The sequence below is a fragment of the Streptomyces sp. NPDC001100 genome (genome assembly GCF_053598575.1).
On sequence record NZ_JBSFKO010000005.1, the window covers coordinates 135,766 to 193,436 of the forward strand.

At 70.6% G+C, this 57,671-nt stretch carries 48 protein-coding genes and 1 tRNA gene (1 of these 49 running past the window's edge); 25 read left to right on the plus strand and 24 right to left on the minus strand.

What is annotated here, in order from left to right:
• From ACWDEW_RS08920 to ACWDEW_RS08935, 4 genes are all read right to left on the minus strand, one after another.
• A partial coding sequence (locus ACWDEW_RS08920; protein ID WP_450510967.1) for an ADP-ribosylglycohydrolase family protein occupies nt 1-487 on the minus strand: 487 nt, incomplete at its 3' end.
• A complete protein-coding gene (locus ACWDEW_RS08925) occupies nt 475-1,641 on the minus strand; it encodes an ADP-ribosylglycohydrolase family protein (RefSeq protein ID WP_450510969.1) in 1,167 nt (388 codons plus the stop codon). The genes ACWDEW_RS08925 and ACWDEW_RS08920, both read right to left, overlap by 13 nt.
• A gap of 8 nt (nt 1,642-1,649) precedes the next feature.
• Complete coding sequence (locus ACWDEW_RS08930) at nt 1,650-3,164, minus strand: ADP-ribosylglycohydrolase family protein (protein WP_450511381.1); 1,515 nt, start codon at nt 3,162-3,164, stop codon at nt 1,650-1,652.
• 188 nt (nt 3,165-3,352) lie between these two features.
• On the minus strand, nt 3,353-4,477 hold the full coding sequence (locus tag ACWDEW_RS08935; protein ID WP_450510971.1) for an ADP-ribosylglycohydrolase family protein: 1,125 nt from the start codon (nt 4,475-4,477) through the stop codon (nt 3,353-3,355).
• 281 nt (nt 4,478-4,758) lie between these two features.
• Between ACWDEW_RS08935 and ACWDEW_RS08940 the strand changes: the two genes are divergently transcribed.
• The 3 genes from ACWDEW_RS08940 to ACWDEW_RS08950 all read left to right on the plus strand — a co-directional run bounded on the left by ACWDEW_RS08940 (nt 4,759) and on the right by ACWDEW_RS08950 (nt 11,908).
• The gene (locus tag ACWDEW_RS08940; protein WP_450510973.1) at nt 4,759-5,490 is read left to right on the plus strand and encodes a VIT1/CCC1 transporter family protein; all 732 of its coding nucleotides are present in this window, start codon (nt 4,759-4,761) and stop codon (nt 5,488-5,490) included.
• Between the two features lie 366 nt (nt 5,491-5,856).
• On the plus strand, nt 5,857-10,452 hold the full coding sequence (gltB, locus tag ACWDEW_RS08945; RefSeq protein WP_450510974.1) for a glutamate synthase large subunit: 4,596 nt from the start codon (nt 5,857-5,859) through the stop codon (nt 10,450-10,452).
• A complete protein-coding gene (locus ACWDEW_RS08950) occupies nt 10,445-11,908 on the plus strand; it encodes a glutamate synthase subunit beta (RefSeq protein ID WP_450510976.1) in 1,464 nt (487 codons plus the stop codon). The genes gltB and ACWDEW_RS08950 overlap by 8 nt, the downstream gene beginning before the upstream one ends.
• Nucleotides 11,909-12,036: 128 nt before the next feature.
• Here ACWDEW_RS08950 and ACWDEW_RS08955 read toward each other — a convergent pair whose 3' ends face one another.
• Entirely contained in the window at nt 12,037-12,876 is an 840-nt protein-coding gene (locus ACWDEW_RS08955; protein WP_450510978.1) for a chitosanase, read from the minus strand.
• A 113-nt stretch (nt 12,877-12,989) separates the two neighbouring features.
• Here ACWDEW_RS08955 and ACWDEW_RS08960 point away from each other — a divergent pair, with 113 nt between their 5' ends.
• From ACWDEW_RS08960 to qcrB, 3 genes are read left to right on the plus strand one after another with little or no spacing between them, the layout of a single operon-like run.
• A complete protein-coding gene (locus tag ACWDEW_RS08960; RefSeq protein WP_450510980.1) occupies nt 12,990-13,709 on the plus strand; it encodes a vWA domain-containing protein in 720 nt (239 codons plus the stop codon).
• A gap of 5 nt (nt 13,710-13,714) precedes the next feature.
• Nucleotides 13,715-14,278, plus strand: coding sequence for a HutD/Ves family protein (locus tag ACWDEW_RS08965; RefSeq protein WP_450510982.1), 564 nt, complete (start codon nt 13,715-13,717; stop codon nt 14,276-14,278).
• A gap of 53 nt (nt 14,279-14,331) precedes the next feature.
• The gene (gene qcrB, locus ACWDEW_RS08970) at nt 14,332-15,981 is read left to right on the plus strand and encodes a cytochrome bc1 complex cytochrome b subunit (RefSeq protein WP_450510984.1); all 1,650 of its coding nucleotides are present in this window, start codon (nt 14,332-14,334) and stop codon (nt 15,979-15,981) included.
• Here the strand turns inward: qcrB and ACWDEW_RS08975 are convergent.
• Both ACWDEW_RS08975 and ACWDEW_RS08980 read right to left on the minus strand, forming a co-directional pair.
• Complete coding sequence (locus tag ACWDEW_RS08975) at nt 15,956-16,954, minus strand: acyl-CoA dehydrogenase family protein (protein WP_450510986.1); 999 nt, start codon at nt 16,952-16,954, stop codon at nt 15,956-15,958. The two genes, qcrB and ACWDEW_RS08975, sit on opposite strands and share 26 nt — an antisense overlap.
• Nucleotides 16,954-18,093 (minus strand): acyl-CoA dehydrogenase family protein, encoded by a 1,140-nt coding sequence (locus ACWDEW_RS08980; RefSeq protein WP_450510988.1) that lies wholly within the window; start codon nt 18,091-18,093, stop codon nt 16,954-16,956. Before ACWDEW_RS08980 ends, ACWDEW_RS08975 begins: the two co-directional genes overlap by 1 nt.
• Before the next feature lie 48 nt (nt 18,094-18,141).
• Here ACWDEW_RS08980 and ACWDEW_RS08985 point away from each other — a divergent pair, with 48 nt between their 5' ends.
• From ACWDEW_RS08985 to ACWDEW_RS08995, 3 genes are read left to right on the plus strand one after another with little or no spacing between them, the layout of a single operon-like run.
• Nucleotides 18,142-18,930, plus strand: coding sequence for an SDR family oxidoreductase (locus ACWDEW_RS08985; RefSeq protein ID WP_450510990.1), 789 nt, complete (start codon nt 18,142-18,144; stop codon nt 18,928-18,930).
• A 39-nt stretch (nt 18,931-18,969) separates the two neighbouring features.
• Nucleotides 18,970-19,581 (plus strand): TetR/AcrR family transcriptional regulator, encoded by a 612-nt coding sequence (locus tag ACWDEW_RS08990; protein WP_019067685.1) that lies wholly within the window; start codon nt 18,970-18,972, stop codon nt 19,579-19,581.
• A gap of 26 nt (nt 19,582-19,607) precedes the next feature.
• Nucleotides 19,608-20,765 carry an acetyl-CoA C-acetyltransferase gene (locus ACWDEW_RS08995; RefSeq protein ID WP_450510992.1) on the plus strand — a complete coding sequence of 386 codons (1,158 nt, stop codon included), beginning with the start codon at nt 19,608-19,610 and terminating at the stop codon, nt 20,763-20,765.
• Between the two features lie 63 nt (nt 20,766-20,828).
• Here the strand turns inward: ACWDEW_RS08995 and ACWDEW_RS09000 are convergent, their stop codons facing one another.
• The 4 genes from ACWDEW_RS09000 to ACWDEW_RS09015 are packed head-to-tail and all read right to left on the minus strand — an operon-like array spanning nt 20,829 to nt 24,234.
• Nucleotides 20,829-21,881: an NAD(P)H-dependent flavin oxidoreductase gene (locus tag ACWDEW_RS09000; RefSeq protein WP_450510994.1), complete on the minus strand. Its 1,053-nt coding sequence runs from the start codon at nt 21,879-21,881 to the stop codon at nt 20,829-20,831.
• Nucleotides 21,881-22,612, minus strand: a complete 732-nt coding sequence (locus tag ACWDEW_RS09005) for a CoA-transferase subunit beta (protein WP_450510996.1) — start codon at nt 22,610-22,612, stop codon at nt 21,881-21,883. The genes ACWDEW_RS09000 and ACWDEW_RS09005 overlap by 1 nt, the downstream gene beginning before the upstream one ends.
• Nucleotides 22,609-23,457 carry a CoA transferase subunit A gene (locus tag ACWDEW_RS09010; RefSeq protein WP_450510999.1) on the minus strand — a complete coding sequence of 283 codons (849 nt, stop codon included), beginning with the start codon at nt 23,455-23,457 and terminating at the stop codon, nt 22,609-22,611. Before ACWDEW_RS09010 ends, ACWDEW_RS09005 begins: the two co-directional genes overlap by 4 nt.
• Nucleotides 23,458-24,234, minus strand: coding sequence for an enoyl-CoA hydratase family protein (locus ACWDEW_RS09015; protein ID WP_450511000.1), 777 nt, complete (start codon nt 24,232-24,234; stop codon nt 23,458-23,460). It abuts the gene before it with no gap.
• Between the two features lie 139 nt (nt 24,235-24,373).
• Between ACWDEW_RS09015 and ACWDEW_RS09020 the strand changes: the two genes are divergently transcribed.
• Both ACWDEW_RS09020 and ACWDEW_RS09025 read left to right on the plus strand, forming a co-directional pair.
• Entirely contained in the window at nt 24,374-25,120 is a 747-nt protein-coding gene (locus ACWDEW_RS09020) for an SDR family oxidoreductase (protein ID WP_450511383.1), read from the plus strand.
• A gap of 3 nt (nt 25,121-25,123) precedes the next feature.
• On the plus strand, nt 25,124-26,029 hold the full coding sequence (locus ACWDEW_RS09025; RefSeq protein ID WP_450511001.1) for an SDR family oxidoreductase: 906 nt from the start codon (nt 25,124-25,126) through the stop codon (nt 26,027-26,029).
• A gap of 131 nt (nt 26,030-26,160) precedes the next feature.
• On the opposite strand, the gene ACWDEW_RS09030 is transcribed toward ACWDEW_RS09025, so the two are convergent.
• The gene (locus tag ACWDEW_RS09030; RefSeq protein ID WP_450511003.1) at nt 26,161-27,042 is read right to left on the minus strand and encodes a hypothetical protein; all 882 of its coding nucleotides are present in this window, start codon (nt 27,040-27,042) and stop codon (nt 26,161-26,163) included.
• Nucleotides 27,043-27,213: 171 nt separating this feature from the next.
• Here ACWDEW_RS09030 and ACWDEW_RS09035 point away from each other — a divergent pair, with 171 nt between their 5' ends.
• The 3 genes from ACWDEW_RS09035 (at nt 27,214) to ACWDEW_RS09045 (ending at nt 31,298) form a co-directional block, all read left to right on the plus strand.
• Nucleotides 27,214-28,593, plus strand: a complete 1,380-nt coding sequence (locus ACWDEW_RS09035) for a hypothetical protein (protein WP_450511005.1) — start codon at nt 27,214-27,216, stop codon at nt 28,591-28,593.
• Between the two features lie 201 nt (nt 28,594-28,794).
• Nucleotides 28,795-30,036, plus strand: coding sequence for an AAA family ATPase (locus ACWDEW_RS09040; protein ID WP_450511007.1), 1,242 nt, complete (start codon nt 28,795-28,797; stop codon nt 30,034-30,036).
• Entirely contained in the window at nt 30,033-31,298 is a 1,266-nt protein-coding gene (locus ACWDEW_RS09045) for a vWA domain-containing protein (protein WP_450511009.1), read from the plus strand. The genes ACWDEW_RS09040 and ACWDEW_RS09045 overlap by 4 nt, the downstream gene beginning before the upstream one ends.
• Here the strand turns inward: ACWDEW_RS09045 and ACWDEW_RS09050 are convergent.
• Nucleotides 31,229-33,046 carry a glycoside hydrolase family 35 protein gene (locus tag ACWDEW_RS09050; protein WP_450511011.1) on the minus strand — a complete coding sequence of 606 codons (1,818 nt, stop codon included), beginning with the start codon at nt 33,044-33,046 and terminating at the stop codon, nt 31,229-31,231. The genes ACWDEW_RS09045 and ACWDEW_RS09050 overlap by 70 nt on opposite strands.
• 87 nt (nt 33,047-33,133) lie before the next feature.
• On the opposite strand from ACWDEW_RS09050, the gene ACWDEW_RS09055 reads away from it, so the two are divergent.
• The 8 genes from ACWDEW_RS09055 to ACWDEW_RS09090 all read left to right on the plus strand — a co-directional run bounded on the left by ACWDEW_RS09055 (nt 33,134) and on the right by ACWDEW_RS09090 (nt 42,367).
• Nucleotides 33,134-34,033, plus strand: coding sequence for a helix-turn-helix domain-containing protein (locus ACWDEW_RS09055; protein WP_450511013.1), 900 nt, complete (start codon nt 33,134-33,136; stop codon nt 34,031-34,033).
• A 34-nt stretch (nt 34,034-34,067) separates the two neighbouring features.
• Nucleotides 34,068-34,418, plus strand: a complete 351-nt coding sequence (locus tag ACWDEW_RS09060) for a chorismate mutase (protein WP_450511015.1) — start codon at nt 34,068-34,070, stop codon at nt 34,416-34,418.
• Nucleotides 34,419-34,571: 153 nt separating this feature from the next.
• On the plus strand, nt 34,572-35,144 hold the full coding sequence (locus tag ACWDEW_RS09065; RefSeq protein WP_450511017.1) for a response regulator: 573 nt from the start codon (nt 34,572-34,574) through the stop codon (nt 35,142-35,144).
• A 47-nt stretch (nt 35,145-35,191) separates the two neighbouring features.
• Complete coding sequence (gene pepN, locus ACWDEW_RS09070; RefSeq protein ID WP_450511019.1) at nt 35,192-37,774, plus strand: aminopeptidase N; 2,583 nt, start codon at nt 35,192-35,194, stop codon at nt 37,772-37,774.
• Nucleotides 37,775-37,887: 113 nt separating this feature from the next.
• The gene (locus ACWDEW_RS09075) at nt 37,888-38,718 is read left to right on the plus strand and encodes an NmrA family NAD(P)-binding protein (RefSeq protein ID WP_450511021.1); all 831 of its coding nucleotides are present in this window, start codon (nt 37,888-37,890) and stop codon (nt 38,716-38,718) included.
• A 117-nt stretch (nt 38,719-38,835) separates the two neighbouring features.
• Nucleotides 38,836-40,203 carry a pyridoxal phosphate-dependent decarboxylase family protein gene (locus tag ACWDEW_RS09080; RefSeq protein ID WP_450511023.1) on the plus strand — a complete coding sequence of 456 codons (1,368 nt, stop codon included), beginning with the start codon at nt 38,836-38,838 and terminating at the stop codon, nt 40,201-40,203.
• Complete coding sequence (locus tag ACWDEW_RS09085) at nt 40,200-41,648, plus strand: lysine N(6)-hydroxylase/L-ornithine N(5)-oxygenase family protein (RefSeq protein WP_450511025.1); 1,449 nt, start codon at nt 40,200-40,202, stop codon at nt 41,646-41,648. The genes ACWDEW_RS09080 and ACWDEW_RS09085 overlap by 4 nt, the downstream gene beginning before the upstream one ends.
• A gap of 65 nt (nt 41,649-41,713) precedes the next feature.
• The gene (locus ACWDEW_RS09090) at nt 41,714-42,367 is read left to right on the plus strand and encodes a hypothetical protein (protein ID WP_450511027.1); all 654 of its coding nucleotides are present in this window, start codon (nt 41,714-41,716) and stop codon (nt 42,365-42,367) included.
• On the opposite strand, the gene ACWDEW_RS09095 is transcribed toward ACWDEW_RS09090, so the two are convergent.
• Complete coding sequence (locus tag ACWDEW_RS09095; RefSeq protein ID WP_450511029.1) at nt 42,364-44,166, minus strand: bifunctional metallophosphatase/5'-nucleotidase; 1,803 nt, start codon at nt 44,164-44,166, stop codon at nt 42,364-42,366. The genes ACWDEW_RS09090 and ACWDEW_RS09095 overlap by 4 nt on opposite strands.
• 127 nt (nt 44,167-44,293) lie before the next feature.
• Here ACWDEW_RS09095 and ACWDEW_RS09100 point away from each other — a divergent pair, with 127 nt between their 5' ends.
• Nucleotides 44,294-45,013, plus strand: coding sequence for an SIMPL domain-containing protein (locus ACWDEW_RS09100; protein WP_450511031.1), 720 nt, complete (start codon nt 44,294-44,296; stop codon nt 45,011-45,013).
• A gap of 145 nt (nt 45,014-45,158) precedes the next feature.
• On the plus strand, nt 45,159-46,595 hold the full coding sequence (gene pyk, locus ACWDEW_RS09105; protein ID WP_450511033.1) for a pyruvate kinase: 1,437 nt from the start codon (nt 45,159-45,161) through the stop codon (nt 46,593-46,595).
• 10 nt (nt 46,596-46,605) lie between these two features.
• Here the strand turns inward: pyk and ACWDEW_RS09110 are convergent, their stop codons facing one another.
• Together ACWDEW_RS09110 and ACWDEW_RS09115 are read right to left on the minus strand one after the other, a co-directional pair.
• Complete coding sequence (locus tag ACWDEW_RS09110) at nt 46,606-47,352, minus strand: helix-turn-helix domain-containing protein (RefSeq protein ID WP_450511035.1); 747 nt, start codon at nt 47,350-47,352, stop codon at nt 46,606-46,608.
• A 105-nt stretch (nt 47,353-47,457) separates the two neighbouring features.
• A tRNA-Leu gene (locus ACWDEW_RS09115) sits at nt 47,458-47,532 on the minus strand.
• Between the two features lie 103 nt (nt 47,533-47,635).
• Here ACWDEW_RS09115 and ACWDEW_RS09120 point away from each other — a divergent pair.
• A complete protein-coding gene (locus tag ACWDEW_RS09120; RefSeq protein WP_019062225.1) occupies nt 47,636-48,292 on the plus strand; it encodes an ANTAR domain-containing response regulator in 657 nt (218 codons plus the stop codon).
• A gap of 85 nt (nt 48,293-48,377) precedes the next feature.
• On the opposite strand, the gene ACWDEW_RS09125 is transcribed toward ACWDEW_RS09120, so the two are convergent.
• The 8 genes from ACWDEW_RS09125 to ACWDEW_RS09160 form a co-directional block, all read right to left on the minus strand.
• Complete coding sequence (locus ACWDEW_RS09125; RefSeq protein WP_019067662.1) at nt 48,378-49,094, minus strand: ABC transporter ATP-binding protein; 717 nt, start codon at nt 49,092-49,094, stop codon at nt 48,378-48,380.
• Nucleotides 49,091-49,927, minus strand: coding sequence for an ABC transporter ATP-binding protein (locus ACWDEW_RS09130; RefSeq protein WP_450511038.1), 837 nt, complete (start codon nt 49,925-49,927; stop codon nt 49,091-49,093). The genes ACWDEW_RS09125 and ACWDEW_RS09130 overlap by 4 nt, the downstream gene beginning before the upstream one ends.
• A gap of 6 nt (nt 49,928-49,933) precedes the next feature.
• Complete coding sequence (locus ACWDEW_RS09135) at nt 49,934-51,733, minus strand: branched-chain amino acid ABC transporter permease (RefSeq protein ID WP_450511040.1); 1,800 nt, start codon at nt 51,731-51,733, stop codon at nt 49,934-49,936.
• 4 nt (nt 51,734-51,737) lie between these two features.
• Nucleotides 51,738-52,667 (minus strand): branched-chain amino acid ABC transporter permease, encoded by a 930-nt coding sequence (locus tag ACWDEW_RS09140; protein WP_019067659.1) that lies wholly within the window; start codon nt 52,665-52,667, stop codon nt 51,738-51,740.
• Nucleotides 52,668-52,797: 130 nt separating this feature from the next.
• Complete coding sequence (locus ACWDEW_RS09145; RefSeq protein ID WP_450511385.1) at nt 52,798-54,015, minus strand: branched-chain amino acid ABC transporter substrate-binding protein; 1,218 nt, start codon at nt 54,013-54,015, stop codon at nt 52,798-52,800.
• A gap of 223 nt (nt 54,016-54,238) precedes the next feature.
• Nucleotides 54,239-54,910: a hypothetical protein gene (locus ACWDEW_RS09150; RefSeq protein WP_450511042.1), complete on the minus strand. Its 672-nt coding sequence runs from the start codon at nt 54,908-54,910 to the stop codon at nt 54,239-54,241.
• 95 nt (nt 54,911-55,005) lie between these two features.
• Nucleotides 55,006-55,494 (minus strand): PaaI family thioesterase, encoded by a 489-nt coding sequence (locus ACWDEW_RS09155; RefSeq protein ID WP_450511044.1) that lies wholly within the window; start codon nt 55,492-55,494, stop codon nt 55,006-55,008.
• Between the two features lie 63 nt (nt 55,495-55,557).
• Nucleotides 55,558-57,671 carry the 3' portion of an FdhF/YdeP family oxidoreductase gene (locus tag ACWDEW_RS09160; RefSeq protein ID WP_450511046.1) on the minus strand. Its footprint extends 166 nt past the window's final position, so 2,114 of the gene's 2,280 nt are visible here — the last part of the coding sequence; the start codon falls outside the window, past its right edge — the gene reads right to left on this strand; the stop codon is at nt 55,558-55,560.

Here is a 57,671-nt window from a genome sequence, read left to right on the forward strand (position 1 = left end):
AGGGGTGGGCGGCGAGGAGTTCGGCGGGGACGCCCCGGGCGGTGAAGTAGGCGTTCAGGGGCCAGTTGCCGGTGGCTCGGGCGAGTTGGCGGATGCCGTCGAGGGGGAGCTTCTCGACGGGTTTGCCGAGGAGGCAGCCGACGGCGCGGCCCAGCCAGGCGGCCTGCAGGGTGGCCGGGCGGGGTGGGGAAGTGGCCTGCGGGGCGGGCCAGTTGGGGCACAGGGCCCTGATCCTCGCCAGGTCCGTCGGCTCCTGGTCCGCCAACCGGCTGGGCAGGTCGGCCAGTTCGTCCAGCAGATCCTCCGCGAGCAACCGGAGGTAGCGGGAGGCGGGTCGGTCCGACGCTCCCGCCCGGGCCGGCGCCTCCGCTCCGCCCGCCGCCCGCCAGCGCGCGGCGATCGCCGACGGTTCGCGTCCGTCCTGGACGGCCTGGCGCAGTTCGTGGCCGAGCAGGTCCTCCGGCTGGACCCAGGTCAGTCGGAGCACCGGAGCCCTCCGATCTCGGTGAACGCGGCCTCGTGGGCCCGGCGTCGGCGGACGTCGTGCTCGAAGACCTCACGGGCGACGGTGGTGAGGGTCGCCGCCGGTTCCCAGAGGTCCAGGCGGCTGGCCTCGGCGACCGTCTTCGACCAGTCCCGCGGAACGGGCGAACCGAGCGCGCCGGCCACCGCGCCCGCCATCGTCGCGATCGAGTCGCAGTCCCGGCCGTAGTTCACCGAACCCAGCACCGCGTGGCGGTAGTCGCCGCCGGAGACCACCACCATGCCCAGGGCGATGGGGAGTTCCTCGATCGCCTTGGTGCGGGAGGGGCGGCGGGCGTCCAGGGAGGGGGAGCGGTAGACGGGGCCCACTGTGTCGTACGGTGCGATCGCCTCCCGCAGCGGAGCCAGCGCCGACTCGAAGTCCGAGTGACGGGCGGCCACTTCGCAGACCTTCTCGATGGCGGTGCGGGTGCCGTCCTTCGCCAGGGCGAGGCAGGCGGTCACCACCGAGTCGGGGGTGGCGCCCGGTACGCAGGCCGCGGCGACGGCCGCCGCGAAGACACCGGCCGCCTCACGGCCGTACGACGACTGGTGTGCGCCCGCGATGTCGATGGCCTCCGCGTAAGCACCCGCCGGATGGGCCGCGTTGACCAGGCCGACCGGCGCCATGTACATCGCGGCACCGCAGTTGACGATGTTGCCGGTGCCGGCCTCACGGGGGTCGACATGGCCGTAGTGGAGACGGGTCGCGAGCCACTTCTCGGCGAGGAAGACGCGCTGGAGCGGGATGGCCTCCGCCTCCAACTCCGGGATCCAGCGCGGGTTCGTCATCAGGTCGGGGACGAGGTGGTCGGCGACGGAGTAGGCGTCGAGGTGGTCGCGGACGGACGCGTAGACCCGTACCAGAGCGTGGGTCATCAAGGTGTCGTCGGTGACGTGGCCGTCGCCCTTGTGGTACGGCGCGATGGGGCGGGCGGTGCGCCACGCGTCGCCGTTCCAGGGGCCGACGACACCGTGGACGCGACCGCCGTGGCGCTCCAGGATCTGGTCGGGGGAGTAGCCCTCGACGGGACCGCCGAGGGCGTCGCCGACCGCGGCACCGACGAGGGCTCCGGTGATCTTCTCGTCAAGGCTGCTTTCTGGTTCTTTGGGCGTCATGCACCGAATCATCCTCCTGGTGGGGGCGGTTGTGTGGCTTCCAGGAGTTCGGCGAGTTCTACGAGGTCGGTGCCGGTGAGGCGGGGGAGGGCGCAGCCGGAGAGGGTACGGCAGGCGTTCCGCCAGCTGGACGGGATCGCCCGTCCGCCGCTCAACGCGCCGGTCAGGGCGCCCGCGAGGGCGGGTGCGGAGTCCGCGACACGGGAGAGGCAGGCCGCGGCGGGGACCGCTTCCGCGATACGGCCGCGGGACGCGGTGGCGAGGGCGAGGGCGACCGGGACGGTCTCGGCGGCGGCGATGCCGTAGCTGTAGACATGGTCCACGATCTGGTGTTCCAGGAGGGGGATCAGGGCGAACGCGTTGTCACTGTCCCGGGCCAACTTCAAGGCGTGGCGGGCGTTGCGGCCGATCTCGGTGGCTTCGGGGAGTTCGGCGAGGGCGGCCGCGACGCACTCGTCCACGTCCGCGCCGACGAGTGCGAGGGCGAGGGCCGCCGCCATGGCCCTGGCGCCGTGGACTCCGTCGCCGTCCTGGGTGTAGCGGGCGTCGAACTCGGCGAGGGCGGCGGCGCGTTGGGGGTCGCCGGGGTGCGCCACCGCCAGTACGCATGCCCTGACGCAGGCCGCGTCGTCGAAGTAGTGGGGGTTGTCGTGGCCGGTGGCGGGTGGGCGGAGGCCGGCGGCGAGGTTGCCGAGGCCGGCTCGGACGGAGATGCGGGCGCGGAGGGGGAGTACGGCGGACTCGACCTCGGGGGCGCGGTCCGCTGCGGCGGCGACTTCGCTGGCTACGGCGTTCCAGCTGAGGTCGATGGAAGCGCGCGTCCGGCGTTCTCTGCTGAGGTCGCCGAGGGCTGTGTCGTCGCCGGCTCGCAGTACGGCTTCTGCGGCGAACGCTGCCCACTCGGCGTCGTCGGAGGGGCCCAGGCGGAGCGGCTCGGGGGGTTGGTTGAGGGCGATGGGGACGGGGAGTGTCGTGGTCGCGTTCTGTTCGGCGAAGGTGTCCAGCTCGCGGGTGAGGCGGCGAGTCCACTCCGGCATCCTGGCAGCGCGGTGCCTCGCGGCGGGCCAGCCGGCGGCATCCCCTGCGGCGAGCCCGAGCAGCAGCCCCTCGATCCGACACACCTCGGCTCCGCCATCGGCTTTTGTTCTCCCACCCGCACCGCCCGTGCGACTTTCGTCGTCGGGTGCGGGTGGCCCTTGTGGGGCGTGATCGCCGTTGGCGGGTGCGGGTTTGTGGGGTGGGGGGTGGGGGGTGCGGGTTTCGTTGTCGGGCGTGGGGTGCCCTTGTGGGGAGTGATCGCCGCTGGCGGGTGCGGGTTTGTGGGGGGTGGTGAGGTGTGTGGGGCGAACGGTGTGGGGTGGGGGTGGCCCCAGTGGGGCGGATTCGCCTTCGGTGGGTGCGACGGCCAGGTGTGTGAGGTGAGCGGTGCCGGGTGAAGGTGGCCCCACCGGGGCGGATTCGCCTTGCCCGGCCGGGGGTTCGCGGTGTGTGCGCCGAACCGTGTCGGGCGCGGGCGGCCCCACCGGTGCGCAACCGTCCTCAGCCGCTTCCGCTCGCGCCTCTGCCTCTGCCTCTGCCTCCGCCTCCGCTTCCGCTCTCAGCTCCGTTCCCGCCTTCGCTCTCGTTCCCGCCTCGGCCTCCGCTCCCGCTCCCAGCGGACACTGCGCGGTGTCCGCGTCCCCGGTGGCGAGTCCGTCGCCGTTGGCTGTTGTCATGCCTGCACCTCGTCCTCGTCCGACGCCAGCAGGTACTCGTCCTCCCTCTGATCGCGTCCCGCCGTGCCGCGCTCCCCGGTGCCCTCCCTCTGATCGCGTCGCACCGCGCCACCCCACTTGGTGTCCTCCCCCGGCACCAGCAACTCCGCGATGTCCAGGACGTGATGGCCCGCCATCGCCGGCAGGCAGCTGCCGCGGGCCGGGCCGATCGCCGATGCCCAGTCCAAAGGGATCGCGGACGCGCCTCGCGTCGCTCCCGCCAGCGCTCCCGCCACCGCCGCCGTCGTATCCGCGTCGCGGCCCATGTTGACCGCCGTGAGGACGGAGTCCACGAAGTCGCCGTCCGCCGCCGCGTACGCGCCGAAGGCGAGGGCGACCGCCTCGGGGGCGAGGTCGGTCCAGGGGTAGCCGCCGATGACGACCGCGGAGCGGACCGCGCGTTCGCCGCGGTGGGCGACCGCCACCGCGCGGCGCAGCGAGCGGGCCGTCCAGGAGTCGTCCGGGACCACGGCCAGGGCTGATGCGACCACCGCGATCGTGGGGGCGCCCGCCATCGCCGCCGCCACACCCGCCGCGACCGCCTGGCCGCCGTAGATGCCCTCGCCGTCGTGGCTCACCGAACCGTCGATCGCGACCAGGCGGGCCGCCTCGGCGGGGCGGCCCGCCGCGAAGACGCCGAAGGGGGCCGCCCGCATGGCCAGACCGTCGCTCCAGGCGTGGCGGTGCTGGGCGGAGATGGGGGCGGCGAGGCCCCGGCGGAGGTTTTCGAGGGTGCCGCGTTCGCTGAAGCCCGCGCCCCGGAACGGGCCCTCGTCCCGGTCCGCGATCCACTCGTGCCAGGCCGCCTCCACATGGGAGGGGGTGAGGGCCGAACCGTGGCGGGCCAGGAGCAGGCCGGAGAAGATCGCGTACTCGGTGTCGTCAGTGCCCGCCGGGTTCTCCGCCACGTATCCCTCGATGCGGCCCCAGCGGGCGCGGATCTCGGAGGGTTTCATGTTCTCCGCCGGTGCGCCGAGGGCGTCCCCGACCGCCAGGCCGAGCAGTGCGCCGCGTGCCCGTTCGCGGAGTTCGGTGGCGTTCTTGGGCGCCGGGACCGGGGGAATGCAGGCGATCGATGCCATACGCGGCCTCTCCCTACGGGGTTCCCTCAGAGCGCCTCGGGGCGCGGAACCCTTTGCGGATGTCTCCCACGGGAGGCCTTCGGCAGAGCCTGACGGAGCGGAGCATCACCCGGTCGACATTTGAAGGGTCAGTGGCTCGGATGAGCGTTCGAGGGTAAACGTGCTGGTTAGCCCAGCCTTTCCTTGCTGGTGGATGCGAAATGAAAAGCGTATGTTCGGCGTTATCAAAGAGTAGAACTTGTCTAAACTTAGCCTTACCTTAGCCCCTGGGGGATCACCGCATGGCCATCATCGAGACCGAGGCGACGCTCCACGAGGCGCACCGCGACAACCACACCCACCGCGACGTGAACGGCGGCTGGCTGCGCCCCGCGGTGTTCGGTGCGATGGACGGTCTCGTCTCCAACCTCGCGCTGATGACCGGTGTCGTCGGCGGTGCCGTCAGTCATCAGACCGTCGTCATCACCGGGCTGGCCGGGCTCGCCGCCGGTGCCTTCTCGATGGCGGCCGGCGAGTACACCTCCGTCGCCTCCCAGCGTGAGCTGGTCGAGGCCGAACTCGACGTCGAGCGCCGGGAGTTGCGCAAGCACCCGGAGGACGAGGAGAGCGAGCTCGCCGCCCTCTACGAGAGCCGCGGGGTCGAGGCCGGGCTGGCCCGTGAAGTCGCCCGGCAGCTGTCGCGCGATCCCGAGCAGGCGCTGGAGATACACGCCCGCGAGGAGCTGGGGATCGACCCCGGGGACCTGCCCTCGCCGCTCGTCGCCGCCGTGTCGTCCTTCGGGTCGTTCGCGCTGGGTGCGCTGCTTCCCGTACTGCCGTTCCTGCTCGGCGCGACCGCCCTGTGGCCGGCGCTGCTGCTCGCGCTGATCGGGCTGTTCGGCTGTGGTGCGGTGGTGGCCCGGGTGACCGCGCGGACCTGGTGGTTCAGCGGGCTGCGGCAGCTCGCGCTGGGTGGTGCGGCGGCCGGTGTGACCTACGCCCTGGGCACCCTGTTCGGAACGGTCGTAGGATAGCTCGACGCGCACTTATGCGGAGGTCTGCATAAGTAGCCGTTACTCGCTGGTTTCGAACGCTTAACCACTGGGCATGAGCCGTAAGCGCTGTGGGCAATGACGCTCGCGGCGCACCCGCGGGATGGGCGACGACGCTCCCTCTGCCCTGGACCGACGGACATCGATCTGTCCGCTTTGGTCCCCTTAACCTTCACCGCACGTGCGGTGCATCGCCGCCACCCCGCGGCGTCCGCATGTTGGAACGGAGTATCCGGTTCCCGAGAACCGCTCCATCATGTAACCTGCACGAAATTTTGCACTCACTTCGCAGAGGGCCAGCGTCGTCCCTATGCACACGCATATGCCACGACGACGACGGGAGAGCCGATGCGTACGCCGCGCCAGCCGTCCCAGCAGCCCACGAATGGCCAGAAGTGGTCCTTCATGGATGCTCGCCCTGCCGCGCAGGGTATGTACGACCCCCGCAACGAGCACGACGCCTGTGGCGTCGGCTTCGTGGCCACCCTCACCGGCGAGGCGAGCCATGCGCTGGTCGAGCAGGCGCTCACGGTGCTGCGCAACCTGGAGCACCGCGGTGCGACGGGTGCCGAGCCCGACTCAGGCGACGGCGCGGGCATCCTGTCCCAGGTGCCGGACGCCTTCTTCCGTGAGGTGGCCGGATTCGATCTGCCCGCCGCCGGTGGATACGCGGTCGGCATCGCCTTCCTGCCCCCGGACGGCGCGGACGCCGCCGTCTCACAGATCGAGACGGTCGCCGCCGAAGAGGGCCTCACGGTCCTCGGCTGGCGCGAGGTTCCGACCGCGCCCGAACTCCTCGGTGCCACCGCCCGCTCCACCATGCCGCTCTTCCGGCAGGTCTTCGTGAGCGACGGCGAGACCCAGGGCATCGACCTCGACCGCAAGGCCTTCGCGCTGCGCAAGCGCGCCGAGCGCGAGGCCGGCGTCTACTTCCCCTCGCTCTCCGCGCGGACCATCGTCTACAAGGGCATGCTCACCACCGGTCAGCTGGAGCCCTTCTTCCCGGACCTGTCCGACCGACGCTTCGCCTCCGCGATCTCGCTCGTGCACTCCAGGTTCTCCACCAACACGTTCCCGTCGTGGCCGCTCGCCCACCCGTACCGCTTCGTCGCGCACAACGGCGAGATCAACACGGTCAAGGGCAACCGCAACTGGATGGCGGCCCGCGAGTCCCAGATCGCCTCCGACCTCTTCGGCGACCAGGACAAGATCGACCGGATCTTCCCGATCTGCACGCCCGAGGCCTCCGACTCCGCGTCCTTCGACGAGGTGCTGGAACTGCTCCACCTCGGTGGGCGGTCGCTGCCGCACTCCGTGCTGATGATGATCCCGGAGGCGTGGGAGAACCACGACTCCATGGACCCGGCCCGCCGCGCCTTCTACCAGTTCCACGCCACGATGATGGAACCCTGGGACGGCCCGGCCTGCGTCACCTTCACCGACGGCACCCAGGTCGGCGCGGTCCTCGACCGCAACGGCCTGCGCCCCGGCCGCTACTGGGTCACCGACGAGGGCCTCGTCGTCCTCGGCTCCGAGGTCGGCGTCCTCGACATCGACCCCGCGAAGGTCGTCCGCAAGGGCCGCCTCCAGCCCGGCCGCATGTTCCTCGTGGACACCGCCGAGCACCGCATCATCGAGGACGACGAGATCAAGGCCGGCCTCGCCGCCGAGAAGCCGTACGCCGACTGGCTCGAAGCCGGCGAGATCGAGCTGTCCGACCTGCCCGAGCGCGAGCACATCGTGCACACGCACGCCTCGGTCACCCGCCGCCAGCAGACCTTCGGTTACACCGAGGAGGAGCTGCGCGTCATCCTCGCGCCGATGGCCAAGGCCGGTGCCGAGCCGATCGGTTCGATGGGCACCGACTCGCCGATCGCCGCGCTGTCGGCACGCCCGCGCCTGCTCTTCGACTACTTCACCCAGCTGTTCGCGCAGGTCACCAACCCGCCGCTGGACGCGATCCGCGAGGAGCTCGTGACCTCGCTGCGCTCGTCCCTCGGTCCCGCGAGCAACCTGCTGGAGCCGACGGCCGCATCCTGTCGTAGCGTCACCCTGCCCTTCCCGGTGATCGACAACGACGAGCTGGCCAAGCTCATCCACATCAACGCCGACGGCGACATGCCCGGCATGAAGGCCGCGACCCTCTCCGGCCTCTACCGGGTCTCCGGCGGCGGCGACGCCCTCGCCGCCCGCCTCGCCGAGATCTGCACCGAGGCCGACGCCGCGATCGAGAACGGCGCCCGCCTGATCGTCCTCTCGGACCGGCACTCCGACGCCGAGCACGCGCCGATCCCCTCGCTGCTGCTCACCGCCGCCGTCCACCACCACCTCATCCGCACCAAGCAGCGCACCCAGGTGGGCCTGCTGGTCGAGGCCGGTGACGTGCGCGAGGTCCACCACGTCGCCCTGCTCATCGGCTTCGGCGCCGCGGCCGTCAACCCGTACCTGGCGATGGAGTCCGTCGAGGACCTCGTCCGCGCGGGCACGTTCCTCACCGACATCGAGGCCGAGCAGGCCATCCGGAACCTGATCTACGCGCTCGGCAAGGGCGTCCTCAAGGTCATGTCCAAGATGGGCATCTCGACGGTCGCCTCCTACCGTGGCGCCCAGGTCTTCGAAGCGGTCGGCCTCGACGAGCAGTTCGTCAACGCCTACTTCAGCGGTACGGCCACCAAGATCGGCGGCGTCGGCATCGACGTCATCGCCAAGGAGGTCGCCGCCCGGCACGCGAAGGCGTACCCCGCCTCCGGCATCGCGCCCGCGCACCGCGCCCTCGACATAGGCGGCGAGTACCAGTGGCGCCGCGAGGGCGAGCCGCACCTGTTCGACCCGGAGACGGTCTTCCGCCTCCAGCACTCGACGCGCACCAACCGCTACGACATCTTCAAGAAGTACACGGACCGCGTGAACGAGCAGTCCGAGCGGCTGATGACCCTGCGCGGACTCTTCGGCTTCAAGTCGGACCGCCCCTCGATCCCCATCGACGAGGTCGAGCCCGTCTCCGAGATCGTCAAGCGCTTCTCCACCGGCGCCATGTCGTACGGCTCCATCTCCCTGGAGGCGCACGAGACGCTCGCCATCGCCATGAACCAGCTGGGCGGAAAGTCCAACACCGGTGAGGGCGGCGAGGACGCCGACCGGCTCTACGACCCGGCCCGGCGCAGCGCCATCAAGCAGGTCGCCTCCGGCCGCTTCGGCGTCACCTCCGAGTACCTGGTCAACGCGGACGACATCCAGATCAAGATGGCCCAGGGCGCCAAGCCCGGCGAGGGCGGCCAGCTGCCCGGCCACAAGGTCTACCCGTGGGTCGCGAAGACGCGTCACTCGACCCCCGGTGTCGGTCTGATCTCCCCGCCGCCGCACCACGACATCTACTCCATCGAAGACCTCGCCCAGCTGATCCACGACCTCAAGAACGCGAACCCGCAGGCGCGGATCCACGTCAAGCTGGTCTCGGAGGTCGGCGTCGGCACGGTCGCCGCGGGTGTGTCGAAGGCGCACGCGGACGTCGTCCTCATCTCCGGCCACGACGGCGGTACGGGCGCGTCCCCGCTGACGTCCCTCAAGCACGCTGGTGGACCTTGGGAGTTGGGCCTCGCCGAGACCCAGCAGACGCTTCTTCTGAATGGCCTGCGGGACCGGATCGTCGTCCAGACCGACGGCCAGCTGAAGACCGGCCGTGACGTGGTCATCGCCGCGCTGCTCGGCGCCGAGGAGTTCGGTTTCGCGACCGCGCCGCTCGTCGTCTCCGGCTGCGTCATGATGCGCGTCTGCCACCTGGACACCTGCCCGGTCGGCATCGCCACGCAGAACCCGGTGCTGCGCGACCGGTTCGCCGGCAAGGCCGAATACGTCGTGAACTTCTTCCAGTTCATCGCCGAAGAGGTCCGCGAGATCCTCGCCGAGCTGGGCTTCCGCACCATCGAGGAAGCTGTCGGCCAGGCCGGCACGCTCGACGTCGAGCGTGCGGTGGACCACTGGAAGGCGCAGGGCCTCGACCTCGCCCCCCTCTTCTACGTGCCCGAACTCCCGGAGGGCGCCGCCCTCCACCAGGTCATCGAGCAGGACCACGGCCTGGAGAAGGCGCTCGACAACGAGCTGATCAAGCTCGCCGCCGACGCGCTGGCCGCGTCCAGCGCGACCGACGCCCAGCCGGTCCGCGCCCAGGTCGCGATCCGCAACATCAACCGCACGGTCGGCACGATGCTCGGCCACGAGGTGACGAAGAAGTTCGGCGGGGCGGGTCTGCCCGACGACACCATCGACATCACCTTCACGGGCAGCGCGGGCCAGTCCTTCGGTGCCTTCCTCCCGCGCGGTGTCACGCTGCGCCTGGAGGGCGACGCCAACGACTACGTCGGCAAGGGCCTTTCGGGCGGCCGGGTGATCGTCCGCCCCGACCGGGGCGCCGACCACCTCGCCGAGTTCTCCACCATCGCGGGCAACACCATCGCCTACGGCGCGACCGGCGGCGAGCTGTTCCTGCGCGGCCGGACCGGTGAGCGGTTCTGTGTCCGCAACTCCGGTGCCACGGTGGTCTCCGAGGGCGTGGGCGACCACGGCTGCGAGTACATGACCGGCGGCCGGGCGGTCGTGCTCGGCGAGACCGGCCGCAACTTCGCGGCGGGCATGTCCGGCGGCATCGCCTACGTCATCGACCTCGACCCCGACAACGTGAACGTCGGAAACGCGGGCGCCGTCGAGGAGTTGGACGAGGACGACAAGCAGTGGCTGCACGACGTGGTGCGCCGCCACGCCGAGGAGACCGCCTCGACGGTCGCCGAGAAGCTGCTCGCCGAGTGGGCCGTCTCCGTGGACCGCTTCAGCAAGATCATCCCCAGCGCATACAAGGCAGTGCTCGCCGCCAAGGACGCCGCCGAGCGAGCGGGTCTCTCCGAGACCGAGATCACCGAGAAGATGATGGAGGCGGCGATCAATGGCTGACCCGAAGGGCTTCCTGAACCACGGGCGCGAGGTCGCCAAGTCCCGTCCCGTGGACGTCCGGTTGAAGGACTGGAACGAGGTCTACGTCCCCGGTTCGCTGCTCCCGATCATCGGCAAGCAGGCCGGCCGCTGCATGGACTGCGGCATCCCGTTCTGTCACAACGGCTGTCCGCTGGGGAACCTGATCCCCGAGTGGAACGACTACGCCTACCGCGGCGACTGGACGGCCGCCTCCGAGCGCCTGCACGCGACGAACAACTTCCCCGAGTTCACCGGGCGGTTGTGCCCGGCTCCCTGCGAGGCGGCGTGCGTGCTGGGCATCAACCAGCCGCCGGTCACCATCAAGAACGTCGAGGTCTCCATCATCGACAAGGCCTGGGAGACGGGCGACGTCGCCCCGCAGGCCCCGGAGCGCCTCTCCGGCAAGACCGTCGCGGTCGTCGGCTCGGGCCCGGCGGGCCTCGCCGCCGCCCAGCAGCTGACCCGGGCCGGCCACACGGTCGCGGTGTACGAGCGCGCGGACCGCATCGGCGGCCTCCTGCGCTACGGCATCCCCGAGTTCAAGATGGAGAAGCGGCACATCAACCGCCGTATCGAGCAGATGCGCGCGGAGGGCACCCGCTTCCGTACGGGCGTCGAGATCGGCCGCGACCTCAAGGCCACCGACCTGCGCAAGCGCTACGACGCCGTCGTCATCGCCGCCGGTGCCACCACCGCGCGTGACCTCCCCGTCCCCGGGCGGGAGTTGACCGGTGTCTACCAGGCCATGGAGTACCTGCCCCTGTCGAACAAGGTGCAGGAGGGCGACTACGTCACCGCCCCGGTCTCGGCCGCGGGCAAGCACGTCGTCGTGATCGGCGGCGGCGACACCGGCGCGGACTGCGTGGGTACGGCGCACCGCCAAGGGGCCGCCTCCGTCACGCAGTTGGAGATCATGCCCCGCCCGGGCGACGAGCGGAACCCGATCTCCCAGCCGTGGCCGACCTTCCCGATGCTCTACAAGGTGACCTCCGCGCACGAGGAGGGCGGTGAGCGGGTCTACTCCGTCAACACCACCCACTTCGAGGGCGACGAGGACGGCAACGTCCAGTGGCTGCACCTCGTCGAGGTCGAGTTCGTCGAGGGCAAGCTGACCCAGAAGCCGGGCACGGAGCGCAAGATCCCCGCCCAACTGGTCACCCTGGCCATGGGATTCACCGGCACCGACCGCGAGAACGGCCTGGTCGACCAGTTCGCCCTGGACCTCGACGAGCGCGGCAACATCGCCCGCGACGCCGACTTCCAGACCAACGTCCCCGGCGTCTTCGTCGCCGGTGACGCGGGCCGCGGCCAGTCCCTCATCGTCTGGGCGATCGCGGAGGGCCGCTCGGCCGCCCGCGGCGTCGACCGCTTCCTCACGGGCGCCAGCGAACTCCCGGCCCCGATCCGCCCGACGGACCGCTCGCTCATGGTCTGACGGCACCTGGAAAATCGAGGGGGAATCCCCTCAAAAGACGTCCCGCACAATGGGGTGCGGAACAGAGCGCGGCGCCTGCTCAGTCCCCGACCGGACCGGCAGGCGCCGCGGCGCGTCCGGGTCCACCGCTACGGCACCCGGTACGTCTCCCCGTACACCTTCCACACCAACGGCGTCCGCAGCGTCAGGTTCCCCTCCTCCAGGAACTTCCGCTGGGCCGTGTCGACGCGGGAGGTGTCGATCCCGGGGCGCTTGGCCCGCATCGCGGCGCGGCGGACGTCGAGGAAGGCGCTCAGGTAGGCCTTCTCGTCGCCGCCTTCGGCAGGGGGTTTGACCCGCTGCATCGCGCGCTCCCGGATGCCGTAGAAGCCGTCCGTGCCCGGGCCGTGGAAGACGATCGCGTCGTAGTAGATGAACTGCCCGAGCGGGCCCAGGCCGTCTCGTTTGGCGGTGGCGACCGCCGGGTCGAAGTAGATGCGGTCGCGTTCCCCGTCCTGTGCCGCCTGGAAGGCGGGCACCTTCGCCTCGGCGCGCCAGGCGGCCGGGAAGCCGGGGTCCAGGCCCTGGTGGGAGTCCGTGCCGTCGACCCTGCGCAGCGCGGGGAGGTAGCGGGCGAGGCCGTTGTCGGGGTGGGCGGCGGTGTACTTCTCGACCAGGACGAGCAGGTCGTGGGTGCCGGTGCAGAAGCCGATGATGCCCGCGGTGTAGCCCTGGCCGTCTCCGATGTCCTGCACATATCCGTACGCGCTGCGCCAGTTGAGCGTCGAGTTCTCGGCGCTGGCCACCAGCTCCTGCGCGAGGTTCTTCATGGCCGGCGCGGCCAGTCCCTCGGGTGCTCTGCGTTGGGCCGCGGCGGCCGGGCGCGCGGGCCGCGGGTCGTCGTGGGCGGTGGATGAGGAGCCGTAGGCCGTCGCCGCGAGGAGGACGATGGGTACGGCGGCGAGGATCAGGACGCCGGCGCGTTTCATGGGGCCAGAGTAGGGGCGGTTACGTCCCTTATTCCGGGGGTTGGGGGGACATTGGGACTGCCGGACCCGCGTGGCGTAATCTCGTCCTTTCGCCGTGATCCGAAGGGAGTCCTGTGGCCGCGATCTCGCTCAGCAAGGTCGAGGAGACCGCGCCCGCGCTGGTCAGCCTGTACAAGAGCGCCGGGGTCTCACTCCGCAAGCACGGGCTGGACGGGCAGCGGGCGGCCGTCTACCTGGTGGTCGACTACTCGGGTTCCATGAAGCCGTACTACAAGGACGGCAGCGTGCAGGCGCTCGCCGACCGGGTGTTGGGGCTGTCCGCGCACCTGGACGACGACGGGACCGTGCCGGTCGTCTTCTTCTCGACCGACGTCGACGCCGTCACGGACATCGCCCTCGACAGCCATCAGGGGCGGATCGAGCGGATCGTGGCCGGACTCGGGCACATGGGCAAGACGAGCTATCACCTCGCCATGGACGCCGTCATCGACCACTACCTCGACAGCGGCTCCAAGGATCCCGCCCTCGTGGTCTTCCAGACCGACGGTGGCCCGATCAACAAGCTCGCCGCGGAACGGTATGTGTGCAAGGCCGCGAAGCTGCCGATGTTCTGGCAGTTCGTCGGCTTCGGCGACGCGAAGAGCAAGCAGTTCGAATTCCTGCGCAAGCTCGACGAGTTGGCGGTGCCGCAGAAGCGTGCCGTCGACAACGCGGGCTTCTTCCACGCCGGTTCGGATCCGCTGATGATGTCCGACGCGGAGCTCTACGACCGGCTCGTGGGCGAGTTCCCGCAGTGGCTGTCGACGGCACGTGAGCGGGGGATCGTCCAGTGAGTCCAGTGACCCGTCTCCTGCCCGCCTCGGCCCGAACCGCCTTGCCCTGGAAGAACGGTGGCGGTGTGACGCGGGAGATCGCCGCCCGGCCCGAGGGCTCGGGCATGGACGACTTCGCGTGGCGGGTGAGCCTCGCCGAGGTCGGCGCGGACGGGCCGTTCTCCGCCTTTCCCGACGTCGACCGGACGCTGACCGTCGTCGAGGGGGCGGGCATGGACCTCACCGTCGGGGGCGAGCGGCAGCTCGTCAACACCCGTTACGTACCACGGGACTTCAGGGGCGATGTGCCGACCGGCTGTCGGTTGCTGGACGGCCCGGTCGTCAACCTCAACGTCATGTGGCGGCGAGGCGCGGGTGCTACGGCTCCCACGGTCGCCGTCGTCCGGGGGCGGCTGCGGGTGTGCGCGGGCGCGCTGGTGGTGGCGCTGGACGGGGTCGCGGAGGTGGCCGGGGTGACCCTCGGGCCGTACGACGCCGTGCAGTTGGGCGACGAGGAGGCCGTACTGCACGCGCGGGGGCGTGCCGCCGTGATCGGACTGTCATTGCCTGCTGACGCACCGTTGGCTTAGCCCGGCCCCCGTGACACCCTGTGGGGTGATCCGGACGGGGAGGCGGCGAACGTATGGACGGCGCGCGAACGGTGAACGGTACGGCGGGCGGCGGACGGCCGGGCGAGGCCGGCAAGGGGGAGAAGCTCGCCGACTGGGCGGACGGACGGCTCGGGCTGTACGCGCTGGCCAAGGCCAATATGCGCAAGGTCTTCCCGGACCACTGGTCCTTCATGCTGGGTGAGATCTGCCTCTACAGCTTCATCATCCTGATCCTCACGGGCGTCTATCTCACGCTGTTCTTCGAGCCGAGCGGTGTCGAGGTCATCTACCACGGCTCGTACACGCCGCTGAACGGCATCCCGATGACCCGGGCGTTCGAGTCCACGCTCGACATCAGCTTCGACGTGCGCGGCGGGCTGCTGATCCGGCAGATCCACCACTGGGCGGCCGTCGTCTTCATCGCGGGCATGCTGATCCACATGATGCGGGTGTTCTTCACCGGCGCCTACCGCAAGCCGCGCGAGCCCAACTGGGTGTTCGGCTGGACCCTGTTGTTCCTCGGCATCATCACCGGGCTGACCGGCTACTCGCTCCCCGACGACCTGCTGTCCGGCACCGGCATCCGCTTCGCCGATGGCGCGATCCTGTCCATGCCCATCGTCGGGACGTACATGTCGATGTTCCTGTTCGGCGGGGAGTTCCCGGGGCACGACATCATCCCGCGGCTCTTCCCCGTCCATGTCCTGCTGCTGCCGGGGATCATGCTGGGCCTGGTGGTCGCGCATCTGATCCTGGTCTTCTACCACAAGCACACGCAGTACCCCGGGCCCGGACGGGACCAGAAGAGCGTGGTCGGCATGCCCTTCCTGCCCGTCTACATGGCCAAGGCGGGCGGCTTCTTCTTCCTCGTCTTCGGGGTGCTCGCCATCATGGGCGGCATCGCCAGCATCAACCCCGTGTGGGCCTTCGGGCCCTACCGGCCCGACCTGGTGACGACCGGCGCCCAGCCCGACTGGTATCTCGGCTTCTCCGAGGGACTCGTCCGCGTGATGCCGGGATGGGAGATCAACGCCTGGGGCCACACACTGGAGTTGGGCGTCTTCATCCCCTTCACGCTCTTCCCGCTGATCCTCGCCGCCATCGGCGCCTACCCCTTCGTCGAGGCCTGGATCACCGGCGACAGACGCGAACACCACATCCTGGACCGCCCGCGCAACATGCCCGTGCGCACCGGACTCGGCGTGGCCTGGCTGAGCCTGTACGGCGTGCTGCTGATCGGCGGCGGCAACGACGTGGTCGCCACCCATCTCAACCTCTCGATCAACGCGATCACCTGGTTCGTGCGGGTCTCGTTCTTCGTGATGCCGGTGGTCGCCTTCCTCGTCACCAAGCGCGTCTGCATGGGGCTCCAACGCCGGGACCGGGACAAGGTGTTGCACGGTCGCGAGTCCGGCCTCATCAAGATGCTGCCGCACGGCGAGTACGTCGAGGTCCACGAACCCCTCGGGCAGGACGAGCTGTTCAGGCTCACCCAGCACGAACAGGAACCGCCCTACGAGATCGGCCCGCTCGTCGACGCGAACGGCGTGCGGCGGCAGGTCAAGGGCGGGCAGCGGGTGCGGGCCCGGCTCGCCAAGGCGATGTTCGGACCGGAGACGCGGATCGCGAAGCCGACGGTGGAGGAGTACAAGGAGCTCACCAGCGGCGATCATCACCACTGAGGCCGTCGGCACCGTCGAGGCTGCCGAGTCCCTTGAGCACGGCGGCCCGGCACTCGCCCGGGTCGCCCCAACTCGCGCGCAGGGCACGGGCCTTGGTCAGCCACAGCGACAGGTCGTACTCCGCCGTGTAGCCGATCGCGCCGTGCAGCTGAAGCGCCGTCCGGGCCGTCGCGTACGCCGCCTCGCACGCGGCGACCTTCGCGGCGGCCACGTCCGGCTCCGTCATGGTGAGTGCCGCGCCGAAGACCAGCGGACGTGCGAACTCCAACGCGATCTTCGCATCGGCCAGTCGATGCTTCACGGCCTGGAACGAGCCGACGGGGACCCCGAACTGGGTCCGCTGCTTTACGTACGCGACGGTCCTGTCGAGCAGCGCGAGGCCGACACCCAGTGCCTGGGCGGCGGTGGCCAGCCGGGCCCAGGTGAGGGCGTGGGCCAAGGGCGGCTCCGGGGAGAGGAGTTCACCGCCCGGGAGCAGACGGGTGAGACGGCGCGCGGGGTCGAGGGACGCGCGCACCGGTCCGTCGTGCCCGGGCGCCAGTCGCAGCCCGTCGGCATCCCAGCTCAGCCGGACCGTCGCCACGTCACCGTCCAGCGCGTACGATTCCGCCGGCGCCGCCGTGGCCATCGCCCCGCCCGCCGCCAGCGCGGGCAACAGGCGCTTGGCCGGGGCGGGTTCGGTCAGCAGCGCCGCCGCCATCACCGTCTCCACCAGTGGCCCCGGTACCGCGTGCCGCCCCAACTCCATGAACGCCACCGCGAGTTCGACCGGCCGGGGACCGAGCCCCTCGTACGCCTCGGGCACCGCCAGCGCGAACACCCCGGCCCCCGCGACACGGCGCCACAGCGCCCGCCCGCTCATATGCTCGCCGCGGCTCCAGGACCGTACGACCGACGGGGTGTCCGCGGCCGTCAGCATCGCGTTCAACGAGTCGGCGAACGCCCGCTGTTCGGGGTCGAGGAGGAAGCGCATCAGCGGCGGCCCTTCGGCAGGCCGAGCAGGCGCTCGGCGATGATGTCGCGCTGGATCTCGTTCGTGCCGGCGTAGATGGGGCCCGCGAGGGAGAAGACATAGTCCTCCGCCCAGTCGGAGTCCGCCAACTCGCCTTCCGGGCCGAGCAGTTCGAGGGCGGTCTCGTGCAGGGCGATGTCGTACTCCGACCAGAAGACCTTGTTCAGGCTGGACTCCGGGCCGATGGACTCGCCGTCCAGGAAACGGGAGGCGCCCGCGTAGGTGAAGAGCTGGTAGGCGCGGGCGCCGATCACGGCGTCGGCCACCCGGTCGCGCAGTGTCTCCGAACTGCCCTGCTGCCGCCAGAGGTTGAGGAGGCGGTCGGCGGAGGCGAGGAAGCGGCCGGGGGAGCGGAGGGTGAGGCCGCGTTCGTTGCCGGCCGTCGACATGGCGACCCGCCAGCCCTGGCCCGGCTCCCCGATCACGTCCTCGTCGGGCACGAACACCTCGTCCAGGAACAGCTCCGCGAAGGCCGGTTTGCCGTCCAGGCGGCCGATCGGGCGGACCGTGACGCCGGGTGCGCGCAGGTCGAACATCAGGTAGGTCAGGCCCTGATGGGGCTTCGGGGTGTCCGGCTCACTGCGGAACAGTCCGAACGCGCGGTCCGCGAAGGCCGCCCGCGACGACCACGTCTTCTGCCCGCTCAGCAGCCAGCCCCCACCCGTGCGCACCGCCCGCGAGGTCAGCGAGGCCAGGTCCGAACCCGCCTCGGGCTCCGACCACGCCTGCGCCCACACCACCTCGCCCGTCGCCATCGACGGCAGCACACGCGCGCGTTGATCCCGGGTGCCGTGGTCGAAGAGGGTCGGTGCGAGCAGGTTGATGCCGTTCTGGCCGACCCGTCCCGGCGCGCCCGCCGCGTAGTACTCCTCCTCGAACAGCAGCCACCGCACGATGTCCGCGCCCCGGCCGCCGTGCTCCTCCGGCCAGGACACCACCGACCAACGCTCCGCCGCGAGTTGGGCCTCCCAGGCGCGGTGTGCGGCGAAGCCCTCCTCCGTCTCCAGGGAGGGGAGTGGTGTGGCCGGCACATGTGCGCGCAGCCAGGCGCGGGCCTCGGCGCGGAACGCCTCCTCGGCGGGAGTGAAGTCGAGGTCCATCGCCAACCGTCCTTCCCTAACAAGTGTTTGGTAGGTTAGCGTGGCCGTATGACAGGCGTCGAGAGTCCGGCATACGTCCCCGGGCACGGGCTGCTGAAGGGGCGCACCGCCGTCGTCACCGCCGCCGCCGGCGCGGGCATCGGCGGGGCCACCGCGCGCCGTTTCCTCCAGGAGGGCGCCCGCGTGCTGATCAGCGACGCGCACACACGGCGGCTGAAGGAGTACGAGGCCGAACTGGCCGGGGAGTTCGGCGCGGACGCGGTCGCCGCGCTGCCCTGCGATGTCACCGAGGAGGCTCAGGTGCGGGCCCTCTTCGACGCGGGTGTCGCCGCACACGGACGCCTCGACATCGTCGTCAACAACGCCGGCCTGGGCGGCACTTCGGACCTCGTCGACATGACCGACGAGCAGTGGTCGAAGGTGCTGGACGTGACGTTGAACGGCACCTTCCGCTGCACCCGGGCCGCGCTGCGCGCGATGCGCGGGACCGGTGGCGGAGTGATCGTCAACAACGCCTCCGTCGTCGGCTGGCGCGCCCAGGCCGGACAGGCGCACTACGCGGCCGCCAAGGCGGGCGTGATGGCGCTGACCCGGTGCGCCGCGATCGAGGCCGCCGAGTACGGGGTGCGGGTCAACGCGGTGTCGCCGAGCCTCGCCATGCACCCGCACCTCGTGAAGGTGACGACCCCCGAACTGCTCGCGGACCTCACCGCGCGCGAGGCCTTCGGGCGGTACGCCGAGCCCTGGGAGGTGGCCAACGTGATCGTGTTCCTGGCCTCGGACTACTCCTCGTACATGACGGGCGAGGTCGTCTCCGTGAGCAGCCAGCATGCGTAGCGGCGCAGGAGGTCGCGCGAGGGGCACGACAATGGTGCTGTGCCGACCAAGAAGAAACCCCCGGTGACCGCCGCTCCGGCCCGCCGTCGTGAACTCCTCGACACGGCGGCCGAGGTCTTCGCGGAGCAGGGCTACAACGCCACCACCGTACGGAAGATCGCGGACCACGCGGGCATGCTCGCGGGCAGCCTCTACTACCACTTCGACTCCAAGGAATCGATGCTGGAGGAGATCCTGCGGACCTTCCTCGACGAGCTCTGGGGCGGCTACGACACCGTCCTGGACGCCGAGTTCGGGCCGCGCGAGACCCTGGAGGCCCTGGTCACCGAGTCGTTCCGGGAGATCGACCGGCACCGCGCCGCCGTCGCGATCTACCAGAAGGAGAGCAAGCAACTGGTCGCGCAGGAGCGGTTCGCGTTCCTCGCCGAGTCGCAGCGCAAGTTCGAGAAGGCGTGGCTGTCCACGCTGGAGCGCGGGGTCGCCGCCAAGGTCTTCCGGGCCGACCTCGACGTCCGGCTCACCTACCGGTTCGTGCGGGACACGGTGTGGGTCGCCGCGTCCTGGTACCGGCCCGGCGGACAGCACAGCGCCGAGGAGATCGCCCGGCAGTACCTGTCGATGGTGCTGGACGGGATCGCCGTACGCACGTAACTCACTCGTCTGTATGGGGAGTTGGCATGGCCGAGGCCTATATCGTCGAAGCGGTCCGTACGCCCGTCGGGAGGCGCGGGGGAGGGCTGAGCGGGGTCCATCCGGCCGACCTCGGGGCGCATGTGCTCACGGAGCTGGTCGCGCGCTCGGGGATCGATCCCGCCGCCGTGGAGGACGTCGTCTTCGGGTGTCTGGACGCGGTGGGGCCGCAGGCCGGGGACATCGCGCGGACCGCCTGGCTGGCGGCCGGGCTGCCCGAGGAGGTGCCGGGTGTGACGGTGGACCGGCAGTGCGGGTCCTCGCAGCAGGCCGTGCACTTCGCGGCCCAGGGCGTGCTGTCCGGCACCCAGGACCTGGTCGTCGCCGGTGGCGTCCAGAACATGTCGCTGATCCCCATCGCCTTCGCCTCCCGCCAGGCCGCCGAACCGCTCGGCCTTACGGACGGCCCCTTCGTGGGCAGCGAGGGCTGGCGCGCCCGGTACGGGACACGGCCGGTGAACCAGTTCGCCGGCGCCGAGATGATCGCCGCGAAGTGGGGCATCAGCAGGCAGGACCAGGAGGAGTTCGCCCTCCGCTCGCACCGGCGGGCCCTGCGCGCCATCGACGAGGGCCGCTTCGAACGGGAGACGGTGGCCTACGGCGCGGTCGCGGTCGACGAGGGGCCGCGCCGGGACACGTCATTGGAGAAGATGGCCGGCCTGAAACCGGTCGTCGACGGCGGCACCATCACCGCCGCCTGCTCCTCCCAGGTCTCCGACGGCGCCGCGGCGATGCTGCTCGCCTCCGAACGGGCGGTGCGGGAACACGGGTTGACGCCCCGCGCCCGCGTCCACCACCTCTCCGTCCGCGGCGAGGACCCGATCCGCATGCTGTCCGCCCCCATCCCGGCCACCGCCCACGCCCTGAAGAAGACCGGCCTGACCATCGACGCCATCGACCTCGTCGAGATCAACGAGGCCTTCGCGCCCGTCGTCCTCGCCTGGCTGAAGGAGACGGGCGCCGACCCGGAGAAGGTCAACGTCAACGGCGGCGCGATAGCCCTCGGCCATCCCCTCGGCGCGACCGGCGTCAAACTCATGACCACCCTCCTGCACGAACTGGAGCGCACCGGCGGTCGGTTCGGCCTCCAGACCATGTGCGAGGGCGGCGGCCAGGCCAACGTGACGATCATCGAACGGCTCTGACCGGGCCGGGGGCTTCAAGAGGGGCAAGGTGGTTCAAGGGGGGCAAGGTGGTTCAAGGGTGGTTCAGGAGTCGGACCTGACCAGCGTCCACAACACCTCCTCCGCCTCCTTCATCACCCGTGCCACCAGCTCCGCACACGACGGCAGGTCGTCGATCACCCCGGCGACCTGCCCGGACGCCATCACCCCGAGGTCCGTACGGCCGTCCACCATCGACGCCTTGAGCAGCATCGGCGTGTTCGCGGCCAGCAGCACCTGGCTCCAGGTCAGCTCCTTGCCGTGTTTCATGGCGAGGCCGTCGCGGATCATGCGCCGCCAGGTCAGGCCGGACAGGCGGCGGAAGCCGGCGGCCCGGCGTATCGCCTGGAGCAGGGTCCTCGCCCGGCCGGAGTGTTCCAGGGCGTCGACCAGTTCCGTGCGGAGCATGCGGTGCGGCAGGCCGTCCACCGCCCGTGTGACCGTGACGTCCTTGACCGTCGCCGCCAGGTAGGCCGCCTTCACCGGGTCCGGGACCGTGGAGTCCGAGGTGAGGAGGAATCGGGTGCCCATGGCGACGCCCGCCGCCCCGTAGGCCAGCGCCGCGACCAGACCCCGCCCGTCGAAGAACCCGCCCGCCGCCACCACCGGTATGTCCACCGCGTCCACCACCTGCGGCAGCAGCACCGTCGTCGCCACCTCCCCGGTGTGGCCGCCGCCCTCCCCGCCCTGCACGATCACCGCGTCCGCGCCCCACGCCGCGACCTTCTCCGCGTGCCGCCGCGCCCCGATCGACGGGATCACGACCACACCCGCCTCCTTCAGCTCGGCGATCAGCTCGGCGGACGGCGCGAGCGCGAAGGACGCGACCCGCACCCCCTCCTCGATCATGATCCGCACCCGGTCGCCCGCGTCCGCCGCGTCCGCCCGCAGATTCACCCCGAACGGCGCCCCCGTACGGGACTTGACCTCGCGGACCGCTTCCCGGAGCCGGTCGGTGTCCATGGTCGCGGAGGCCAGGATCCCCAGCGCGCCCGCGTTCGCCGTGGCCGACACCAGCCGCGGGCCCGCCACCCAGCCCATCCCCGTCTGCACGATCGGATGCCGCACCCCGACCAGCCGGGTCAGCGCGGTCTCCATCAGCCGGCCACCTCCCTGCGGCGGGTGTCGGCCGGGTCGATGACCTCACGGATCAACCGCAGCTCCTCCGGAGTGGGTTCACGGGTCGGCTCCACCTCGTCCGGGACCGTCAGCTCGAAGCCGGTCGCCTCCCTGACCTGCTCCACCGTGACCCCCGGATGCAGCGAGGCCAGCCGCATCGAGCGGTCCGGGGTCGCGAAGTCGAACACACCGAGGTCGGAGACGACCCGGGGGACGCGGTGGAAGCGGGCCGTCCCCGGATGCTCGGCGACCCGGTCGTAGCCCACCCCGCACACCATGTCGACCTTCTCCACGAACACCCGCCGGGAGTGCCGCGGTATCCAGTAACTCGTCGGATTGTTCAGCGTGTTGACCGGCGCCCCGCGCACCCCGAGCAACTGCCGCTTCGGGCGCGCCCAGTCACCGACGCACGAGATGTTCTGGTTGCCGTACCGGTCGATCTGGCTCGCGCCCATCATCACGTGCCGGCGCCCGCCGGACACCAGGGCGAGGTGCTGCCGGTACGGCAACCAGCCTTCCGGTGTCCCGTCCGGACGGACGATCATCGCCTCGCCGTCGGTCAGCAACAGGTCGGGCGCGAAGGTGAGCCGGGCCAGCCGCGCGCCGACGGACGGGATCAGGCCCATGGGGCTGGCCAGGATCTCACCGGCGTCTCGCCACGCCTCCGCACAGGCGATCACGCAGTATTCGGAACGCAGTACCTCCGTCACCCCTGTTCCTCCTGCCAGCTGCGCACCGCCGACAGGTAGTCGGCCTCGTCCCCGGTGAGGAAGCGCTCGGAGAACTCCGCCCAGGGTGTCGTCGCGTAAAGCCGCTGGAAGCCCTCGTCCCTGCCGTGGTCGGGGGCGCACGACGTGAAGTGGGCGCCGCCGGGCGCCTCGACGACCCCGGTGACATGCAGCCGCTTGACGAGCAGGGACTGCGGCGGGGCCTCCTTCGTCAACTCGGCCGTGTCCACGATCCGTTCGCAGGAGACATAGGCCGCTGCCGCCGCCTCGCAGAACAGGTCGTCGAAGTACGGATCCGGGCCCAGATACTGCCCGTTGCCCAGCCGGTCGGCCCGGTTGACGTGCACCAGGGCCGCGTCCAGCCGCAGCGCGGGCATCGCCACGAACGTCTCCCCGTCCTCGTACGGCGAAGTCACCGTCCGCAGGCCGGGGTTGACCCGCATGACGTCCGAACCGATCCCCGCGCGCACCGGCAGGAACGGCAGCCGGTTCGCCGCCGCGTGCAGGCCCCACATGAACATGGCCTCGTCGACCTCCGTCAGCTCGAACTCCCCGCGCTCGCGCGCCGCCCGGTAGTGCGGTTCGAGCGGGATGGAATCGAGGGTGACGAAGGGCGCCACCAGCCTGCGCACCCGGCCGGCCGCCACCAGCATCCCGACGTCCGGGCCGCCGTACGAGACCAGGGTGAGATCGCCGATGTCGCTCCGTAACAGCGCCCGGACCAGTGACATCGGCTTGCGGCGGGAACCCCAGCCGCCGATGCCCAGGGTCATGCCGCTCGTCAGCCGCGAGACGACCTCGTCGGCGATCATCGTCTTGTCGGTCACCTACGCCTCCTCCCTTCCGGCAGTACCGGTGGCTCCGAACCGGTCGCGCACCCGGTCGGCCACCCCGCTGACGCTCGCCTCGAAGGTGAAGCCCTGCTCGAAGCGGTAGCTGCGGCGGACGTCGACGGGGTCGATGCCGTTGATCGCGGACTTGGCGAGTCGGATCAGCTCGCCGTCCTTGGCGGCTATCTCGGCCGCCAACTCCAGGGCGGACGGCAGCAGTTCGGCGCGTGGCACGACCCGCCAGACCGAGCCGTGCGCGTGCAGCTCGGCCGCCGTCGCCGTGCGCGAGGTGTAGTACAGGGCGCGCATCAGATGCTGGGGAACCAGCCGGGCCAGATGCGTGGCGGCGCCCAGCGCGCCCCGGTCCAGCTCGGGCAGCCCGAAGGTGGCGTCCTCGCTGGCCACGATCACATCCGCGTTGCCGACCAGACCGATACCTCCGCCCAGGCAGAACCCCTGCACGGCCGCCACCACGGGCACCTCGCACTCGTACACCGCGGCGAACGCCTCGAAACAGCCCCGGTTCACCCCGACCAGGGCCGACTGCCCGTGCGCCTGTATCTCCTTGATGTCCACGCCCGCGTTGAAGCCCCGCCCCTCGGCCGCCAGCACCACACAGCGCACGCCGGGGTCGCGGCCCGCCGCGCGCACGGCGTCGGCCAGCGCGAACCAGCCGTCCACCGGCAGCGCGTTCACCGGCGGGTAGTCGACCGTGACGACCGAGATCCCCTTGCCCGCGAACGAGTTTTCCGGGGAAGAGGTGGAGACACCCATGGACGCATCAGCTACCTTTCCACCAAACATTTGTTAGGTGTGACGCTTCGAAGCTAGCAGCCGCGGAATCCGAGCGGGAGGGCCTGTGGACAACCACCCTGTGGACAACCCCTCTGTGGACAACTCGCCCGACCGCCCGTTGAACGGCCGTACCGTCCTCGTCACCGGCGGCACCCGAGGCGTCGGCGCCGGTATCGCCCGCGCCTTCGTCGAGGCCGGCGCCCATGTGCTGACCTGCGCGCGCAAACCGGCCGAAGTGCCGGTCGAGGGAACCGAGTTCAGCCCCCTGGACCTGCGGGACCCGGACGCCGTGCGGGAGTTCTTCGCGGCGCTGCCCCGGCTCGACGTCCTCGTCAACAACGCGGGCGGCGCGCCGTACCGCCCACTCGTCGACGCGGAGGCCGAACGCCACGCGCGGATCATCGAGTTGAACCTCCTCGCCCCGCTCACCGCCTCCCTCGCCGCGCACGAACACCTCAGGCGGGCCAGGGGCTCGGTCGTGATGATCGGCAGCGTCAGCGGGAGCCGCCCCTCGCCCGGTTCGGCGGCGTACGGGGCGGCCAAGGCCGGACTGGAGAACCTGGCCCGCACGATGGCGGTGGAGTGGGCGCCGGACATCCGGGTCAACACCCTCGTCGTCGGCATGGTCCGCACGGAGTCGGCCCACCTGCACTACGGCGGTGAGGACGCCATCGCGGCCGTCGCCCGCACCGTCCCGCTCGGCCGCCTCGCCGACCCCGCCGACGTGGGTGCGGCGGCGGTCTTCCTCGCCTCTCCCGCCGCCGCGTACATCAGCGGCGCGAGCCTCCTCGTCCACGGCGGCGGGGAGCGGCCGGCCTTCCTGGACGCGGCAACCGCCAACAAGGAGACACGGAAGGAGACATGAGAGATGAGTGCTCTCTGCGACGGCCGGGTCGTCGTCGTCACCGGCGCGGGCCGGGGGCTGGGCCGGGCCCACGCCCTCGCGTTCGCCGCCGAGGGCGCCAAGGTCGTCGTCAACGATCTCGGCGTCGGCCTCGACGGCACCCCGGACCCCGACAGCCCCGCCGCGCAGGTCGTCGCGGAGATCCGCGCGGCGGGCGGCGAGGCGGTGGCCCACGGCGGCGACATCGCCACCGGCACCGGTGCCGCGTCCCTGGTCACGACCGCCCTGGAGACCTACGGCCGCCTCGACACCCTTGTCAACAACGCGGGTTACCTGCGCGACCGGATGCTCGTCAACCTCGGCGAGGACGACTGGGACGCGGTGCTCCGCGTCCACCTGAAGGGCCACTTCCTGCCCCTGAAACACGCCGCCGCGCACTGGCGGGCCGAGACCAAGGCGGGCCGCACCCCGACCGCCCGGATCATCAACACCAGCAGCGGAGCAGGCCTGTTGGGCTCGGTGGGACAGGGCAACTACAGCGCCGCCAAGGCCGGCATCATCGGCCTCACGCTCGTAGCGGCCGCCGAACTGTCCCGCTACGGCGTCCAGGTCAACGCGATCGCCCCCGCGGCGCGCACCCGCATGACGGAACACACCTTCGCCGAGACCATGACGGCCCCCGACTCCGGCTTCGACACGATGGCCCCGGAGAACGTCTCCCCCCTGGTGGTCTGGCTGGGCTCGGCTGCGAGTGCGGGGGTCACGGGCCGGGTCTTCGAGACGGAGGGCGGACGCATCACCGTGATGGAGGGCTGGCGAGCGGGCCCGAGCGCGGACAAGGGGGCGCGGTGGAGTGCGGGGGAGGCGGGGGAGGCGGTACTGAAGCTGCTGTCGGACGCGGAGGTTCCGGGGGCGGTGTACGGGGCGTAGGCGGAAGAAGCTGCACTTGTCAGCCCACCGAGCCTGCCTTTGTGGGTCCACTTCTCGGCGGACCGAGTCGGGTGGGGGGAGGGCAAAGGCCGGGGGGCTGGGGGCGGAGCCCCCAGTGCGGCCCCACCGGCCTACGTGTCGCACTCCAGCACGGTCCGGCACAAGGAACACCGCGCCCGTACCCTTCCCTGCACCGGCACCCTGATCCGCTGATGACACGTGGGGCAGGGAAACGACACCCGCAAGCTCCCGTCCCCGTCCCCGCTGAAGGCGTACGGCACGCCCTTCTGGGCGCCGGGCCCACCCCGCCGGTCGTGCGCGTAGCGCCGCCGCCCCGCCCACCCCGCCGCCGTGAGCGGAGGCTGCTGCTCGTCACGCCGGGCCTGCTCCATGCCCTTGACGTACGCCGTGTAGGCCTGCGGACTCGTGAACCACACCGAGGGATCCTCGCCGAAGACCAGCGCCCGCTTGGCGAGGACGTACCCGAACTCCTCCGGCGTGAGGTAGCCGAGCTTCTGCGAGGACGCCGAGTCCTCCCGGTACGCGTCCAGGAGCAGCCACCCCGCGCCGAGATACGTCGCCGCCGTGTCCGTGAGGATCTCGTTCTCCCGGGTGCCGGGGAAGGACAGGTCCAGGCGGTGCAGGTAGACATGCATGACCTCGTGCGCGAGAGCCGCGCCGATGTCCCGGCGATGCGTGCGGAACCGGTCGTTCAGCTCCACGAAGTACTCGGGCCCGGCCGTGAGTTCGACGTTCGCCGCATGCGTCATCTCACGGAAGCTGACGATCAGCCGGGCATCCGGGAGCCGGTAGTGCCGGACCATCTCCCGGGCCACCCGCTGCGCCCCCAGATGCAGGTCGTCCGTGTCGCAGAACGCCACGTCGACGGGGGCCACACTGGTCGCGAACGTCTGGACGGTGTCGTACGACAAGCGCTTGTAGAGCGCGGTGATGGAGTCCCGCACCGTGTCCAGATGCGGGTAGCCGTGCTCGACCGGTCCGTCGTCCGCCACGTCCACAACCCCCAGAGACGCCCTGAACCCGCATCCACTCTATGCCGAGGGGCGCGGATGCACGCCCCCAATAATTCCCTGCCGGATCGCGGCCGAGAAGGCTATGCTCCCCGCGATGACGACTCACTCTGTTCACAGAATGGGGGTCCCGTCCGCGCAAGGTGAGTGCTGATGCCCTCTCACCCCGCGAACGGGAATTCCCGGATTTCCTTCTGGCCGCGCGTGCGCGAGTTCGCCGTGCCGCCCTCCATGATCGAGACCGCCGCGGTCCGCCGCGCCGCCGGGGACTGGGCGGGCGCCTGCGCCGCCGCCGGTGTCGACATCGATCTCGACCTGCGTTCCGTCGCGCGTACCCACGGCCGGGAACTGGCCGCCCGGGTGCGCGCCGATCTCCGCCGACTCGCCCCCGACCTGCTCCGCTGGCATCTGCCGAGGATCGCGCCCGACGGGCTGCTGCGCCCGGGGCTGACCCTCACCTTGGCCCGCTACGGACACGATGCCGCGCACCCGCTCCACCTGGTGGTCCGGACCCCTCCGGCCTGGGCGGACGGCGGCCAGCGGATCGGCCTCGCGCTGTGGGACGGCACGCACCGCGAGGCCGTAGCGCGCAGGCATCCGCATCCCCGGCCGAGCCGACGGTTCCGCCTCGACCTGCACCGGCACCTGTGGGACGCGGACCGCAGCGGTGAACTGCGGGTCCGGTCCGGGGCCGACCGGCCGCCCGGCGACGGACCTCCACCGATCCCGGCTCCGCCGGACACAGTGCCCGAGGCGTGGAACTGCGCCGTCGACCGGTGGGCGGACGAGGCGGCGATCCTGCTGCACGCGGAGGGGAGGCCGTCCGGTCCCGTCACCGTACGGTTCGGTTCCCGGCACCGGTTCGTACTGGCGCCGGATCCGGTCACGGACACCCTGCGGATCACCCCGGCACCGACCGACGGCAGCGCCGCCGCCCTCCCGGTCCTGCCCGACGCGGCGACCTGGGTCCCGCCCGACCTGCAACTCCTCCGCACCGGCGCGATCGAGGCCGATCGGCTCCATCCGCTGGTCGCCGCCGCACTCGTACCGGATCGTCCCCGGCCGACCGGTCCCGCACCGAGTCCGGACCGGGCGGGGCAACCGCACCTGGTCGCATGCCGGGGCGCCCTGCACCGGATCGGCCTCGTCGACGGTGTACTGGCCCCCCTGGACCACGACCCGGACGAGATCCGGCGCGAGGAACTGCTGGTCGCGCTGACCGGCACCCCGCTGCCCTGCCTCCAGGCCGTCGACGACGCCCACCGCCACCCGGACTGCCTCACCGGCGTCCGCGAACGCCTCATCCACGGCGATACCGCCGGCGCGCTGGCCGTCGTAGAGGGACTGCTCGGTCCCGACGCGGTGCTGCGCGGTGGCGCGCTGCGGGACGAACTCCGGGCCGCGGCGCAACGACGGCTCACGTACGGGCTGTTCAGGGCAGGCCTGACCGGCCCCGGACCCCGATCCGGCCACTTCTTCCCGGGCCTTCCGCAGCCCCGGAAGGAACGCCCCCGCCGCACCAACGGCCACTGAACGCACGGAACTTCGCCCCGCCCCGCACCAACGGCCGCCGGCTCCACGGAACTTCGTCCCGCCGCCCAACAGCCCTTGACCGTACGGAACGTCGCCCCGCCGCACCAACGGCCCTTGACCGCACGGGACTTCACACCAGTCCTCGTGCGCGCCCCATCCCTCACCCACGCACGCCCCACCACAACCCAAAGGTGACCCCATATGCCCACACGCACGCTGTACGCCGCCACCGACACCCCCGCCCACCCCACCCGACTCGACGTCGCCGACGACCTGTTGACCCTCCTGCGCGACACCACCACCGAACCGCGCCCCGACAACCAGCTGGAGGCCCTGACCCTGGCCGTCGCCGCCGACCTCCCCGTGCTGCTGTGGGGCGAGCCGGGCATCGGCAAGACGGCGGCCCTGACCCAGCTCGCCGCGGCCCTGGACCTGCCGTTGACGACGGTGATCGCCAGCGTGCACGAACCGTCCGACTTCTCCGGGCTGCCCGTCGTGGGCGACGACCCCGCCGAGCAGGGCGTCCCGATGGCCCCGCCGGACTGGGCCGTACGGCTCGTACGGGCGGGCCGGGGGCTGCTGTTCCTGGACGAGTTGTCGACCGCGCCGCCCGCCGTGCAGGCCGCGCTGCTGCGGCTGGTGCTGGAGCGGCGGATCGGTGCGCTCCAACTGCCGCCCGGGGTGCGGATCGTGGCCGCCGCCAACCCGCGGTCCTCGGCGGCCGACGGCTGGGAGCTGAGTCCGCCGCTGGCCAACCGGTTCGTGCACCTCCAGTGGACCCACGACCACGAGGTCGTCGTACGCGGCCTCGGCGGCACCTGGCCCCGGGCGACCCTGCCGCTTCTCGACCCGGAGAAGCTGCCCGGAGCCGTGGACTACGCGCGCCGCGCGGTGTGCGGACTGCTCACCGGCCGCCCCAAGCTGGTCCACCAACTGCCCAGCAGCGAGGCGCGGCGGGGCGGTGCCTGGCCCTCGCCCCGGAGCTGGGACATGGCCGTGTGCCTGACCGCGTTCGCCACCGCGGCCGGCTCCTCCCGGGAAGTGCTGTCCCTGCTGGTCCGAGGCACGGTCGGGGACGGCCCCGGGCTGGAACTGCTGGCCGCGGTGGACCGGATGGACCTCCCCGACCCCGAGACGTTCCTCGCCGATCCGGCCGCCGGCGAGCTGCCCGAGCGCGGGGATCTGCGCCAGGCCGTCCTCGACGGCGTGGTGGCCGCGGTCCGCAACCGTCCCGACCGGGCCCGCTGGGACGCGGCCTGGGCGCTCCTGGTCCGGGCGCTGGAGACCGGTGCCCCGGACCTCGTCGTCGTCCCCGCGACCACCCTCGCCTCGCTGCGCCGGGAGGACTGGGACGTACCCGCGTCCATCGAGCAACTGGCCGGAGTGGTCGCCCTGTCGCAACGGGCGGACCGCGCCGCCGCGACCGTGAAGGGCGGCCGATGAACCCGGACCCGGCCACGGAACTCGACGTGGACCTCGACCTCGACAAGCTCTTCGCCGCCCGCCTCTACGCGGCCCGCGTCCGCCCCTACCTGGCCACAGCCCTGTTCGCCCTGCACACCGTCGCGTCCCGGCAGGTGCCGACGATGGCCGTCGACCGGCACTGGCGCTGCTACGTCTCGCCGGGGTTCGTGGACCGGACGCCGGTCGAGGACCTGGCCGGAGTCTGGGTCCACGAGGTCTCCCACCTGCTGCGCGACCACCACGGACGCGGCGACCGCCTCGCCCGCGAACGCGGACTGACCGGCCCGGGGGAGCGGCTGCGGATGAACATCGCCGCCGACATGGAGATCAACGACGACGCGTACGGCGAGGGCCTGGTCACCCCCGCAGGCGCGATCAAGCCGAAGACACTGGGACTGCCCGCCGGGAACCTGATGGAGGACTACCTGCGCTGGTTCCAACTGGGGCCGCGCACCCAGGCGTTGGCCTGGCTGGACTGCGGCAGCGGCGCCGACGGGCTCGACCGGGGCTGGGAGCTGGGCCCGGACGGCGCCCACGGGCTCAGCGAGCAGCAGCGCGACGCGGTCCGCTTCCGGGTGGCCCAGGGCATCACCGGCCACCCGGGCAGCACCCCGAGCGGCTGGCGGCGGTGGGCCGAGGAAGCCTTCCATCCGCCGCAGCCCTGGCGGGAGTTGCTGGGCGCGGCGGTCCGCTCGGCGGTCTCCGCCCCCGGCGCGGGCGAGGACTACAGCTACGGCAGGCCCTCGCGCCGCTCGGCCGGACTGCCCGGCGTGGTGCTGCCGAGCCTGCGCCGCAGACCGCCCCGGGTCTGCGTGGTCATCGACACCTCCGGGTCGGTCAGCGACGCCGAACTGGGCAGCGCGCTCCTCGAAGTCGCCGCGATCTCCAGGGCGGTCGGCGGCCGCCGCGACCTGGTCACCGTGGTGTCCTGCGACGCGGCGGCCCGGGTCGCGCAACCACTGTGCCGCGCCGAGGGCATCGAGCTGCTGGGCGGCGGCGGGACGGATCTGCGCACCGGCTTCACCAAGGCGCTGCGCACCGGGCCCGACGCCGTCGTGGTCCTCACCGACGGCCAGACCCCCTGGCCGGAGCGGCAGCCACCGTGCCGGACGGTGGTGGGCCTGTTCCCGCGCCGGTACGAGACCGGGACGTACGCCGAGGACGACCCCGACTACGTGCCGGACACCCCGCCCGACTGGGCCCGCGTGGTCGAGATCGGGTCCGCCCCCGTCTCCCGCTGAGCACGCAGGGAGACGGACTTCCCGGCGAACGGCGCCTCCTGGAGCTCAAGGACCCACACGTCGTTCACCCCTTCCCGCAGAACTGGCCCGGGCACGTACAGCTCCCGCTGCGGCCCGGCCGACCAGTACCGCCCCAGGTTGAACCCGTTCACCCACACGAACCCCCGCGTCCAGCCCGGCAGTTCGAGTACGGCGTCCCCGGCGCCCCGCACCTCGACGGTGCCCCGGTACAGGCCGGGGGAGTCACCCGGGGGCAGCGCCCCCAGCGCGATGCCCTCGACGTCGTCCAGCGCGTCCAGCCGCAGCCCACGCGCGCGGACGTCGTGCAGATACTGCCGCTCGTGCAGCAGGCCCCCGGTGATGCCCTTCGGCTCCCCGAGCCGGGGCCCGTAATTGGCCCTCCCCAGGGACTCCACCCACAGCTCCACGCGCGCGTGCCCGGCGACGGGCTCCTTGAGCTGCTCGTCGCCCTCCGTGAGGATCCCGGCCCGCTCCCCGTCGACGTAGACCACGGCCAGGTCCCGCAGCCCCCGCGCGGTGAGCGGATACGCGGCGCGCGGTCCCGGCACGGTCACCGCGTAGCGGACGAGACCGCGGTCGACGTCCAGCTCCTCGAAGGTGGGCGGGACCGGACCTTCGGACTCCGGTCCGCCGCGTGCCTCCAGGACGTCGCTCAAGGGCGCCCAACCGGTCAGGCTCGCCTCGGCCGGGTCGCCCAACACGGGCGGTGCGGGCGGGAGTCCGGGCAGCGGGGCGTCGGCGTACTCGGCGAACACCTCGCGCAGGCGCCAGAACTTCTCCGTGGGGCGCCCGTACTCGTCGATCGGGGCGTCGTAGTCGTACGACGTCACGTCGGGCTCCAGCGGGCCGTCGTGCAGGGCGCCGCCGCCCCGGTTGGCGCCCGCCCAGCCGGCGAAGTTGGTGCCGCCGTGCGCCATGTAGACGTTGACCGACGCGCCGCACTCCAGGATCTCCCGCAGGGCGGACGCCGCGTCCTCGGCCGCGCGGACGACGTGTTCGCCGCCCCAGTGGTCGAACCAGCCGCACCAGAACTCCATGCACATCAGCGGTCCCTCGGAGCGGAAGGCGCGCAGCGTCTCGAAGGCCTCGCGCGCGTGGGACCCGAAATTCACCGTCGCCAGGACACCGGGGAGCGAGCCGCCGTCCAGCATGTGGTCCTCGGGACCGTCCGAGGTGCACAGCGGAACCGCCACCCCCAGGTCGCGCAACATCCCCTCCAGGCGCCGCAGATAGACCGCGTCGGAGCCGTAACTGCCGTACTCGTTCTCGACCTGCACCATGACCACCGGTCCGCCCCGGTCGATCTGGCGCGGCACCACCTCGGTCAGCAGCCGGCGGAACCAGCGCTCCAGGTGGCTCAGAAAGCGTGCGTCGCGGGTACGCGCGCGTGGCCCCAACTCGCCGGTCAGCCAGTGCGGCAGGCCGCCGTTCTCCCACTCCGCGCAGATGTACGGCCCCGGGCGCACGATCGCCCACAGGCCCGCCTCCCGGGCCGCGTCCAGGAACCTGCCCAGCGCCGCCACGTCCCGGAAGTCGCCCGGCGCCGGCTCGTGCAGGTTCCACGGGACGTACGTCTCCACGCAGTTGAGGCCCATCGCCCGCAGCATCGCCAGCCGGTGCCCCCACTGCGCCTCGTGCACCCGGAAGTAGTGCAGCGCCCCGGACAGCAGCCGCACCGGCCGCCCGTCCAACAGAAAGTCCCTGTCGCCCACGGTGAACTCGCTCATGCACCGACTCTCTCCCCTTGGCGGCGATCACGTCCATGGACAAAGATCGCCACTACTTGGACCGAGTGACGCGTGAGGGGGCCGCGGATGTACCACACCTGGATGCGGTTCTTCACGCCCACACCCGCCCACCACCGCCTCGGCCTCGCCTGCCTCGGCGTCGGCCTCCAGTACGGCGCGCTGCCCACCGTCGGCCCCCGCACCCTCGACCACCACGTGGCCGTGGTGATCAGCGCGGGCGCCGGCTGGTACCTGACCCCCGACGGCCGCCGCACCACCGTCACCGCGCCCGCGCTGCTGTGGCTCACCCCCGGAGTGCCGCACCACTACGCGCCCGACCCCGGCGCCGGCTGGGACGAGGGTTTCGTCGACTTCACCGGACCCGCGACGGCGACGTACACCGAACTCGGCTACATCGAGCCGGAGCGGCCCGTGGTGGCCCTCTCGGACGCGAGCGGACCCCGCGCGGTCATCGGGCGCATGGCCCGCGCCGCACGGCGCGGAAACCCCCTCCTGGAGGTGGAGACCGGCGCCGCCGTCCACGAACTCCTCGTCGCCCTGCGCCGCGCCCGCGCCGACCTCGCCCCCGACGGCGACCCGGTCCTCCAGGGCCTCGCCCGCGACGCCTGCCTTCCGCTGACCGTCGCCGACCACGCGGCCCGGCACGGCATGACCCCCGCCGCCCTGCGCGCCGCAGTCCGCCGAGGCGCCGGCTGCAGCCCCAAGGACTACCTCCTCGGCATCCGCCTGGGCCGCGCCAAGGAACTCCTCGCCGCCACCGAACTCCCCGTCGCCGCCGTCGCCCGCCGCGTCGGCTACGACGACCCCGCCTACTTCTCCCGCCTGTTCACCCGCCGCGTCGGCATGCCCCCCGTCCGCTTCCGCGCCCAGCAGGGCCGCACCGTCCCCGGCGGCTGGAGCGACCAGGTCCCCGATCCGGCCGATCCGCCGGTCATCGGGTGGGCGCACTCCACGGAGCTCGGATGATCGGCTGCGCGCACTCCACGTAGGGTGGTCGCCCATGACCACCAGCAACAACGGAACCGGTGACGTCGACCCCGCCGTGCGCGAGGAACTGACCAGGCTGCGCGACAGCATCGACAACATCGACGCGGCCGTCGTCCACATGCTCGCCGAACGCTTCAAGGCCACCCAGCAGGTCGGCTTCCTCAAGGCCAACCACCGGCTGCCGCCCGCCGACCCGGCCCGCGAGGCCCGCCAGATCGAGCGCCTGCGCACCCTTGCCGAAAACGCCAAGCTGGACCCGGCGTTCGCCGAGAAGTTCCTCAACTTCATCATCGCCGAGGTGATCAGGCACCACGAGCGCATCGCCGAGGACGCCGTGAACGGCGGTTCACCCACGGCGAACTGACCGCACGGGGCCCGTAAGGGGCGTGACACCGGGGTGTGTTCGGGGTGATGCTGCGCTGTGCACTTGCATGTGCACTCCTCGTCAACTGACGGGCACACCCCGTCAGCGCCTGCGTCATAAGCTGGTCGTCCCACGCGGGAGGGACCTCGGGTCATGCCGTCGGATGCCAGGATCCTCATCGTCGACGACCATGAGGACACGCTGTACGCGCTGGAGAGCGCCCTCGCCCCGCTGGGCTACCGGCTTGCCCGCGCCACCAGCGGCGACGAGGCGCTCAAGCAGGTGCTCCGCGGCCAGGTCGGCCTGCTCCTCCTCGACGTGCGGATGCCCGGCGTCAGTGGCCTGGACGTGGTCCGCTACCTGCGCCGCCTCGAACAGACCCAGCACATCCCCGTCGTCCTCCTCACCGGCTTCGGCCTCGACCCCGAACTGACCGCCACCGCCTTCGGCCTCGGCGTCGCCGACCTCATCACCAAACCCGTCGACCCCTGGACCCTGCGTACCAAGATCCGCTACCTCTACGACGCCCACCAGCGCCACCGGGCCCTGGAACAGGAGCTCCGCGACCTGCGCGCCCTCCTCAAGGAGCCCCAGGAAACCCGCCCCGCCCTGCCACACCCGGACGCGCGCGTGCCCTGCCAGCGAGACCCCCAGAACACCGACGCCACCCCCGCCCCCACCTCCCCTCCCACCGCCACCCCGACCTCCGCCCCCGACCGGACATAGGCCGCGTACCGGACCGACTCTGTGCCATGTCGGTGCCATCAGGCAGCATGTCCACCATGTCCGTACTGACGCGCGACGAAGCGCAGACCCGTGCCAGGCTCCTCGACGTCCACCGCTACACGATCGAACTCGATCTGACGACGGGCGAAGACACCTTCGACTCCCGCACCGTCATCCGGTTCACCGCTCGTGCCGACGCGGACACCTTCGTCGAACTCAAGCCCGCCGAGCTGCGCTCCGTCACCCTCGACGGACACCCCCTGGACCCGGAGCAACTCGTCGAGAACCGGCTCCCGCTGCCCGCCCTCACCGCCGGCGAGCACGAACTGCGCGTCGACGCGAGCATGCGCTACTCCCGCACCGGCGAGGGCATGCACCGCTTCACCGACCCCACCGACGGCGAGACCTACCTCTACACCCAGCTCTTCATGGAGGACGTCCAGCGCGTCTTCGCCGCCTTCGACCAGCCCGACCTCAAGGCCGTCTTCGACCTCACCGTGACCGCCCCCGAAGGCTGGACCGTCCTCGCCAACGGCATCACCGAACACCTCGGCGAAGGCCGCTGGCAGGCCGCCCCCACCCCCCTCATCTCCACCTACCTCGTCGCCGTGGCCGCGGGCCCCTGGCACTCGATCCGCACCGAACACCGCGGCCTGCCCTTCGGCATCCACTGCCGCCGCTCCCTGGCCCCCCACCTCGACGCGGACGCCGAGGAGATCCTCGACATCACCCGCCAGTGCTACGACCGCTACCACGAGAAGTTCGAGGAGCCCTACCCCTTCGACTCCTACGACCAGGCCTTCGTCCCCGAGTTCAACGCCGGCGCCATGGAGAACCCCGGACTCGTCACCTTCCGCGACGAGTTCGTCTACCGCTCCGCCGTCACCGACACCGAGCGCCAGACCCGCGGCATGGTCATCGCCCACGAGATGGCCCACATGTGGTTCGGCGACCTCGTCACCCTCCAGTGGTGGGACGACATCTGGCTCAACGAGTCCTTCGCCGAGTACATGGGCTACCAGACCCTCACCGAAGCCACCCGCTTCACCGACACCTGGACCGACTTCGGCGTCGTCCGCAAGGCCTGGGGCTACGACGCCGACCAGCGCCCCTCCACCCACCCCGTGGCCCCCGAGAACGTCGACGACACCGCCTCCGCCCTCCTCAACTTCGACGGCATCTCCTACGCCAAGGGCGCCTCCGCACTACGGCAGTTGGTGGCCTGGCTCGGCGAGAAGGACTTCCTCGCCGGCATCAACACCCACTTCGCCCGCCACAAGTTCGCCAACGCCACCCTCGCCGACTTCCTCGACTCCCTCGCCTCCGGCACCGAACGAGACGTCCACGCCTGGGCGGACGCATGGCTGCGCACGACGGGGGTGGACACGCTCACGCCCGAGGTCCGGACCGAGAACGGAAACTGGCACCTCGACATCCGGCACGAGGGCAGCCCCGGAGTCCTGTCCAAGCCCGACCCCTCCCTGGACCACGACGGCCTCACGCACCTCAGCACCCTCGTACCGGCCGGCGCCAGCCGCCCGCACCGCATCACCATCGGCCTCTACGACCACGACCTCCATGACGCGGGCCGCCTGATCCCCCGCGACCGACTGGAGGCGGACGTCCCCGCCACCGGCGACATCGGCATCAGCGCCGGCGCCCCCCGCCCCGCCCTCGTCCTCCTCAATGACGGCGACTTCACCTACGCCAAGATCCGCTTCGACGCCGAGTCCCTCGAAACGGTCCGCACCAGCCTCTCCGGCCTCCCCGAACCCCTCACCCGCGCGGTCGTCTGGAACGCCCTGCGCGACACGGTCCGCGACGGCGAACTCCCCGCCTCCGCCTACCTGGACGCCGCCCGCGCCCACCTCCCGCACGAGACGGACCTCGCCCTCGTCCAGGGCGTCCTCGCCTTCGCCTCCGCCCAGGTCACCGACCGCTACCTCACCCCCGAGGCCCGCCCGGTCGCCCTCGCCACCCTCACGGACCTGTGCCGCGACCTCATCCGCCGCACCGAGGACGGCTCCCACCCCGGCCTGCGCCTCATCGCCGTACGCCACTTCATCGACGTCGCCGCCCACCCCGACACCATCGCCGCCTGGCTCGCCGAAGGCACCGTCCCCGGCGGTCCCGAGCTGGACCCCGAGCTGCGCTGGCGCGTCCTGGCCCGTCTCGCCGTCCTCGGCGCCGCCGAAGAGACCGCGATCGCGGCCGAGTTGGCACTCGACCCGTCCGCCACCGGCCAGGAAGGCGCCGCCCGCTGCCGCGCCGCCCTGCCCGACCCCGAGGCCAAACGCACGGCCTGGGACGCGATGTTCAGCACCGACGACCTCTCCAACTACCTCTTCACCGCCACCGCCCAGGGCTTCTGGCAACCCGAACAGGCCGATCTCGTACGGGAGTACGTGCCGCGCTTCTACGAGGACGCGGTCACCCTCGCCGCCCGCCGCGGCCCCGCCATGGCCGACGCAGCAGGCCGCTGGGCCTTCCCCGCCCACGCCGTCGACCCCGAAGCCCTCCGCCTCGGCCAGGAATGCCTGCGCGACGCCGACCTCACCCCGTCCCTGCGCCGCAAGCTCGCCGACCAACTCGACGACCTGGCAAGGGCGTTGCGCGTCCGCGAGGCGTAGGACCCGCGCCCTACGCCCCCACGGGCACGCCTCGTCCCTGCCGACGATGCGGCGGGCTGATCGTCCTTCCTAGGCTCGCTGCCGACAAGGACGATCAGCCCCAGGAGGAACCCGTGATCGTAGTGACAGGCGCCACCGGCAACGTCGGCCGCGCCCTGGTCGAACGCCTCACCGCCGCGGGCCGGCCCGTGCGGGCGCTGACGCGCGACCCCCAGCGAGCCGGATTACCGCGGCAGGCAGAGGTCGTCCGCCACCAACTCGACGACCCCGCCGCCCTGTTCACCGGCGCCACCCAGCTCTTCCTGAACTTCCAGGCCACCGGCGACACGACCCAGGAACTCCTCGACGCCGCCCGCGCGGCCGGCGTCCGGCACGTCGTCATGCTCTCCTCCGGAATCATCCGCGAGGGCGCCGACACCAGCCACCCCATCCACATCTGGCACGCCAAGGCCGAACAACAGGTACGCGACAGCGGCCTCGCGGCGACCGTCCTGCGGCCCAACGCCTTCGCGGCCAACGCCCTCCAGTGGGCCCCGCAGATCCGCGCGGGCGACACCGTACGCGGCCCCTTCGCCGACGGCGTCTCGGCACCGATCCACGAGGACGACATCGCCGCCGTCGCCGAACGCACCCTCCTCGACCCCGGCCACGAAGGCGCCGCCCACCGCCTCACCGGCCCCGAACCGGTCACCACGGCCCAGCAGATCACCGCGATCGGCCACGCCATCGGCCGCGACCTGCGCTTCACCGAGATCCCCGTGGACGAGGTCGGCCCCGAACTCTTCCCCCACGTACCCCCGGAGATGCTCCCCGGCCTCCTCAAGGCCTTCGGCGGCAGCGTCGGCACGACCCCGGAGATCACCACCACGGTGGAGGAGATCACCGGCGTACCGGCCCGCCCGTTCACCACCTGGGCGAAGGACCACGCGGACGACTTCCGCTGACCCTCCCACCCCGCTCACACAACACTTTCGGGTTCTGATCGTTGTTCTTCCCGGGCGCGCCGACCCATCCGGGTACAAGCTGGAACTCCCCCTGCCCCGCGCCCCGGAGGACAGCCCATGAGCAACGCGCCCCTCGCCTCAGGCGCCCAAGGCCCGGACGCCCTACGGCCGTTGCTCGACACCGTCCTCGACGCCCTCGGCACCGGACGCCGCGCACGCGGCGGACCCTTCCCCGCCGGCGGCCCCGACGCGGTCGCCGCCCGCATACGGGACGCCGCAGGGGACGTACTCCCGGACGAAGGCGACCCGACCGCCCTGCGCACCCTCGTGCACGCCCTCGCCGAAGGCGCCGCCGACCCCGCCGACCCGCTCTGCGCGGCCCACCTGCACTGCCCGCCGCTCGCCGTCAGCGCCGCCGCCGACCTCGCCGTCAGCGCGCTCAACCCCTCCCTCGACTCCTGGGACCAGGCCCCCGCCGCCTCCGCCCTCGAAGCCCTCGTCACCCGCACCCTCGCCCACGAGATCGGCCTCGCCGACGCCCTCGTCACCACCGGCGGCACCGAAGCCAACCAACTCGCCCTGCTCCTCGCCCGCGAAGCCCACAGCGGCACCGTGCAACTGGTCTGCGGAAGCAACGCCCACCACTCCCTGCCCCGCGCCGCCTGGCTCCTCGGCCTGCCCGACCCCGTCGTCGTCCCCGCCCCCGCCGGCACCCTCGACCCCGCCGCCCTCGACGAAGCCCTCACCGCACTGCCCGGCCCCCGCGGCTCCGTCCTCGTCGCCGCCACCGCCGGCACCACCGACGCCGGACTCATCGACCCGCTCCCCGAGATCGCCGGCCTCTGCGCCGCCCACGGCGCCCGCCTCCACATCGACGCCGCCTACGGCGGAGGCCTCGTCTTCAGCGACCGCCACCGCGACAAACTCGCCGGCCTCGACCGCGCCCACACCGTCACCCTCGACCTGCACAAACTCGGCTGGCAGCCCGTCGCCGCCGGCCTCCTCGCCGTACGCCACCCCCGCGACCTCGCCGCCCTCACCCAGCGCGCCGACTACCTCAACGCCGACGACGACACCGAAGCAGGCCTCCCCGACCTCCTCGGCCGCTCCATGCGCACCACCCGACGCCCCGACGTCCTCAAACTCGCCGTCACCCTGAAAACCCTCGGCCGCACCGGACTCGGCACCCTCGTCGACCAAGTCTGCGCCCGCGCACGGGAGTTCGCCGCCATGATCCACAACCACCCCGGCTTCGAGCTCTACGACCCGCCCGTCATCAGCACCGTCCTGTTCCGGCCCGCCGAAGCCACCGACGAAGCCGTGGCCGCCGTACGCCGACAACTCCTCCACGACGGACGCGCCGTCCTCGGCCGCGCCGCCCTCGACGGCCGGCTCTGGCTCAAGGCCACCCTCCTCAACCCCCACACCCGGCCCGACGACCTGGCCGCCCTCCTGAAACTCGTGGAAGGACACACCCCCCGATGAACCACCCCCCGACGGGTCACCCCCAGACCCCCAACCCCCCACGCCACGAACCCGATCCACCCCGCGACCTGGTCGGCATCGGCATCGGCCCCTTCAACCTCTCCCTCGCCGCCCTCGCCCACCCCCTCACCGAACTCGACACCACCTTCTACGAACAGCGCCCCGGCTTCGACTGGCACCCCGGCCTGCTCATCGACGGCACCACCGTCCAAGTCCCCTTCCTCGCCGACCTGGTGACCCTCGCCGACCCCGCCAGCCCCTGGTCCTTCCTCAACTACCTCAAGGCCCGCGACCGGCTCTTCCCCTTCTACTTCGCCGAGCGCTTCCGCATCCAGCGCGCCGAATACGACGCCTACTGCCGCTGGGTCGCCGCCAGCCTCCCCGGACTCCACTTCGGCCACCAGGTCGACGCCGTCCGCTTCAACCCCGAACGCGACGTCTTCGAGGTCGACTTCACCCAGCTCGACAGCGACGGGGAGGCCGAGGCGCTGGGCCGTACCTACACCAAGAACATCGTCCTCGGCATCGGCACCGCCCCCTACGTCCCCGACCCGCTCAAACCCCTCGTCGAAGCCCCCGGCGTCCCCGTGATCCACGCCGCCGACTACCTCGCCCACCGCGAGACCCTCCTCGCCGCCGAACACATCACCGTCATCGGCTCGGGACAGACCGGCGCCGAAGTCTTCCTCGACCTGCTCCGCAACCGGCCCGCAGGCCACGAGAAACTCCACTGGATCGGCCGCAGCGAGGCCTTCGCCCCCATGGAGTACTCCAAGCTCGGCCTGGAACACTTCACCCCCGACTACACCCGCTACTTCCACGCCCTCGCCGAACCCGTCCGCGACCGCCTCGTCACCGCACAGTGGCAACTCCACAAGGGCATCGACGCCGACACCATCGCCGCCATCCACGACGAGCTCTACCGCCGTACCCTGCACGGCGGCTGGCCCGACGCCGTCCTCACCCCCGGCGTCCGCGTCCGCACGGCGGGCCGGATCGCGACCACCAAGGTCGAACTCCACCTGGAACACGTCCAGCAGAACACCCGATCCCGCCTCACCACCGACGCCGTCGTCCTCGCCACCGGCTACCGCGAACGCCCCCTCGGCCGCATCCTCGCCGGACTCGACCCCTACCTGCGCCGCGACAGCGCCGAACGCCCGCGCGTCGACGAGCAGTTCAGACTCGTCCTCGACCCCTCCGTCACCGGCGCCGGCTGCCACGTCTACGTCCAGAACGCCGAACTCCACACCCACGGAGTCGGCGCCCCCGACCTCGGCCTCGCCGCCTGGCGCAGCGCCACCATCCTCAACTCCCTGACCGGCAAAGAGCCTTACCCCCTGCCGGACCGAACCGCGTTCACGACCTTCGGCCTCGACCCCCAGCCGCAGATCCCCCCGGCCCGGCAGGCCCGGACCCTCACCCCCCTCGTCGAGGGAAGGTAGAAAACGGAGAGCAAAAAACGCGCAAGGACAGGAAGACGCCCGACGGCGGCGGCGTCGGGCCCGCCATGACAACGACGTGGATCGCAGCCCACCGCTCCGCCGTCCTCAGCCCCCACGAGGACTTCCACCTCTTCGAACCCCGCGGCCTCACCGACCAGACCGTACGGCAGTCCCTGCGCCTGGCCGGAGACGGTGACGCACTCCGCATCAGGCTCACCAACCGCTACGGCAAGGAACCCCTGGACATCGGCGGCGCCCACCTCGCCACCCGCACCCGGGGCAGCGGCATCGCCCCCGCCACCGACACCCCGCTGACCTTCTCCGGAGCCCCGACCGCCACGATCCCCGCCGGCGAAGAACTCCTCAGCGACCCCGTCGAACGGCCCGCCCACGCGGGCGAGGAACTCGTCCTCAGCCTCCATCTGCCGGGCGACACCGGACCGACCACCTACGCCGCCGTCGCCCACGACACCGGACACACCGTCCCCGGCAACCAGCTCTCCGCCGAAGTCCTCCACGACCCCGAAGAGCTGACGACCAGTCACCTCATCGCCGGCGTCGACGTCCTGGCGCCCGCCGACACCCGCATCGCCGTCGCCGACCCCGGCCAACCCACCTGGATCCGCGCCGAGTTCAACGCCGGCGACGGCCTCCACGTCAACGACGCCGGCGCGAAAGCCATCGCCGACGCCATCGACACCACCCTGCTCACGCTCTAGAACACCGGCGTCCCGTCCCGGGTCAACTTCCAGTCCACCGAGGCGAACTCCGCCGGATCCAGCACACCCTTCGCGGTCACCCACTCCGCGATCCGCGTCCGGATCTCCGTCGACTCCGACCACACCTCGGTCGCCGACGCCACATGCGGGAACGCACCGCCACCGTTCGCCCGGTAGTTGTTCACCGCCAGCACGAACTGCTGCGCGTCGTCCAGCGCCGCACCGTTGTACGTCAGGTTCCTGATCCGCGAACCCGCGGCCTGCGCGATGTCGATGTCGTACGAGAACCCCGACACGTAGTCGTAGTTGTAGTCCGGACGGCCGCCCGCATTCGTCAACTTCTCCGTGTCCACAACGGCATCCGCCGCCGTCTGCACGAAGTACGCCGCCGAGTACTCCAGGTACGCCCGCACCTGAGCACCCGTCAGCAGCTTCGCCACCAGCGTGTTGTCGTACACGTACAGACCCGACAGATCCCGGATCGTCACCTCGCCCGCAGGAATCTCCGACGTCCGCGAGAACGGCGACGCCTGCGCGACCACCGGCAGCGACGCATACGCCGTCCCCGCCAACGCCGCCTTCACCACGTCCTCCTGGACCTTGGTGATGAGGTCGATGATCGGCGCGTCCTTGTACCGAGCCTCGACGGTCGTCAGCGTCGCCGTCGCCGTACCGACCACCTGGTTGACGTACTCCACGACCAGCGCGTGCTCGTCCCTCAGCAACCGCGTGATCTTCGGATCGTCCGCGACCGTCTTCGCGTCCCGCAGCGAAGCCGCCACCGACTCGACGACCCAACGCCCCTTCTCGAAGACCAACTCGAAGTCGAACACGCTCAACCGCTCGGCGAAGCACAGCGGTTCGGACAGCACCACCGTCCTCCCCGTCACCGTGTTCGTCACCTTCAACTCCGGGATCTCCACATGCGCGTGCCCGACGAGAATCGCGTCGATCCCGGGCACCTGCTGCGCTACCAGCGCCGCCGAGTTCTCCACGTACGGCAGCTGGTCACCGTACGACGACGTCCCCGACGACCCCGAATGCGCCGACACCACGACGACGTCCGCCCCCATCGACCGCAGCTTCGGCACCCACTTCGCCGCCTGCTCCTCAAGCCCCGGGAACGTCAACTTCCCCTGCACATACGCCTTGTCCCAGATCGCGATACCCGGGTTGGTGAGCCCGAGGACCGCCACCTTCACCGGCGGAGCGCCCGGCACGTGGAACTTCTTGATGAAGTACGGCGGGAAAGCGGGCTTCAGCGTCTTCGCGTCCAGCGCGTTCGCGCCCAGCAGCGGAAAACGGCACTGGTCCTCGAACTTCCGCAGCGTCTCGATGCCGTAGTTGAACTCGTGGTTGCCCAGCGCCGCCGCGTCGTACCCGATCGCGTTCATCGCCTGCGCCATCGGATGCACCGGACCACCCTTCGCGGTGATCGGATCCACCTTCGCGAAGTAGTACGTCAGCGGAGTGCCCTGGATCGTGTCACCCGCGTCCAGCAGCAGCGTGTTCCGCCGACCCTTCTCCTGCCGGATCTGGTTCACCAGCGTCGACACCCGCGCCAGACCCATCGCGTTGCCCTTGGCGTCCGCGTACTCCGCGTCCTTGAAGTAGTCCCAGTTGAAGACATGCCCGTGCAGATCCGTCGTGCCCATCACGGTCAGCGAGTACCGCTTGGCGGGCCTGCCCGGCCTCTTCTCCGCGGCCTGCGCCGCCGGAGCCGCCGCCGCACCGGCCAACGCGACCCCGGCACCCGTCACGGCGGACTTCTTCAGGAACTTCCGGCGATTCAAGGGCATGTCTCGATCTCCTCGGGAAACGGTCAACAACGCGCGTAGATTCTTACTTGCTTCTTACTGGATGCGACAGGTCCCGCAGGTTTCGATCTGATGACCAGCAGGCGGCACGGCTGACAGAGTGGGACGTATGACCACGCCCAGCACGGACGACCAGCAACCCCCCGTCCCCTACGGCACCCCCGACGCCCCCCGCATCGCCGTCCGCGGCGAAGCCCGCCTCGAAGTCGACCCCGAGATCGCCCGCATCGGCATCACCGTCGCCGCCCGCGGCCGCGACCGCCGCACCGCCCTCGACGACCTCACCCGCCGCAACGCCGCCGTCCTCGACCTGGTCAAAAGCTACGGCGAAGCAGTCGAACGCCTCGAAACCGGCGGCTTCTCCATCACCCCCGAACTCAACCCGCACGCCCGCGGCGAACGCGTCCGCGCCTACCTCGGCCGCGTCCACATCACCGCCGAACTCTCCGACTTCACCGCACTCGGCGAACTCACCACCCGACTCGCCGACCTCGACATCACCCGCGTCGACGGCCCCTCGTGGGCCCTGCGCCCCGACTCACCCGTCCACCGCCAGGCCCGCCGGCAAGCCGTCCGCGAAGCCGTCCAACGCGCCCGCGAATACGCCGAAGCCCTCGGCACCACCCTCGCCGCCCTCGTCGAACTCGCCGACATCGGCGCCGAGAACGCCGAAACCTACGGCACCCCCCAACGCCGTATGCGCTCCATGTCCCTCGCCGGCACAGCCGCCGAGGACACCGCCGCCGCACCCCTCGACCTCGAACCCCAACGGCAACACGTCTACGCCCAGGTCAACGCACGCTTCACGATGGCACCCCCGATTCTGTGACCGGAGTTCACAGGGCGACCATTCGAACGCTCATTGGAGCACCCCACCGCACATTCAAGCCTTGTCAATAACCCTTCACCCAAAGGTTGTTGAGTAGTCATGCGCGACCAATTCCCTACCCGTCGGTAAGGCCTAGGCTCAAACCATGCGCCGAGCAAAAATCGTCTGCACTCTGGGCCCCGCCACCGACTCGTACGACCAGATCAAAGCCCTGGTCGAAGCCGGAATGGACGTAGCCCGCTTCAACCTCAGCCACGGCACCCACGCCGAACACGAGGAGCGCTTCCACCGCGTCCGAAAGGCCGCCGAAGAGACCGGCCGCAGCATCGGAATGCTCGCCGACCTTCAAGGCCCGAAGATCCGACTCGGCCCATTCACCGAAGGCCCCGTACTCCTTGAACGCGGAGACACCTTCACCATCACCGTCGAAGACGGCGCCGAAGGCGACCGCCAGTCCTGCGGCACCACCTACGCCGGCCTCGCCACCGACGTCACCCCCGGCGAACGCGTCCTCGTCGACGACGGCAAGGTCTGCCTCGAAGTCACCTCCGTCGACGGCCCCCGCGTCCACACCAAGGTCGTCGAAGGCGGCATGGTCTCCGACCACAAGGGCCTCAACCTCCCCGGAGTCGCCGTCTCCGTCCCCGCCCTCTCCGACAAGGACGAGGACGACCTCCGCTGGGCGCTGCGCTCCGGCTTCGACGTCATCGCCCTCTCCTTCGTCCGCAGCGGCAAGGACATCGACGACGTCCACCGCATCATGGACGAGGAGGGCCACCGCCTCCCCGTCATCGCCAAGGTCGAGAAGCCCCAGGCGGTCGAGGCCATCGACGGCATCGTCGCCGCGTTCGACGGCATCATGGTGGCGCGAGGAGACCTCGGCGTGGAAATGCCTCTGGAACAAGTCCCGATCGTCCAGAAGCGAGCCATCAAACTCGCCAAGCGCAACGCCAAGCCGGTCATCGTCGCCACCCAGATGCTCGACTCGATGATCGAGAACTCCCGCCCGACCAGGGCAGAGGCCTCCGATGTCGCGAACGCCATCATCGACGGCACGGACGCCGTGATGCTCTCCGGCGAGACCAGCGTCGGCAAGTACCCCATCGAGACGGTCAGCACGATGTCCCGCATCGTCGAAGCGGCCGAGGAGGACATCCTCGCCAAGGGCCTGCCCCCGCTGACCGAACGCAACAAGCCCCGAACCCAGGGCGGAGCGGTGGCCCGGGCCGCGGCGGAAATGGGCGACTTCCTCGGCGCGAAGTTCCTGGTCGCCTTCACCCAATCCGGCGACACGGTACGGCGGTTGTCCCGCTACAGGTCCCCCATCCCCGTGATGGCCTTCACCCCCGACCCGGCCACCCGCGCCCAACTCACCCTCACCTGGGGCGTGGAGACGATCCTCGGCCCGCACGTCGGCTCCACCGACGCGATGGTCGACCAGGTGGACGAGCTCCTCCTCAAATACGGCCGCTGCCAGAAGGGCGACATCGTCGTCATCACCGCGGGCTCGCCCCCCGGAGTGGCCGGCTCGACGAACCTCGTCCGCGTGCACCATGTCGGCGAGGACGACAGTCCCAAGTAGGGGTGAGGGATCAGTGTTTGGGGCCTACGTGGGTGTCCATTAGGGCTACTGAGGCTTTGCGGGCGACGGAGATGTTGTGGGCGTTCGCCTGTTTCCAGCTGACGCCGACTTTGTCGAGGGTGTCGGTGTAGAGCTGCCTGATGTCCGCGGACAGGTTGGTGAAGAAGTAGCGGGGATATTCGTAGCGCTTTCGCTCACCGCCTACGACGCGAGTCGTCCAGTTGGTGATTCGGCAGCCGTCCGAGTGGATGAGGCCCCGGATGAATTCCCAGGGGTGGGCGTCGACGATTTCCTGCTGCCAGGGTTCGAGGGCGATACGGCGCTCGTGCTTCTTGCCAGGGGCGTGCTGGGGGAACAGATTGGGCCAGTGCCGGAAGTAGCTGGTGACCATCGAGTAACCCTCCTTCTGGAGTGTGTAGACGCCGATGCCCGGGCGCACCTTCTTGATGGCTTCGCGGCACAGTTGAAGGAGCCCTGGCCATGCATTGGCGCATGCGATCCTCAAGTAGTAGCCGGTTCCTCGGGGATGGGCGCTGATGCAGCCGTCGCCGAGGTAGAGGCCAAGGAGGTACGCGTATGCGGGGTCGTCGGCGGGTGGTCCGGGGTCCGGAGTCGAGATGCTGGGCAGCGGTTCGAGCCGATCCTGCCAAGAGCGGATCGCTGCGCGTGAGATGCCGGTCGCGCGGCTCGCGGAGTTGAGGCTGCGGCCTTGTTCGACCAGTGCGAGGGCTCGCTTGCGTGTGCTGATGTCGTACATGTGGACACTCTGTGAGAGTGATCGCGAGGACACGCAGCAAAAGGCGGAGGTTCACGCGAACGTGAACCTCCGCTTGTCGTGCCAACCTTCGATTTGAAGGAAAAGTGCCCCGAGTCGGACTCGAACCGACACTGTACGGGTTTTGAATCCGTTGCCTGCTGCCAATTGGGCTACCGGGGCCCGCGAAATCCAAGGTTTCCCCTGACCCTCCGCGCGTCCACCATATCGTAGCTAGGTAGGCTCTTGCTCAGCACTACCCCCGTGCCCTGAACGAGGAGCCCCCGTGACCGCCCCCGAGTCGCCCCAGCCCGTAGACGCGCCCGACGACGACAAGTCGCACGTGCCTCCGCTGACGACCCGTGTCGTCATCGCCGAGGACGAGGCCCTGATCCGGCTCGATCTCAAAGAGATGCTCGAAGAAGAGGGGTACACCGTCGTCGGTGAGGCCGGTGACGGTGAGCAGGCCGTCGAGCTGGCCCGTGAGCACAAGCCCGACCTGGTGATCCTCGACGTGAAGATGCCGAAGCTGGACGGTATCTCCGCCGCCGAGAAGATCGCCGAGGAGGGCATCGCGCCCGTGCTGATGCTCACCGCGTTCTCGCAGCGCGACCTTGTGGAGCGGGCTCGGGACGCCGGTGCGATGGCGTACCTGGTGAAGCCGTTCAGCAAGAGTGACGTCGTGCCCGCGATCGAGATGGCGGTGTCGCGCTTCACCGAGCTGAAGCAGCTGGAGCAGGAGGTCGCCGACCTCACGCTGCGGCTGGAGACCCGCAAGCTGGTCGACCGTGCGAAGTCGATTCTGCAGACCGAGTACGGGCTGTCCGAGCCCGCCGCGTTCCGGTGGATCCAGAAGACGTCGATGGACCGTCGGATGTCGATGCAGCAGGTCGCCGAGGCGGTCATCCAGGACGCGGACGAGAAGAAGTCCTCGAAGGGCTGACACGCAGGACGGTGACTACGACGAGGCCCGCGCCCCCAGCTTGGGGGCGCGGGCCTCGTCGTAGGGAAGAGTGGCGGCAGGGACCTCAGTCCTCGCCGAGGTACGCCTTCCGTACCGATTCGTCGTGCAGCAGGTCCTCGCCCGAGCCGGAGAGGACGATGTTGCCGACCTCCATGACGTGGCCCTGGTCGGCGAGGGACAGGGCTGCCTGGGCGTTCTGTTCGACGAGGAGGATCGTCGTGCCGGACGCCTTGAGCTCGACGATCGTTGCCATGATCTTCTGCATCATGATCGGGGAGAGGCCCATGGAGGGCTCGTCCAGCATGAGCAGTTTCGGCTGGGACATGAGCGCGCGGCCCATGGCCAGCATCTGCTGCTCGCCGCCGGAGAGGGTTCCCGCGGCCTGCTTCTGACGTTCTCCGAGGATGGGGAAGAGGTCGTAGGCGCGCTGGATGTCCTTTTCGATGCCTTCCTTGTCCTTGCGGAGGAAGGCGCCGAGCTGGAGGTTCTCCGCGATGGTGAGGCGGGGGAAGATGTGTCGGCCTTCGGGGGAGTGGGCCAGGCCGAGGGCGACGATCTTGTGGGCGGGGACGCTGTTGAGCGGCTTGCCGTCGAAGGTGATCTTGCCGCCGGAGGGCTGGAGCAGGCCCGAGAGGGTGCGCAGGGTCGTTGTCTTGCCGGCGCCGTTGGTGCCGATGAGGGTGACGACCTGGCCGGCCTCGACGCTGAAGGAGATGCCCTTGACGGCTTCGATCTTGCCGTAGGAGACCCTGAGGTCCTCGACCTCTAGCAGTGCGGTCACTGGGCTTCTCCCTTGGTGCTGGTGGTGCTCTCCGCTTCCGTCGCGGGCGGGGTGTCCTCTGTTGTGCCTTCGAACGGTTCGCCGAGGTAGGCGGCGACGACGCGTTCGTCGGCCTGGACGACGTCGGAGGTGCCTTCGACGAGTTTTTCGCCCTGGACGAGGACGGCGACGCGGTCGCAGAGGTTGAAGATGAAGCGCATGTCGTGCTCGATGACGAGGACGGCGATGCCCTTGTCGCGGATGGCGAAGACCAACTCTTCGGTGGCGCGCGTCTCTTGGGGGTTCATGCCGGCGGTCGGCTCGTCGAGCAGGAGCAGGCCCGGCTCGGAGGCGAGGGCGCGGGCGATCTCCAGCTTGCGCTGTTCGCCGTAGGGGAGATTGCGTGCCAGGTGGTCTCGCTTGTGGGCGAGGCCGATGAACTCCAGGAGTTCCATGGCGCGTTCTTCGCTGGCCTTTTCGGCCTTCTTGAAGCCGGGGCCGCGGAGGAGGGCCGACCAGAGGCCTTCCTTGGTGCGGGTGTGGCGGCCTACGAGGACGTTTTCCAGGACCGTCATGTTGGCGAACAGGCGGATGTTCTGGAAGGTGCGGGCGATGCCGGCCTTGGTGACGAGGTGGGGCTTCGGGGGAAGCACCGTGCCCTTGTAGGAGACCGTGCCCTCGGTGGGGACGTAGAGGCCGGTGAGGCAGTTGAAGAAGGTGGTCTTGCCGGCGCCGTTGGGGCCGATGAGGCCTACGATTTCGCCGGCGTTGACGGTGAAGTCGACGGAGCGGACGGCGGTGAGGCCGCCGAAGCGCATGGTGACGTCACGGGCTTCGAGTACTGGTGTCGTCATGGCTCTCTACGCCCCTGCCTTGGTGATGGCCGGTTCGTCGGTCAGGGTCGTGGTGTCCGGTACGTCGAGTTGGCCGGTCTCGTGGAATTCGAGCTGGCGTCGGCGGTTGGGGATGATGCCTTCGGGGCGGAAGCGCATCAGGAGGATGAGCGCGATGCCGAAGGCGAGGAGGGACTTGTCCTGGAGGGCGACGAGCTTCTCCGGGAGCAGGTAGAGCAGGGCGGCGCCGAGGAAGGGTCCGGAGACGGTGCCCATGCCGCCGAGGACGACGGCGGCGAGGAGGAACGCGGAGTTGGGCGGGGCCGCTCCGGCGAACTGGTACGGGTTCGGCACCACGCTGTAGGTGACGTGGGCGCTGACGGTGCCGGCGAGGCCGGCGAGGGTGGCGCCGAGGGCGAAGGCGATGAGTTTGACGCGGAAGCCGTTGATGCCCATGGCGGTGGCGGCGGTCTCGTCCTCGCGGATGGCGATCCAGGATCGGCCGATGCGGGAGTCGGAGGCGCGGCGGTAGATCGTGATGACGAGCGCCATGATCAGGACCATGAGCAGGTAGTAGTTGGCGAACCGGCCGATCGTGAAGCCGCCGATGTCGTGGCTGTCACCGAAGTTGAAGCCGAAGAACGACAGGTCGGGGATGGACGGGATGCCGTTGGGGCCGTTGGTGATGTCGGGGCCGGAGACGCCGTCCATGTTGTTGACGGCGATGCGGAAGATCTCTCCGAAGCCGAGGGTCACGATGGCGAGGTAGTCGCCGCGCAGGCGCAGGGTGGGGGCGCCGATGAGGACGCCGAAGACCAGGCTGGCGGCGGCGCCGGTGAGGGCGGCGGCCCAGAAGGGGAACTGGACGCCGGAGAACTTGGAGAATTCGGAGCCGGAGACCAGGGCGGCGGTGTAGGCGCCGACGCCGAGGAAGGCGACGTAGCCGAGGTCGAGGAGTCCGGCGAGGCCGACGACGATGTTGAGGCCGAGGGCGACGGTGCCGAAGATCAGGATGTTGACGCCGAGGTTGGCGTAGTGGTCGTTGGTCTGGGTGAAGGGAAAGGCGATCGCCGCGACGAAGCCCATGGCGAGGGCGAAGCTGCGGTTGTTGGCGCTGAGGTGGCTGAACCGGTCGAAGAGTCCGGCGGTGTGCAGGGCCCAGGAGGTGAAGACGACGACGATCAGGAAGCCGATGAAGAGTTCGTCCTCTGCGTCGATGCCGTAGGCGAAGACGGTGAGGGCGAGGGCGGCGATGATCGTGATGACGAGTCGCTGGATCCAGGGGGCGGTGGGCTGGGGGGCCGGGATGCGGTCGGGTTTGGCGATGTACGCCTTGAGCGCTTCCTTGGTGGTGTCGGTGGCGGCCTGCGGGAGGGCGAGGGCGCCGATGACGGGGAGCAGGGAGGCGACGGCGGCGATGTAGGTGCCGGGTTCCCAGTTGACGATGCCGCCGAGTTCGCCGGCGATGGTGAGGACCGTGTACCAGGTGACGGCGAAGCCGCCGAGGGCGGTGAGGACGAGGGGTGCGTTGTTGCGGGCGGGCAGGAGCCAGCCGAGTCCTCGGACGCCGTAGGAGGCGAGGGCGAACAGTGTGGTGAGGAGGCCTGCGACGAGGGTGAGGATCTGGAGGCCGCCGGGGTCGCCGTAGTAGGTGAGGTCGCCGGGGAAGTCGGGGGTCCAGGTCCAGCTCAGGAACGTGGAGGCGATGGTGGCGATGCCGCCGACCAGGAGGAGGGCGCGGGCGGCTGCGAGGGGCAGCGGGATGAGGCCGCGCTGTTCCGCGGGGGCGGCGGCCGGCGTCTTGGGGGTCTCGGTCGTCTCGGTCATGTGATCACGCCCTGTCCGCGACGCGTTCGCCGAGCAGGCCTTGTGGCCTGAACAGCAGTACGAGGATGAGGAGACAGAAGGCCCAGACGTTGGCCCAGCCGGATCCGCCGAGCTGCTGCATGCCGGGGATGTGGTTGATGTAGGCGGAGGCGAGGGTCTCGGCGACGCCGAGGACGACTCCGCCGAGCATGGCGCCGTAGATGTTGCCGATGCCGCCCATGACGGCCGCGGTGAAGGCCTTGAGGCCCATCAGGAAGCCCATGCGGTAGCCGATGTTGCCGTACTTGAGGCCGTAGGAGACGGCTGCTACGGCGGCGAAGAAGCCGCCGATGGCGAACGCGATGACGATGATCCGGTTGGTGTCGATGCCCATGAGCTGGGAGGTGTCCGGGTCCTGGGCGGTGGCCTGCATGGCGCGGCCGGTGCGGCTCTTGCGGACGAACCAGGCGAGGCCGGACATGCAGACGATGGCGGCGATGACCAGGAAGATGTCGGCGTCGGTGATGGTGATGGAGCCGAGGTCGTGGGTGCCGTCGAGGCTGGGGAAGGAGCGGTCCTTGTCGGCGCCGGGGTAGAAGTTCCGGACGACTTCCTGGAGCGCGAGTGAGAGGCCGATGGCGGTGATCAGGGGCGCCAGTCGTGGTGCTTGCCGCAGGGGGCGGTAGGCGAATCGTTCGGCCCCTACCGCGACGAGGACGGAGACGATTCCGCCGCCGATCAGCATGAGTGGTACGGCGACCACCATCGAGGTGCCGTCGGGCAGGATGTAGGCGTAGACCGTGAGGGCACCGAAGGCCCCGGTCATGAAGATCTCGCCGTGCGCGAAGTTGATGAGCTGGACGATGCCGTACACCATCGTGTAGCCGATGGCGATCAGCCCGTACATCGAGCCTAGGAGCAGCCCGTTGGCCAGCTGCTGCGGCAGGGTGTTCACCGCGTGGCCTCCATTGTCGCTGGGGTCGTGTGCACAGATCGCGTGCCTGGGGGTGGGGGTGTGACAACGGGCCGCGCGGTCGGGATCCTCCTTCCGCGCGGCCCGTGGTGCGGTGGTGCTGGAGCTGAGGTCAGCTGCCGTTGAAGGTGCCGGTCTTCACGGCCTTCCAGGCGCCGTTGGTGACCTGGTAGACGGTGAGCTGCTTGTTGGTGGTGTCGCCGTACTGGTCGAAGGCGACCTTGCCGGAGATGCCTTCGAAGTCGGACTTCTGGACGGCGTCGACGACCTTGGAGCGGAGGTCGTTGCCGGTGGGCAGCTTGTCGCTGTTGGCGTCCTTGACGGCCTTCACTGCCTTGATGATGGCGGTGGCGGCGTCGTAGGCGTAGGCACCGTAGGCGCCGTAGTCACCCTTGTAGCCCTTGGCCTTGTAGGTCGCGATGAACTGCTTGGCGGCCGGCAGGGTGTCGGCGGGGACACCGACGGAGGTGGCGAGGTCGCCTTCGGCGGCCTTGCCGGCGGTCTGGATGTAGGTGGTGGCGAACATGCCGTCACCGCCGAACAGCGGGATCTTGACGCCGGCGCCCTTGAGCTGCTTGGTGATCTTCTCCGACTCGTCGTACTGGCCGCCGTAGTAGAGCAGGTCGGCGCCGGAGTTCTTGATCTTGGTGACGAGCGAGCTGAAGTCGGTGTCGCCGGTGTTGACGTGGTCGGTGCCCGCGATGGAGCCGCCGAGCTTCTTGAAGGCGCTGTTGAAGATCCCGGCCAGGCCGGCGCCGTAGGTCTGCTTGTCGTCGACGACGAAGGCCTTCTTCTTCTTGAGGCCGTTGTACGCGTAGTCGGCGGCGAAGGCGCCCTGGAGGGCGTCGGTGGTGGCGGTGCGGAAGTACGTCTTGTACGGCCGCGTCTTGGTGGTGGCCCAGTCCTTGCCCTGGGTCAGGGCGGGGTTGGTGTTCGAGGGGGAGATCTCGACCATGTTGGCCGAGGCGAACACCTGCTGCATCGACTGGGCGACGCCGGAGTTCAGCGGGCCGACGGCGCCGACGACGTTGCTGTCGCCGGTGAAGGCGGTGGCGTTGGACTGGCCGGTGGCGGGCTGCGCCTTGTCGTCCAGGGCCTTGATCTTGAACTTGACGCCCGGGACCCAGTTGTTCTTGTTGGCGTCGTCGACGGCGATCTGGACGCCGTACTGGATGCCGAGGCCGGTGGTGGAGTTCTCACCGGACAGGGGAGCGTCGACGCCGATGGTCAGGGTGGTGGACCCACTGTCACTCTTGCTGCCGCTGTCCCGGGAGCCGCAGGCGGTGAGGGTCAGAGCTCCGGTGGTGAGTACGGAGGTAAGAATCACCAGAGAACGCTGTCGCACAATCTGTCCTTTCCGCAGGCACTGTCGCCCGGGTGGGGGCGGAGGGTGCTGCGCTGGTACCGAACTCCCGATGGAGCGGTGACTGGCCGTGACTCTAAGCCCGGTCTGTAGGCATGGGCATCGTCGTGCGCTGGCTTGTGACTTTCTTGTTATGACGTGCCGGTTGGAGGGCTTCGCGGAAGGTGGGTCTCGGCCGGTTTGGCGGAATTCAGCCGAGGTCCACATTTTGAGAACCTGCACTTCCGCTTGGCCGTGGGCCTGGCCTGGCGTTTGTCGTGCTGCAGGCCCTGTGGAGGAGCTGGGAAAGGTCCTTGGAGTAGGAGGCGCCGAAGATGAAACTGTGGCGTTGTATTGCGCGCGTGTTACGCAGCGTTACGTCCAGAAAGGCGAGGTCCGCATTCAGGGGCAGTCCCGAACAGTCGGAAACCGAAATCTCCACGGTGACGCGGCGGGTCGCTCCGGTGTGCACGGTGAAGGACGGTTCCGGGACGGCCTCGGCGATGAGTCCGTCGAAGGCGGCGCCGGTGACCCGAAGGGTGACGGCGGGGCCGCTGTCCACGGCGACCGCGAAGCGGAAGAAACCGGTCGTGGTCGGGGAGTCGGTGGTCTGGGCGAGTCCGACGTAGCGCCACTCGGTGACGTTGGCGGGCCATGGAGTGGGTGGCCGCGGGTCGCTGCGGTGGGAGGTGTGGACGGGTGGCAGGAGGACGGCTCCGACGCCCAGGGCGGCGATCGCGCCCGCCGCGAGCACGGCTCTGCGGGTGCGCGGTGACAGGGTGTGCCAACGGTCCGTCAGATGGGGCGGGTCGCCGCCGATGACTTCGTAACTCCCGTTCGTCTCCGGCGAGTCGACGGATTCGACGGGCCCGATACCGCTCATGCCGGCAGCCTCATGGGAAAACGGTAGGGGAGTGGACGGGGGTGCGGAAGACGGAGTCCGGCCCACCACCCCGGCGGGGTGACGGACCGGCGCGATCAGCTCGCGGCGCCGGTGGGGATCCCGTCACCCGGCTTCACGTCCCGCAGCAGGCAGGTCAGCCGCGCGGAGCACACCCGCCGCCCGTCCTCGTCGCTGATCACGATGTCGTACGTCGCCGTCGAGCGCCCTCGGTGCACGGGTGTGGCCACTCCGGTGACCACACCGGAGCGGGCGCCGCGGTGGTGGGTGCAGTTCAGGTCGACGCCGACGGCGATCTTCGAACTGCCGCCGTGCAGCATGGATCCGAGCGAGCCCAGCGTCTCGGCCAGTACGGCGGACGCGCCGCCGTGCAGCAGTCCGTACGGCTGGGTGTTCCCCTCGACCGGCATGGTGCCGACGACGCGCTCGGCGGACGCCTCGACGATCTCCACGCCCATGCGCGTGCCGAGGTGGCCCGCCGAGAAGAGGGCGACCAGGTCGATGCCGAGTGCCGAGTACTCGTCGATGACGTCCTGCGGGAACTTCCCTCGCTGCTGCTCGCCCATGGGACCGGACTCCGTTCGTCTTTCGCCTGACTGGATGGACCTGACGGTCGGCTGAGCAAACGCTCAGTCGGTCGCCGATTGTTCCAGACGTACGACGACGGACTTGCTGGCCGGGGTGTTGCTGGTGTCGGCGGTGGCGTCCAGCGGGACGAGGACGTTGGTCTCCGGGTAGTAGGCGGCGGCGCAGCCCCGCGCGGTCGGGTAGTGCACCACCCGGAAGCCGGGCGCCCGCCGCTCCACGCCGTCCTTCCACTCGCCGACCAGATCGACGTACGACCCGTCGGCGATCCCGAGCCGGGCCGCGTCGTCGGGGTGGACCATGACGACCCGGCGGCCGTTCTTGATGCCCCGGTAGCGGTCGTCGAGGCCGTAGATCGTGGTGTTGTACTGGTCGTGCGAGCGCAGCGTCTGCAACAGCAGGCGCCCTTCCGGGAGTTCGGGGTACTCGACGGGCGCGGCGGTGAAGTTGGCCTTGCCGGTGGCCGTCGGGAAGCGGCGTTCGTCGCGCGGGGCGTGCGGGAGGGCGAAGCCGCCGGGGTGGGCGACCCGCTGGTTGAAGTCCTGGAAGCCGGGGATCACGCGGGCGATGCGGTCGCGGATCGTCCCGTAGTCCTTCTCGAACTCCTCCCAGGGAGTGCGGGATTCGGGGCCGAGGACGCGGCGGGCGAGGCGGCACACGATGGCCGGCTCGGACAGCAGATGGGCGCTCGCGGGCTCCAGGCGGCCGCGCGAGGCGTGCACCATGCCCATGGAGTCCTCGACGGTCACGAACTGCTCGCCGCCGCCCTGGAGATCGCGCTCGGTACGGCCCAGGGTGGGCAGGATGAGGGCACGCGCGCCCGTGACGGCGTGCGAGCGGTTGAGCTTCGTCGACACGTGCACGGTGAGGCTGGCGCGCCGCATGGCCGCCTCGGTGACCTCGGTGTCGGGGGAGGCGGCCACGAAGTTGCCGCCCATCGCGAAGAACACCTTCGCGTCGCCGTCGCGCAGGGCGCGGATCGCGGCGACCACGTCGTAGCCGTGCTCGCGCGGCGGGGCGAAGCCGAACTCCTTCTCCAGGGCGTCCAGGAAGGCGGGCGCGGGGCGCTCGAAGATGCCCATGGTGCGGTCGCCCTGCACGTTGCTGTGGCCGCGCACCGGGCACACGCCGGCACCCGGGCGGCCGATGTTGCCGCGCAGCAGAAGGAAGTTGACGACCTCGCGGATGGTCGGCACGGCGTGCTTGTGCTGGGTGAGGCCCATCGCCCAGCACACGATGGTGCGCTCGGAGGCGAGCACCATGGCCAGGGCCTTCTCGATCTCCGGGCGGGTCAGCCCGGTCGCGAGCAGTGTCTCGTCCCAGTCGGCGTCCCGCGCGGCGGCGGCGAACTCCTCGTAGCCGTGGGTGTGTTCGTCGACGAAGCTCTGGTCGACGGCGCCCTCCGTCTCCAGGATGAGCTTGTTCAGGAGGCGGAAGAGGGCCTGGTCGCCGCCGATGCGGATCTGCAGGAACAGGTCGTTGAGGGCGGCGCCCTTGAGCATGCCCTGGGGGGTCTGCGGGTTCTTGAACTTCTCCAGGCCCGCCTCGGGCAGCGGGTTGACGCTGATGATCTTCGCGCCGTTGGCCTTGGCCTTCTCCAGGGCGGAGAGCATGCGCGGGTGGTTGGTGCCCGGGTTCTGGCCGGCGACGATGATCAGATCCGCCCGGTAGATGTCCTCCAGGAGGACGCTGCCCTTGCCGATGCCGATCGTCTCGTTCAGCGCGGAACCGGACGACTCGTGGCACATGTTCGAGCAGTCCGGGAGGTTGTTGGTGCCCAGCTCCCGCGCGAACAACTGGTACAGGAAAGCGGCCTCGTTGCTGGTGCGGCCCGAGGTGTAGAACAGCGCCTCGTCGGGCGAGCCGAGGGCGGCGATCTCCTCGGCGACGATGTCGAACGCCCGCTCCCAGGTGACCGGTTCGTAGCGCTCGGCCCCTTCCGGGAGATACATGGGATGCGTGAGACGGCCCTGCTGGCCCAGCCAGTAGCCGCTGCGCGTCGCGAGATCGGCCACCGGATGCGCGGCGAAGAAGTCCGGGGTCACCCGGCGCAGGGTGGCCTCCTCGGCGACCGCCTTCGCGCCGTTCTCGCAGAACTCCGCCGTATGCCGGTGGTCCGGCTCCGGCCAGGCGCAGCCCGGGCAGTCGAAGCCGTTCT

Coding starts and splice junctions, on each gene's coding strand:
- ACWDEW_RS08925 (WP_450510969.1), bottom strand. CDS start 1,641: ATGACGCCCAAAGAACCAGAAAGCAGCCTTGACGAGAAGATCACCGGA.
- ACWDEW_RS08935 (WP_450510971.1), bottom strand. CDS start 4,477: ATGGCATCGATCGCCTGCATTCCCCCGGTCCCGGCGCCCAAGAACGCC.
- ACWDEW_RS08940 (WP_450510973.1), top strand. CDS start 4,759: ATGGCCATCATCGAGACCGAGGCGACGCTCCACGAGGCGCACCGCGAC.
- gltB (WP_450510974.1), top strand. CDS start 5,857: ATGCGTACGCCGCGCCAGCCGTCCCAGCAGCCCACGAATGGCCAGAAG.
- ACWDEW_RS08950 (WP_450510976.1), top strand. CDS start 10,445: ATGGCTGACCCGAAGGGCTTCCTGAACCACGGGCGCGAGGTCGCCAAG.
- ACWDEW_RS08955 (WP_450510978.1), bottom strand. CDS start 12,876: ATGAAACGCGCCGGCGTCCTGATCCTCGCCGCCGTACCCATCGTCCTC.
- qcrB (WP_450510984.1), top strand. CDS start 14,332: ATGGACGGCGCGCGAACGGTGAACGGTACGGCGGGCGGCGGACGGCCG.
- ACWDEW_RS08975 (WP_450510986.1), bottom strand. CDS start 16,954: ATGCGCTTCCTCCTCGACCCCGAACAGCGGGCGTTCGCCGACTCGTTG.
- ACWDEW_RS08980 (WP_450510988.1), bottom strand. CDS start 18,093: ATGGACCTCGACTTCACTCCCGCCGAGGAGGCGTTCCGCGCCGAGGCC.
- ACWDEW_RS08985 (WP_450510990.1), top strand. CDS start 18,142: ATGACAGGCGTCGAGAGTCCGGCATACGTCCCCGGGCACGGGCTGCTG.
- ACWDEW_RS08995 (WP_450510992.1), top strand. CDS start 19,608: ATGGCCGAGGCCTATATCGTCGAAGCGGTCCGTACGCCCGTCGGGAGG.
- ACWDEW_RS09000 (WP_450510994.1), bottom strand. CDS start 21,881: ATGGAGACCGCGCTGACCCGGCTGGTCGGGGTGCGGCATCCGATCGTG.
- ACWDEW_RS09015 (WP_450511000.1), bottom strand. CDS start 24,234: ATGGGTGTCTCCACCTCTTCCCCGGAAAACTCGTTCGCGGGCAAGGGG.
- ACWDEW_RS09025 (WP_450511001.1), top strand. CDS start 25,124: ATGAGTGCTCTCTGCGACGGCCGGGTCGTCGTCGTCACCGGCGCGGGC.
- ACWDEW_RS09035 (WP_450511005.1), top strand. CDS start 27,214: ATGCCCTCTCACCCCGCGAACGGGAATTCCCGGATTTCCTTCTGGCCG.
- ACWDEW_RS09040 (WP_450511007.1), top strand. CDS start 28,795: ATGCCCACACGCACGCTGTACGCCGCCACCGACACCCCCGCCCACCCC.
- ACWDEW_RS09045 (WP_450511009.1), top strand. CDS start 30,033: ATGAACCCGGACCCGGCCACGGAACTCGACGTGGACCTCGACCTCGAC.
- ACWDEW_RS09050 (WP_450511011.1), bottom strand. CDS start 33,046: ATGAGCGAGTTCACCGTGGGCGACAGGGACTTTCTGTTGGACGGGCGG.
- ACWDEW_RS09055 (WP_450511013.1), top strand. CDS start 33,134: ATGTACCACACCTGGATGCGGTTCTTCACGCCCACACCCGCCCACCAC.
- ACWDEW_RS09060 (WP_450511015.1), top strand. CDS start 34,068: ATGACCACCAGCAACAACGGAACCGGTGACGTCGACCCCGCCGTGCGC.
- ACWDEW_RS09065 (WP_450511017.1), top strand. CDS start 34,572: ATGCCGTCGGATGCCAGGATCCTCATCGTCGACGACCATGAGGACACG.
- pepN (WP_450511019.1), top strand. CDS start 35,192: ATGTCCACCATGTCCGTACTGACGCGCGACGAAGCGCAGACCCGTGCC.
- ACWDEW_RS09080 (WP_450511023.1), top strand. CDS start 38,836: ATGAGCAACGCGCCCCTCGCCTCAGGCGCCCAAGGCCCGGACGCCCTA.
- ACWDEW_RS09085 (WP_450511025.1), top strand. CDS start 40,200: ATGAACCACCCCCCGACGGGTCACCCCCAGACCCCCAACCCCCCACGC.
- ACWDEW_RS09090 (WP_450511027.1), top strand. CDS start 41,714: ATGACAACGACGTGGATCGCAGCCCACCGCTCCGCCGTCCTCAGCCCC.
- ACWDEW_RS09095 (WP_450511029.1), bottom strand. CDS start 44,166: ATGCCCTTGAATCGCCGGAAGTTCCTGAAGAAGTCCGCCGTGACGGGT.
- ACWDEW_RS09100 (WP_450511031.1), top strand. CDS start 44,294: ATGACCACGCCCAGCACGGACGACCAGCAACCCCCCGTCCCCTACGGC.
- pyk (WP_450511033.1), top strand. CDS start 45,159: ATGCGCCGAGCAAAAATCGTCTGCACTCTGGGCCCCGCCACCGACTCG.
- ACWDEW_RS09110 (WP_450511035.1), bottom strand. CDS start 47,352: ATGTACGACATCAGCACACGCAAGCGAGCCCTCGCACTGGTCGAACAA.
- ACWDEW_RS09130 (WP_450511038.1), bottom strand. CDS start 49,927: ATGACGACACCAGTACTCGAAGCCCGTGACGTCACCATGCGCTTCGGC.
- ACWDEW_RS09135 (WP_450511040.1), bottom strand. CDS start 51,733: ATGACCGAGACGACCGAGACCCCCAAGACGCCGGCCGCCGCCCCCGCG.
- ACWDEW_RS09150 (WP_450511042.1), bottom strand. CDS start 54,910: ATGAGCGGTATCGGGCCCGTCGAATCCGTCGACTCGCCGGAGACGAAC.
- ACWDEW_RS09155 (WP_450511044.1), bottom strand. CDS start 55,494: ATGGGCGAGCAGCAGCGAGGGAAGTTCCCGCAGGACGTCATCGACGAG.